This is a genomic window from Bradyrhizobium sp. 44 (assembly GCF_023073095.1).
Lineage (GTDB): Bacteria > Pseudomonadota > Alphaproteobacteria > Rhizobiales > Xanthobacteraceae > Bradyrhizobium.
On sequence record NZ_JADPIY010000008.1, the window covers coordinates 169798 to 227077 of the forward strand.

The 57280-nt window shown below is 64.0% G+C and carries 49 protein-coding genes (2 of these 49 running past the window's edge); 25 read left to right on the plus strand and 24 right to left on the minus strand.

The genetic code is table 11. From position 1 onward, the window contains the following. The 9 genes from IVB41_RS02855 to IVB41_RS02895 all read right to left on the minus strand — a co-directional run. A protein-coding gene (locus tag IVB41_RS02855; protein ID WP_247426474.1) for a diguanylate cyclase crosses the window boundary here: on the minus strand, positions 1 to 756 show its 5' portion. Its footprint begins 300 nt before the window's first position; only the first 756 of its 1056 coding nucleotides appear in the window; the start codon lies at positions 754 to 756; its stop codon lies off the left edge, out of view. A gap of 1 nt (position 757) precedes the next feature. Continuing rightward, a complete protein-coding gene (locus tag IVB41_RS02860; protein ID WP_247426477.1) occupies positions 758 to 3868 on the minus strand; it encodes an EAL domain-containing protein in 3111 nt (1036 codons plus the stop codon). A gap of 136 nt (positions 3869 to 4004) precedes the next feature. Further along, positions 4005 to 5090 (minus strand): branched-chain amino acid ABC transporter permease, encoded by a 1086-nt coding sequence (locus IVB41_RS02865; RefSeq protein ID WP_247426480.1) that lies wholly within the window; start codon positions 5088 to 5090, stop codon positions 4005 to 4007. Further along, a complete protein-coding gene (locus tag IVB41_RS02870) occupies positions 5087 to 6097 on the minus strand; it encodes a branched-chain amino acid ABC transporter permease (protein ID WP_247426483.1) in 1011 nt (336 codons plus the stop codon). The genes IVB41_RS02865 and IVB41_RS02870 overlap by 4 nt, the downstream gene beginning before the upstream one ends. After that, positions 6094 to 6816, minus strand: coding sequence for an ABC transporter ATP-binding protein (locus IVB41_RS02875; RefSeq protein ID WP_247426487.1), 723 nt, complete (start codon positions 6814 to 6816; stop codon positions 6094 to 6096). The genes IVB41_RS02870 and IVB41_RS02875 overlap by 4 nt, the downstream gene beginning before the upstream one ends. After that, positions 6813 to 7604: an ABC transporter ATP-binding protein gene (locus IVB41_RS02880; protein WP_247426491.1), complete on the minus strand. Its 792-nt coding sequence runs from the start codon at positions 7602 to 7604 to the stop codon at positions 6813 to 6815. The genes IVB41_RS02875 and IVB41_RS02880 overlap by 4 nt, the downstream gene beginning before the upstream one ends. 146 nt (positions 7605 to 7750) lie before the next feature. Further along, positions 7751 to 8935, minus strand: a complete 1185-nt coding sequence (locus tag IVB41_RS02885) for a substrate-binding domain-containing protein (RefSeq protein WP_247426494.1) — start codon at positions 8933 to 8935, stop codon at positions 7751 to 7753. 218 nt (positions 8936 to 9153) lie between these two features. Then, complete coding sequence (locus tag IVB41_RS02890) at positions 9154 to 10890, minus strand: bifunctional diguanylate cyclase/phosphodiesterase (RefSeq protein ID WP_247426496.1); 1737 nt, start codon at positions 10888 to 10890, stop codon at positions 9154 to 9156. 208 nt (positions 10891 to 11098) lie between these two features. Beyond that, positions 11099 to 12064, minus strand: coding sequence for a sensor histidine kinase (locus tag IVB41_RS02895; RefSeq protein ID WP_027566067.1), 966 nt, complete (start codon positions 12062 to 12064; stop codon positions 11099 to 11101). A gap of 195 nt (positions 12065 to 12259) precedes the next feature. Here IVB41_RS02895 and IVB41_RS02900 point away from each other — a divergent pair, with 195 nt between their 5' ends. Next, positions 12260 to 13102: an SDR family NAD(P)-dependent oxidoreductase gene (locus tag IVB41_RS02900; RefSeq protein WP_247357484.1), complete on the plus strand. Its 843-nt coding sequence runs from the start codon at positions 12260 to 12262 to the stop codon at positions 13100 to 13102. A gap of 49 nt (positions 13103 to 13151) precedes the next feature. On the opposite strand, the gene IVB41_RS02905 is transcribed toward IVB41_RS02900, so the two are convergent. Both IVB41_RS02905 and IVB41_RS02910 read right to left on the minus strand, forming a co-directional pair. Then, entirely contained in the window at positions 13152 to 14528 is a 1377-nt protein-coding gene (locus IVB41_RS02905; protein WP_247357485.1) for a cytochrome P450, read from the minus strand. Between the two features lie 62 nt (positions 14529 to 14590). Continuing rightward, positions 14591 to 15826, minus strand: coding sequence for an LLM class flavin-dependent oxidoreductase (locus IVB41_RS02910; protein ID WP_247426499.1), 1236 nt, complete (start codon positions 15824 to 15826; stop codon positions 14591 to 14593). Positions 15827 to 16060: 234 nt separating this feature from the next. On the opposite strand from IVB41_RS02910, the gene IVB41_RS02915 reads away from it, so the two are divergent. Both IVB41_RS02915 and IVB41_RS02920 read left to right on the plus strand, forming a co-directional pair. After that, positions 16061 to 17473 (plus strand): MFS transporter, encoded by a 1413-nt coding sequence (locus IVB41_RS02915; protein WP_247426502.1) that lies wholly within the window; start codon positions 16061 to 16063, stop codon positions 17471 to 17473. Positions 17474 to 17614: 141 nt separating this feature from the next. Further along, on the plus strand, positions 17615 to 18775 hold the full coding sequence (locus IVB41_RS02920; protein WP_247426505.1) for a PHB depolymerase family esterase: 1161 nt from the start codon (positions 17615 to 17617) through the stop codon (positions 18773 to 18775). Between the two features lies 1 nt (position 18776). Here IVB41_RS02920 and IVB41_RS02925 read toward each other — a convergent pair whose 3' ends face one another. Next, positions 18777 to 19079: a hypothetical protein gene (locus IVB41_RS02925; RefSeq protein ID WP_245286135.1), complete on the minus strand. Its 303-nt coding sequence runs from the start codon at positions 19077 to 19079 to the stop codon at positions 18777 to 18779. Positions 19080 to 19274: 195 nt separating this feature from the next. Here IVB41_RS02925 and IVB41_RS02930 point away from each other — a divergent pair, with 195 nt between their 5' ends. Beyond that, positions 19275 to 19655 (plus strand): helix-turn-helix domain-containing protein, encoded by a 381-nt coding sequence (locus IVB41_RS02930; protein ID WP_247285180.1) that lies wholly within the window; start codon positions 19275 to 19277, stop codon positions 19653 to 19655. Positions 19656 to 19659: 4 nt separating this feature from the next. On the opposite strand, the gene IVB41_RS02935 is transcribed toward IVB41_RS02930, so the two are convergent. Further along, positions 19660 to 20340 (minus strand): MBL fold metallo-hydrolase, encoded by a 681-nt coding sequence (locus tag IVB41_RS02935; RefSeq protein ID WP_247426508.1) that lies wholly within the window; start codon positions 20338 to 20340, stop codon positions 19660 to 19662. A gap of 171 nt (positions 20341 to 20511) precedes the next feature. On the opposite strand from IVB41_RS02935, the gene IVB41_RS02940 reads away from it, so the two are divergent. After that, positions 20512 to 22113: an alpha-amylase family glycosyl hydrolase gene (locus tag IVB41_RS02940; RefSeq protein WP_247426511.1), complete on the plus strand. Its 1602-nt coding sequence runs from the start codon at positions 20512 to 20514 to the stop codon at positions 22111 to 22113. A gap of 26 nt (positions 22114 to 22139) precedes the next feature. Here IVB41_RS02940 and IVB41_RS02945 read toward each other — a convergent pair whose 3' ends face one another. Next, positions 22140 to 23837, minus strand: a complete 1698-nt coding sequence (locus IVB41_RS02945) for an alpha-amylase family protein (RefSeq protein ID WP_247426514.1) — start codon at positions 23835 to 23837, stop codon at positions 22140 to 22142. 239 nt (positions 23838 to 24076) lie between these two features. On the opposite strand from IVB41_RS02945, the gene IVB41_RS02950 reads away from it, so the two are divergent. After that, a complete protein-coding gene (locus tag IVB41_RS02950; RefSeq protein WP_027566056.1) occupies positions 24077 to 24565 on the plus strand; it encodes an MmcB family DNA repair protein in 489 nt (162 codons plus the stop codon). Between the two features lie 262 nt (positions 24566 to 24827). Then, positions 24828 to 25082: a hypothetical protein gene (locus IVB41_RS02955; protein ID WP_247426517.1), complete on the plus strand. Its 255-nt coding sequence runs from the start codon at positions 24828 to 24830 to the stop codon at positions 25080 to 25082. A gap of 162 nt (positions 25083 to 25244) precedes the next feature. Here the strand turns inward: IVB41_RS02955 and IVB41_RS02960 are convergent, their stop codons facing one another. Further along, on the minus strand, positions 25245 to 25799 hold the full coding sequence (locus tag IVB41_RS02960) for an ActR/PrrA/RegA family redox response regulator transcription factor (RefSeq protein ID WP_007598178.1): 555 nt from the start codon (positions 25797 to 25799) through the stop codon (positions 25245 to 25247). Positions 25800 to 25902: 103 nt separating this feature from the next. Continuing rightward, on the minus strand, positions 25903 to 27213 hold the full coding sequence (locus IVB41_RS02965; RefSeq protein ID WP_247285183.1) for an ActS/PrrB/RegB family redox-sensitive histidine kinase: 1311 nt from the start codon (positions 27211 to 27213) through the stop codon (positions 25903 to 25905). 105 nt (positions 27214 to 27318) lie between these two features. Here IVB41_RS02965 and IVB41_RS02970 point away from each other — a divergent pair, with 105 nt between their 5' ends. The 4 genes from IVB41_RS02970 to IVB41_RS02985 all read left to right on the plus strand — a co-directional run bounded on the left by IVB41_RS02970 (position 27319) and on the right by IVB41_RS02985 (position 31444). Then, the gene (locus tag IVB41_RS02970; RefSeq protein ID WP_007616003.1) at positions 27319 to 28122 is read left to right on the plus strand and encodes an ABC transporter ATP-binding protein; all 804 of its coding nucleotides are present in this window, start codon (positions 27319 to 27321) and stop codon (positions 28120 to 28122) included. Next, positions 28119 to 28937, plus strand: a complete 819-nt coding sequence (locus IVB41_RS02975) for an ABC transporter permease (RefSeq protein WP_247426520.1) — start codon at positions 28119 to 28121, stop codon at positions 28935 to 28937. The genes IVB41_RS02970 and IVB41_RS02975 overlap by 4 nt, the downstream gene beginning before the upstream one ends. A gap of 121 nt (positions 28938 to 29058) precedes the next feature. Beyond that, a complete protein-coding gene (locus IVB41_RS02980) occupies positions 29059 to 30387 on the plus strand; it encodes a polyhydroxyalkanoate depolymerase (RefSeq protein ID WP_027566053.1) in 1329 nt (442 codons plus the stop codon). Between the two features lie 217 nt (positions 30388 to 30604). Next, positions 30605 to 31444 carry a M48 family metallopeptidase gene (locus IVB41_RS02985; protein WP_027514588.1) on the plus strand — a complete coding sequence of 280 codons (840 nt, stop codon included), beginning with the start codon at positions 30605 to 30607 and terminating at the stop codon, positions 31442 to 31444. A gap of 253 nt (positions 31445 to 31697) precedes the next feature. On the opposite strand, the gene IVB41_RS02990 is transcribed toward IVB41_RS02985, so the two are convergent. Continuing rightward, positions 31698 to 33911 (minus strand): transglycosylase domain-containing protein, encoded by a 2214-nt coding sequence (locus tag IVB41_RS02990; protein ID WP_247426523.1) that lies wholly within the window; start codon positions 33909 to 33911, stop codon positions 31698 to 31700. Between the two features lie 167 nt (positions 33912 to 34078). Here IVB41_RS02990 and IVB41_RS02995 point away from each other — a divergent pair, with 167 nt between their 5' ends. Continuing rightward, positions 34079 to 34504 (plus strand): DUF1330 domain-containing protein, encoded by a 426-nt coding sequence (locus IVB41_RS02995; RefSeq protein ID WP_247426526.1) that lies wholly within the window; start codon positions 34079 to 34081, stop codon positions 34502 to 34504. A 116-nt stretch (positions 34505 to 34620) separates the two neighbouring features. Here the strand turns inward: IVB41_RS02995 and IVB41_RS03000 are convergent, their stop codons facing one another. From IVB41_RS03000 to IVB41_RS03010, 3 genes are all read right to left on the minus strand, one after another. Continuing rightward, positions 34621 to 35847 carry an ABC transporter substrate-binding protein gene (locus IVB41_RS03000; RefSeq protein WP_007615994.1) on the minus strand — a complete coding sequence of 409 codons (1227 nt, stop codon included), beginning with the start codon at positions 35845 to 35847 and terminating at the stop codon, positions 34621 to 34623. Between the two features lie 232 nt (positions 35848 to 36079). Then, entirely contained in the window at positions 36080 to 37306 is a 1227-nt protein-coding gene (locus IVB41_RS03005) for an ABC transporter substrate-binding protein (protein WP_007598163.1), read from the minus strand. A 135-nt stretch (positions 37307 to 37441) separates the two neighbouring features. Continuing rightward, on the minus strand, positions 37442 to 37885 hold the full coding sequence (locus IVB41_RS03010) for a DUF1304 domain-containing protein (protein ID WP_247426529.1): 444 nt from the start codon (positions 37883 to 37885) through the stop codon (positions 37442 to 37444). Between the two features lie 9 nt (positions 37886 to 37894). On the opposite strand from IVB41_RS03010, the gene IVB41_RS03015 reads away from it, so the two are divergent. Continuing rightward, positions 37895 to 38425 (plus strand): methylated-DNA--[protein]-cysteine S-methyltransferase, encoded by a 531-nt coding sequence (locus tag IVB41_RS03015; protein ID WP_247357497.1) that lies wholly within the window; start codon positions 37895 to 37897, stop codon positions 38423 to 38425. Positions 38426 to 38517: 92 nt separating this feature from the next. Here IVB41_RS03015 and IVB41_RS03020 read toward each other — a convergent pair whose 3' ends face one another. Continuing rightward, a complete protein-coding gene (locus tag IVB41_RS03020) occupies positions 38518 to 38886 on the minus strand; it encodes a nuclear transport factor 2 family protein (RefSeq protein ID WP_247357498.1) in 369 nt (122 codons plus the stop codon). A gap of 198 nt (positions 38887 to 39084) precedes the next feature. Here IVB41_RS03020 and IVB41_RS03025 point away from each other — a divergent pair, with 198 nt between their 5' ends. Continuing rightward, positions 39085 to 39972 carry a LysR family transcriptional regulator gene (locus IVB41_RS03025; protein WP_247426531.1) on the plus strand — a complete coding sequence of 296 codons (888 nt, stop codon included), beginning with the start codon at positions 39085 to 39087 and terminating at the stop codon, positions 39970 to 39972. Positions 39973 to 39997: 25 nt separating this feature from the next. Here IVB41_RS03025 and IVB41_RS03030 read toward each other — a convergent pair whose 3' ends face one another. Beyond that, positions 39998 to 42787: a [protein-PII] uridylyltransferase gene (locus tag IVB41_RS03030; RefSeq protein WP_027566047.1), complete on the minus strand. Its 2790-nt coding sequence runs from the start codon at positions 42785 to 42787 to the stop codon at positions 39998 to 40000. A 187-nt stretch (positions 42788 to 42974) separates the two neighbouring features. On the opposite strand from IVB41_RS03030, the gene IVB41_RS03035 reads away from it, so the two are divergent. From IVB41_RS03035 to IVB41_RS03055, 5 genes are all read left to right on the plus strand, one after another. Continuing rightward, positions 42975 to 43946, plus strand: a complete 972-nt coding sequence (locus IVB41_RS03035) for an aliphatic sulfonate ABC transporter substrate-binding protein (RefSeq protein WP_247404783.1) — start codon at positions 42975 to 42977, stop codon at positions 43944 to 43946. A gap of 264 nt (positions 43947 to 44210) precedes the next feature. Further along, positions 44211 to 45056 (plus strand): ABC transporter permease, encoded by an 846-nt coding sequence (locus IVB41_RS03040; protein WP_247404779.1) that lies wholly within the window; start codon positions 44211 to 44213, stop codon positions 45054 to 45056. A gap of 4 nt (positions 45057 to 45060) precedes the next feature. Further along, positions 45061 to 45846: an ABC transporter ATP-binding protein gene (locus tag IVB41_RS03045; RefSeq protein ID WP_027566044.1), complete on the plus strand. Its 786-nt coding sequence runs from the start codon at positions 45061 to 45063 to the stop codon at positions 45844 to 45846. Positions 45847 to 45915: 69 nt separating this feature from the next. Beyond that, entirely contained in the window at positions 45916 to 46425 is a 510-nt protein-coding gene (locus IVB41_RS03050; protein WP_027566043.1) for an OsmC family protein, read from the plus strand. A gap of 71 nt (positions 46426 to 46496) precedes the next feature. After that, a complete protein-coding gene (locus IVB41_RS03055; RefSeq protein ID WP_247285194.1) occupies positions 46497 to 47294 on the plus strand; it encodes a hypothetical protein in 798 nt (265 codons plus the stop codon). A gap of 105 nt (positions 47295 to 47399) precedes the next feature. On the opposite strand, the gene mutS is transcribed toward IVB41_RS03055, so the two are convergent. Beyond that, positions 47400 to 50138 (minus strand): DNA mismatch repair protein MutS, encoded by a 2739-nt coding sequence (mutS, locus tag IVB41_RS03060; RefSeq protein ID WP_247426534.1) that lies wholly within the window; start codon positions 50136 to 50138, stop codon positions 47400 to 47402. A gap of 216 nt (positions 50139 to 50354) precedes the next feature. Here mutS and pcaF point away from each other — a divergent pair, with 216 nt between their 5' ends. From pcaF to IVB41_RS03090, 6 genes are all read left to right on the plus strand, one after another. Continuing rightward, positions 50355 to 51563, plus strand: a complete 1209-nt coding sequence (pcaF, locus tag IVB41_RS03065; protein WP_027566040.1) for a 3-oxoadipyl-CoA thiolase — start codon at positions 50355 to 50357, stop codon at positions 51561 to 51563. Between the two features lie 154 nt (positions 51564 to 51717). Next, entirely contained in the window at positions 51718 to 52611 is an 894-nt protein-coding gene (locus tag IVB41_RS03070; protein WP_247426537.1) for a dioxygenase, read from the plus strand. 93 nt (positions 52612 to 52704) lie between these two features. Further along, positions 52705 to 53406 (plus strand): protocatechuate 3,4-dioxygenase subunit beta, encoded by a 702-nt coding sequence (gene pcaH / locus IVB41_RS03075; RefSeq protein ID WP_247285197.1) that lies wholly within the window; start codon positions 52705 to 52707, stop codon positions 53404 to 53406. Then, the gene (gene pcaG, locus IVB41_RS03080; protein WP_027566037.1) at positions 53407 to 53997 is read left to right on the plus strand and encodes a protocatechuate 3,4-dioxygenase subunit alpha; all 591 of its coding nucleotides are present in this window, start codon (positions 53407 to 53409) and stop codon (positions 53995 to 53997) included. It begins immediately after the preceding gene. Positions 53998 to 54203: 206 nt separating this feature from the next. Further along, on the plus strand, positions 54204 to 55895 hold the full coding sequence (locus IVB41_RS03085) for a methyl-accepting chemotaxis protein (protein WP_247426544.1): 1692 nt from the start codon (positions 54204 to 54206) through the stop codon (positions 55893 to 55895). 48 nt (positions 55896 to 55943) lie between these two features. Next, the gene (locus tag IVB41_RS03090) at positions 55944 to 57032 is read left to right on the plus strand and encodes an ecdysteroid 22-kinase family protein (RefSeq protein WP_247426547.1); all 1089 of its coding nucleotides are present in this window, start codon (positions 55944 to 55946) and stop codon (positions 57030 to 57032) included. Positions 57033 to 57049: 17 nt separating this feature from the next. Here the strand turns inward: IVB41_RS03090 and IVB41_RS03095 are convergent, their stop codons facing one another. Continuing rightward, positions 57050 to 57280: the final stretch of an MDR family MFS transporter gene (locus IVB41_RS03095; RefSeq protein ID WP_027566034.1), read on the minus strand. It continues 1326 nt past the right edge of the window; 231 of the gene's 1557 nt are visible here — the last part of the coding sequence; its start codon lies beyond the right edge, outside the window — the gene reads right to left on this strand; its stop codon occupies positions 57050 to 57052.

The window sequence follows — 57280 nt, forward strand, 5'->3', positions numbered from 1 at the left end:
GCAATCCATGTCCGGCAGGATCAGCGCGAATTCCTCGCCGCCATAGCGGCTGGCGAGATCGAGCGGGCGCACGGCATGCCGGCTGACGACGGACGCGACCGCGCGCAGGCATTCGTCGCCGCTCTGATGGCCGTGGCGGTCGTTGAACAGCTTGAAATGATCGACGTCGACGAACAGCAGCGCCATCGGCTTCTGCGTCCGCTGGGCGCGGGCCCATTCGCTCATCAGCATCTGGTCGAACGCGCGACGGTTCGACAGGCCGGTCAGCCCGTCCTTGGTGGCAAGCTCCTTCAGGGCCATCTCGGCGCGCTTCTGGTCGGTGAGGTCGCGCAGCGTCTCCACCACCGCAATCAGATGGCCGGCTTCGTCGTGGATCGGGCCGGCGTCGATGGCGAGATAGAGCTGGCTGCCGAGCTTCGGCATCACGCACCAGTTCTCGGCACTGAAGCCGAGCCCGTTATGGCCGCGCGCGCCATACTCCGAATAGAACTCCGGCAGCTGTTCAGGGCGGTCGAGCGCGACAAGGTCGGCGAGGCAAGGGCGCTTGGTCTCGTAGAAAGCCTGCCAGTGCTTATTGGTACCGATCACCTCGGAGGCGGCAACGCCGGTCAGCCGCTCGCAGGCTCTGTTCCAGATCACCACGCGGCGCCTGGGGTCGATCACGAAGGTCGGCACCACCAGATGCTGCATCAGCCGCACGGCATAGGAATCCGCAACGTCGACTGTCTTGGCTGACGTTTTCCCCGGCTTCGCCATGTCAGGCCACCGCCGCCACCGGCAAAGCATGGCTCGGACCGAACAGCTGTCGCACTTCGCTGGCCGGCTTCGGTCTGCTGAAAAGATAGCCCTGCATCTCCGTGCAGCCGAGCGCGCGCAGCATCTCGCGCTGCGCCTCGGTCTCGACGCCCTCCGCGACCGTGGTCATGTTGCTGGCGGCGGCGATGTTCACCACCGCCTGCACGATCACGGGCGCGCCGCTCGCCTCGGCGATATCAGCGACGAAGCAGCGGTCGATCTTGATCTTGTCGAACGGGAAGCGCTTCAGATAGCTGAGCGAGGAGTAGCCGGTGCCGAAATCGTCGAGCGCGATGCGCACGCCGATGGCGCGGAGCTGGTGCAGGATCGAGAGCGCCGCCTCGTCGTCGCGGATCAGCACGGCCTCGGTAATCTCGAGCTCGAGCCGGCACGGGGCAAGTCCGGAATCCGCGAGCGCGCCGGCGATCCGCAGCGCCAGCGTCTCGCATTTGAGCTGCACCGGCGAGACGTTGACCGCGACGCGCACATGCGCTGGCCAGGTCGCCGCCTCGTTGCAGGCCATGCGCAGCACCCAGTCGCCGAGTTCGTTGATCAGGCCGGTGTCCTCGGCGATCGGGATGAATTCGGCCGGCGATACCATGCCGCGCTGGGGATGCCGCCACCGCAGCAGCGCCTCGCAGCCCGTGACCTCGTTGGTGCGCAGGTCGACCAACGGCTGATAGTGGATCTCGAAGCCGCCGTTCACCAGGGCCTGGCGCAAATCCTGCTCCAGGCTCAGGCGCGCCTTGGCGCTCGCGTCCATCTCCGGCTCGAAGAAGCGGTGGGTGCGGCGGCCCTCGGCCTTGGCGCCGTACATCGCGAGATCGGCATTCTTGATGAGCTGGTCGAGATCGGTGCCGTCCTGCGGCGCCATCGCGATGCCGATGCTGGCGTCGGTCGAGAGCTGATGACCGAAGCAATGATAGGGCCGGCGGATCGCCTCGAAGATCCGCATCACGAATGACACCACGTCGGCGGATGACTCGATCCCGGTCTGGATCACCGCGAATTCGTCGCCGCCGAGCCGCGCGATCAGGTCGCCCGGCCCGAGGCAGCCGCGGATGCGGGCCGCGATTCCCTTCAAAAGCTCGTCGCCGACGTGATGACCGAGCGAATCGTTGATGCCCTTGAACTCGTCGACGTCGATATAGAGTAGCGCGAACTGATTGCCGCCGCCGACCTTCTCAAGTTCGCGCTCGATCTGCTCGCGGAACAGCGCCCGGTTCGGCAGGTCGGTGAGCGCATCGTAATGCGCCATATGCGCGATCTTCTCGTCGGCACGCCGCCGTTCGGTGACATCCTCGACGACATTGATCAGGTAACGCGGCTCGCCGGATTCATCGCGGATTCCGATCCGGGTCGAGGTGATGTAGCGCATCCCCTTGGCCTGGCTCTGCCAGGCATGTTCGTCCTTGAACAATCCCCCGCCCGCCTTCAGCGCCTTGCTGTCGTCGTCGGTGACGATCCTGGCGGAGGCATCCGGATAGATGTCGAAGGGAGTCTTGCCGACGATGTCTTCACTCAATTGACCGAATTGCTCTTCGGCGGTCCGGTTGACCAGCAGATATCGCCGCGTTTGAGCATCCTTCACCGTGATCTGCGACGGGATGTGGTCGATGATCTCGCGCAGGAACATGTAGTTGCGATCGCGTTCCTGCTCCAGCTTGCGGCGTTCGGTGATGTCTTCGATCGTGGCCACCCATCCGCCCTGCGCGAGCGGGGTATTGATGACCTGGAAAGCGCGGCCGCTCGGCAAGTGATGGCTTCTGGTGGAGACCGTGCCCTCCGCGACGACCCTCATGACCTCGGCGCAAAATGCCTCGACATCGCCGTCGAACGCGCCGCGCTCCTTGCGGTGATACATCGCCTCACGGATGTGACAGCCGGGCTTGATGACGTCGTGAGAGAGGCCGAACATGTCGGCGTAGCGGCGGTTGCAGGTGACGATGTAGCCAGCGGCATCGTACAGGATCAGCCCTTGCGACATGTTGTTCAAGGCGGTGTCGAGCCGCCCTCGCTCCGCTTCCAGTCGCTGCTGCGCCTCGCGGTTCTGCCGGTTGATCTGGCGAACGATCAGGAACAGGATCAGCGCAATCACGGTGGCTGAAAGCGCGGCGGTGGTGACCATGAAACCGGTCTGCTGCCGCCAGTCGGCCAGCGCGGCTTTCGTGGTGTTGGTCGCGACGATGACCAGCGGGAAATGCGACAGCGAGGCCCCGGAGCCGAGGCGCTCGTCGCCGTCGATTGGGCCCTTGACGCGCAGGGTGTGCCGGCCACCTTCGGCCAGCATCTTGCGCATCAGCGGCGCGTCCTTGAAGTCCCTGCCGATCAGCTCTTCGACATGCGGGTAGCGCGACAGCATCTTGCCATTGCGGTCGAACAGCGAGATCGCCGTGCCCTCAGCAAGCGCAACGGACGCGAAATAGTTCTGGTAGCTGTCCGGATCGATCCGGCGGACCATCGTGCCGAGGAAGCTGCCGTCCGCGCCGCTCAGCCGACGCGCGACGATCGTGGTCCATTTTCCGATGATGAAGCTGCGGACCGATTCCAGCGCCACCGGTTCGGCCATCGGATTCGATTTGAACGTCTGAAAGTAGGCGCGCGAGGAGATGTTGATCTTGGGCAGCGGTTGGGCCCGCGACCAGTTGATCAGTTCGCCGTCGGCATCGTAGATCGCGATGTCGCCGAGATAGGACACGGAGCTGATCTTGCTCCGCAACATCTGGTTCGTCGCGGGTCCGGACATGCGCTCGCGGAACATCGCGGCCGAACTGATCTCCGGCAAATTCATCTGCCCGATCACGTCGGCGGCGACGACGTCGGAATCTTCGAATTGCTGATCGAAGTGCCGCGCGATCAGCTGTACCGTATTTTCCAGCTCGCGTTCGCGGTTGGTCAGGGTACGTTCGCGAAATTCGCCGACGGCCATGGCGGTCACCGCGAAGATCCCCGCGACCAGCAACACGCCGCACAAAGTGAGCCACAGCACCGGTCCGCGCCGAATCGCTGCCTCCCAGCCGTGCTTCGCGGCTAGGAACATTCCGGCTGCAATCCTTGCAAAGACCTGGCGCATTCCCCCTCCCTGAAGGGACAGGGATACACCACACAAATGGCGTAAAGCTTAGGAAAGCCAGTTACCTGAGCGTTAATCTCGTTGCGTGATCGCAGTCGCGTCCAGCGAGCTGCCGCGCTGCATCATGAATCGTGCGTTAATGCGAGCTGCCCGCGCTCTTGTCGCCGCCGAGATTGCGCAGCCGTCCGACCACGCCGGTCGGAAAGAAGTAGACGCTGGCGATGAAGAGCAGCCCGAGCCACAGCAGCCAGCGGTCCGGATGCAACAGCCCCGGCAGCAGCGGCAGACCGGCTTCCGACGCCGCCTTGGAGGCGACGCCCATCAGCGCCTGCAGATAGTTCTGGGCGAGAATGAAGATGGTGGCGCCGATGATCGCGCCGTAGATCGTGCCCATACCGCCGATCACGACCATGAGGAGAATGTCCAGCATGATCGAGAAGCTGAGCGAGGTATCGGGGCCGGCATAACGCAGCCACAGTGCATTGAGAATGCCGGCGCCGGCGGCGACCAGTGCGGCGATGCAGTTGGCGTAGCTCAGGTGGAAGACGGTGCGGAAGCCGAGCGCCTCGGCGCGGAAGCGGTTCTCGCGGATAGCCTGCAGCACGCGCCCGAACGGCGAATTCACCACCCGCAGCAATGCGAGGATCATCAGGGCCGAGACGGCGAACACCAGATAGTAGGTCAGGATGCGGCCGTTGACTTCGAATCCCAGCACGTTCCTGGAGATCAGCACCGTGCCGGGCCTGAGCAGCTCGGGCAGCTGAAAGCTGCGGCCATCTTCGCCGCCGGTCAGCCAGGACAGTTGCGAGGCCAGCACCTGGAAGGCGGATGCAACCGCGAGCGTGATCATGGCGAAAAAGATCGCGGCGACCCGCAGCGAGAACAGTCCGATCGCAAGCGCAAGCAGTGCGGCAAGCGGCAGGCCGATCACGATGCCGGTTGCAACCGCACCCCAATTCGGGCCCATCCCGTACAGCGCGATCGCGATCGCGTAGCTGCCGATCCCGTAGAACATGGTGTGTGCGAACGACACCGAGCCGGTATAGCCGAGCAGCAAATCGTAGGAGGCGACCAGCGCGGCGAAGACGCAGATCTTGGCCGCGACGTTCAGCGCTTTCGCCCCGGGGAACAGGAACGGTGTCGCCACCAGCGCCAGGATGGTGAGGACGAGAACGAGCGTGAGCACGCGGCTGCGCGGCGGATCTCCTGACAGGATCATCATCGGCTGGTCACCGCATAAAGGCCGCGCGGCCGCCACATCAGAATGGCGACCATCAGCAGGATATTGGAGACGAGGGCGAGCTTCGGCACCAGGAAGCCACCGTAATTGGCAATCATCGCCACCAGGATCGCGCCGATGAAGCAGCCGCCGATCGAGCCGAGGCCGCCGATGATGACGACGATGAAGATTAGGACGGTGAGGTCGTCGCTCATGGAGGCGTGAACCTGCTCGCGATACAGCGCCCACATCACGCCGCCGAGGCCGGCCAGCGCCGACCCCGTCATGAACACGCCGAGGAACAGGCGGCGAATGCGATAGCCGAGCGCCTCGACCATCTCGCGGTTCTCGACGCCGGCGCGGATCAGAAGCCCGAGCTTGGTCCGGTTGAGCACGAGCTGGATCGCGATGAAGACGGCAAGGCCGATCAGCGTCGCCAGCACGCGGTATTTCGCGATCGCGACGTCCCCGAGGATGAAGGAGCCGCGCAACGACGTCGGCAGGGGCGTCGGGATGATCTGCGGCCCCCACACCGCATACAGCGTCTGCTCGGCGACGATCAGGCCGCCCGTCGTCATCAGGATCTGCTTTAGATGCTGGCCGTAGACGGGCAGGATCAGCACCCGCTCGACAATCAGGCCGAGCGCGCCGGAGACCGCCATCGACAGCAATGCCGCCGGCGCCAGCACCGCGAGGTTGATCCACAGCGAATCCGCCTGGAGGGAAGCGGCGAACGGCGCCAGCACTAGGGTCGCGACATAGGCCCCGACCGCGATGAAGGCGCCATGGCCGAAATTGAGCACGTCCATCAAGCCGAACACGAGCGTGAGCCCGGAGGCCATGATGAAGATCATCATGCCCATCGCGAGGCTCGCGGCCGTCAGCGTCAGCAAGGTGCTGGGGGAGCCGATCAGCGGGATCATCACGAGGGCGACGGCGATCGGCAGCAGGATCGGCGCGATGTCGCGCTTCGGCTTCGGCAGCGGATCGGTTGCGGCGAGATCGGTCATTGATGCGCCTCCAGGCTCAGGCCGAGCAGCCGCTCCTGCAGCGGCACGTCGGAGGCCAAGGCCGCCATCTCGCCGCGATGAACGATGGTCCCGTTGTCCATCACCAGCACGTCGTCGCCGAGCTCGCGGGCGGCAAAGAAATTCTGCTCGACCATCAGGATCGTGGCGCCCTTGCGCTTGATCTCCTTCAGGCACTCGATCAGCGCCATCACGATCGCTGGAGCCAGTCCCTTGGTCGGCTCGTCAATCAGCAGGAGCTTGCGCGGTTCGACGATGGCGCGGGCAATCGACAACATCTGCTTCTGTCCGCCCGAGAGACTTCCCGCGCGCGATAGCCAGAACCGGCGCAGCGCCGGGAAGAAGCCAAAAATCCAGTCGAGCTGGGCGTCATCGAGCGGCCCGGCGCGCGCCGCCAACACCAGGTTCTCCTTCACCGTGAGGTCGGAAAACACTGCCATGCTCTCCGGCACGTAGCCGACGCCGAGCCGCGCGACGTCGGGCGTCGCACGGCTCTCGATGCGCTCGCCGGCGAGGCTGATCTCGCCGGAGGAGGCCTGCCAGAGGCCCATGATGGTGCGCAACGTCGTGGTCTTGCCGGCGCCATTGCGGCCGAGCAGCATCGTGGTCTGCCCCTGCGCGACAGCGAGGTCGATGCCCTGGAGGATGTGATAGCGGCCGATATGGGTGTGCACGCCGGAGAGCCTCAACAGATCGGTCATGCTGCGCCCCCTGCAACTTTATTCCCTTCAGATGTGTTGGGCGCGACGCCGAGATAGGCTTCCTGCACGATCGGTGACGCGATCACTTCGGCCGGCGGACCGTCGGCCACGAGCTGCCCGTTATGCAGCACGATGATGCGGTCGGCGAGCGATCGCACCACGTCCATCTTGTGCTCGACGAGCAGAATGATCCTGCTCTTGTCCTGCTTGAGCTGCGCGATCAGGTTCAGCACGACCGGCACCTCGTCGATGCTCATGCCTGCGGTCGGCTCGTCGAACATGAAAACCTTCGGTTCGAGCGCCATCATCAGCGCGACCTCGAGCTTGCGCTGATCGCCATGCGACAGTGCGGTCGCGGCGACGCCACGGCGGCCGCCGAGCGCGACCTGATCCAGGATAGCATCGGCGCGGGCGATCAGATCGCGGCGGACCATCCAGGGCCGCAGCATGTCGTAGTGAGTGCCGTTGGCGGCCTGCACGGCAAGGCGCACGTTCTCCTCCACCGAGAGGTTCGGAAAGAGGTTTGTGAGCTGGAACGCGCGCCCGAGGCCCGCGCGCGTCCGCATCGGTGCGGAATGCTGGGTGATGTCGGTGCCATCGAACAGAATGCTGCCGCTCGATGCGCGGAGCTGGCCGGAGATCAGGTTGAAATAAGTCGTCTTGCCGGCGCCGTTCGGGCCGACGATCGCGGTGAGCTCGCCCGGGCGGAAGCTGCAGGTGACGCTGTTGACCGCGACATGGCCGCCGAAGCGGATGGTGAGGTCGCGGGTTTCGAGGGTCAGCGTCATGGGTCTGGCAATGATGAGAGGAGAACTTGTCCGCGATCACGCTGCGCTGCCTCGGCTACTGAGAGGGTGTCTCCGCAATCGAGAACCCCCAGGAGGACAGAGCCCTCTCCCGGCCTCTCCCGCAAGCGGGAGAGGTGGAGAAGCACCTAGCGCTTGTTCTTGATCGGAACGTCCATGTCCTCGATCTTCAGCTCGCGCACCGGCTCGAGCACGGCCCAGGCGACGTTCGGATCGACCTTGACCTTGAAGTGATACATGCTCTGGAGCGCCTGATGGTCTTCCTTGCGGAACATCATCTTGCCCTTCGGCGTGTCGAACTCCAGGCCTTCCATGGCCGTGATCAGCTTCTCGGTGTCGGTCGACTTCGCCTTGGTGACGGCGGCGACGACGGACATCGCGGCGGCGAAACCGCCCGCGGTGAAGAAGTCCGGCGGCGCGTTGAAGCGCTTCTGGTGCTCGGCGACGAACCAGTCATTCACAGGGTTCTTCGGGATCGCGTAGAAATAATAGGTCGCGCCTTCCATGCCGGGCAAGCCCTTGTAGGCGGCGAGCGCCGGCAGGATGTTGCCGCCGGTGGACAGTTCGATGCCGTAGCGCTTCGGATCCATGTCCTGGAGTTTTGCCAGTGGATTGCCGGCGCCGGCCCAGATCACCCAGATCACCTTGCGGCCCGGCTTGTCCTTCAGCGCGTCGAATAGGCGCTGGCCAACCGCGGTGAAGTCGGTGGTGGAGGTCGGGGCATATTCTTCGGCGGCGAGCGTCGCGCCGGTCTTGCCGAGCGCCTCCTTGAAGGCGGCGACGCCGTCGCGGCCGAAGGCATAGTCCTGCGCCAGCGTCGCGACGGTGACGCCCTGCTTGCCGATCGCGACCGCGTTCGAAATCGCGTCCTGCGACGAGTTGCGCGCGGTGCGGAAGATGTAGCGATTCCACTTCTCGCCGGTAATCTGGTCCGCGACCGCGGGCTCGACGATCAGGATCTTCTTGTTTTCCTCGGCGACGGGCAGGATCGCGAGTGCCGCGGCCGACGAGGTCGTGCCGATCGCGATGTCGGCCTTGTCGTCCTGATAGGCTTCCGCGAGCGCGGCCTTGGAGAGATCCGGCTTGCCTTGGTCGTCCTTGGTGATGACAACGATCTTGCGCCCGTCGAGCGTCATGGTGCCCTTGGTGGCGTATTCAAAAACCATCTGCAGGCCGGTCTCGGTCTGCTTGGCATAGGCCTCGAGCGGGCCGGTCTTGCCGTAGATCAGCGCGACCTTGAGATCGTCGGCCTGTGCGGAGGTGCTCGCGGCGAGGGCGAGGATGGTTGTTGCTAAGATGAGCGATCGACGCACGGTGGTCCCTCCTGATGAATTCTTTGGCCATAGCGATTTGCACAACCGTGCGGACATTGCAATTCCACCTTCCGGCAGACCACGCGACGGGCATGTGTGACATTGTCCCGACCCGGCCGCGCCGGATCGCTTCTGCCGAGGAGATCGGCAGAAGCAATTATGACCTCACCCGTGGAACGGGTTGCTCAGGCTTTGCAAAGTAACGATCAGGCCCGGGGTTACCGCCGATATCCGTTCGCGCGGGAATAGCCCTGCCGGTTCTGTTGCGTCGAGCGGTTTGTGACGCTGGCGCGTGCTTCGCTGGAGATGGGCGTTGCGAGCTTCAGCTCCTCCAGGAAGATCGGCCGGGAAAAATAATAGCCCTGCGCGTAACGGATCTTGGTCGCAGCCTGGAGGTAGGCGAGCTCCTCGTAAGATTCGATGCCTTCGGCGATCACGGTCATGCCGAGCGCTTCGCTCAGGGATTCGATCGCGCGCAGGATGCCCTGGTTGCGCGGGCGCTTATGGATATCGGTGATGAAGGAGCGGTCGATCTTGATCTCGTCCGCGGTGATGTCGGCCAGCGCCGAGAGAGAGGAATAGCCGGTGCCGAAATCGTCGATCGAGATGGCGACACCGAGCTTGCGGAACATCGGCAGGATCTCGGCCTGGAAATGATTCTTGGCGACGAAGGCGTCTTCCGTCACCTCGATCATGAAGCGCTGCGGAAAGCCGGTGTCGTCGAGCGCCTGGGCAAAGCTGCGCATGAATTCGGGGTTGCCGGCCTGCTTGGCCGCGACGTTGATGCTGATGGTCGCTTCGGCACCGAACGTCTCGTTGATCAGGTCGATCGACTTGACGATTTCGGCGAGCACGAGATGGGTCAGCTCGTCGATCAGCCCGAGTTCGGTGGCAAGATTGATGAACGAGCCGGGCGCCTGGATCACGCCCTCGTCATCACGCAGCCGCACCAGGGCCTCGATGCCCTTTACCTCCTGCGTACGGATGTCGACCTTGGACTGGAAGGCGCAGCAGAAGCGCTTCTCGAGGATGGCCTGCCGCAGCGACTGCTCGATCTTCATGCGCGCCAGCGCCTCGCGCTCCATGCTGGAGTCGAAGAAGGCCGCCGATCCCTTGCCGTCATTCTTGATGCGGTACATCGCGATGTCGGCGTTCTGACGCAGTGTCTCGAAGCTGCTTCCGTGATCGGGGTAGAGGCTGATGCCGACGGAGGTTGAGGCGAACACTTCCGAATTGTCGATGAAGAACGGCGCGGTCAGCCGCTCCAGCGTCGACTGCATGAACTCGGCGACTTCCTCCTGGCTCTGGATCGGTGACAGCAGCAGCAGGAACTCGTCGCCGGAGATGCGCGACAGCATGTCCGAGTCGCGCAAGCCGCGTCCAAGCCGCTTCGACAGCTCGACCAGCAGGGCATCGCCCACCGCGTGGCCGTAATAGTCGTTGATGTGCTTGAAATTGTCGACGTCAAGAAAGGCGAGCGCAAAGCGCTCGCCGGCGCGACCCTGCGCGAGCAGGCTGGTGGCGCGATGTTCGATCACGCGCCGCGAGGGCAGGCCGGTCAGCTCGTCGAAATAGGCCGAGCGGAACAGCTGGTCCTCGAAATTCTTCTGCTCGGTGATGTCGGAGGAGGCCGAGATCAGCAGCTCGCGTCCGTCGAAGCGGACCGGACGGTGGGTGGTCAGCAGCACCTGGCGTGCGGCTCCGTCGTGGAGCGCTTCCTCGGCGACGACCGCACGGCCGGAGCTCAGAGCCTGCCGGCAGGCTTCCTGGCGGGGCGCGAGATCGCGCGAGGGGCGGCTGCCGTCCATGCCGAGCTGGGCGGCCGCGACATCGTTGACCAGGAGAAGTTCGCCTTGCGCGTCCTGCACGGTCAGGCCGGCAGGCAGCATTCTAACGATTTCCTTGAGGAATCCGAGTTCGGCTTCGCTCGCGCCGGAATATTTGTTGTCGTTCATAGAAGTCATGAATCTTGTTGTTTCAGCGCGCTTTTGCAATGGCCGCGATCTTGCGCGGTTCCCTCTTAAGTTTGGTTAAGGGGTCCGGAGAATTACGGTGGTGTTTTGCGGCGATGCGACGCGCGCAGCCCATCGTCATTAACAGGGCGTCAACGCGTCCGGCGAAACCGCGAACGACGCGCGCGAACGGCTTTCGGTTGCGCCGTGTCTAACCGTCCTTGGGGATGCGGCATTGCATGGTGCAATGAAGTCCGGTCCTGAGATAGGAGACCTCCGTCTTGCCGTCGAAGGCCGACAGCGCGGACTTCAACAGCTTGGTGCCGAAACCCGGCTCGGAGACCTTGTCGACGCTCGGGCCCTCGGTTTCATCCCAGGTCACGGTCAGACGGTCGTCGCTGACGGTCCATGACACCTGCAACAACCCGCGTGGCGCGGAGAACGCGCCATATTTGCCCGCGTTGGTGGCGAGTTCGTGAAACATCAGGGACAGCGTGACCGCAAGCTTCGGCGGCAGGAACAGCCGGTCGCCGTTCAGCGTGAAGCGGACATGGCCATAAGGGCCGAGCTCGGAGATCAGGAGGTCGCGAATGTCGCAGCCGGCCTTGTCGATCCGCGAGATCAAATCGTCGGTCGCGGCAAGCGACCGCAGTCGCGGATCGATCCGGGCCCAGATTTGCGGCTGATCGTGCAACACTTGATGCAGCACCGCATGCACCGTCGACAGCTTGTTCTTCAGCCGGTGCTGGAGCTCGTCGACCAGCAGCTTGCGATAGTCTTCCTCCTCGATCAGGCGTCTGGATATCCGGCGCTGCTCGACAAGGAGCGAGCGATAATGCTCGACGCCCCAGATGGTGAGGGCGCTGACCGCCCAATAGAGCGCCAGCAGGGCGAATCGCGCGTTATCGGCAAGGGCATCGCCAAAATTCACGACGACGCCGAGCACGCCGCCGACCAGCGCCGTGATGATGCCGATGCGGAAGCCGCCGAACGCGGCCGCAAAGAATACGGCCGGGAAATACGGCGTGAAATAGACGTCGGGCCGCACATGGGCGAGAGCCCAGCGCGCCAGCGTCGCAACCAGCAGGCAGGCGACCGCAAACGCGAGGCTCAGGCCGAGCGATGGCGGTGCCACGCCCTGCCAGCCCTTGCGGAATTCGTCGATCAGCTTCCCCATGCGCGATCCGGTGGCGATATGCGTTCGACAATCGAGCGGTCGCCAGGAATGTTACGCATGTCGCCGGCCCCAAGCAAAGCTTGCCTTGTCGGAAGCCGGCAGGAATAGTGCCTGCTGCGGCGCCAACTGTCGCGGCGCCGTCGTAGATCGGTGTCCGCCATTTGGCGTCAAGGGGTTAGAAAACAGGGACATTCCATGGGCAGGTTGGATGGCAAGGTCGCGGTGATCACGGGCGCGACGAGCGGGATCGGGTTGCGCACTGCTGAAGTCTTCGTTGCCGAAGGTGCCAAAATTGTGATCGCGGGCCGGCGCATACCGGAAGGCGAGGCGCTGGCGAAGCAGCTCGGGCCGAATTGCGTCTTCCGCCAGACGGATGTGACGGTCGAAGCGCAGATGCAGGCGCTGATCGCGCTCGCGGTGGGCAAATTCGGCCGCATCGACTGCCTGTTCAACAATGCCGGCGGCCCGGCGCAGACCGGCGGCATCGAAGGCCTCGAGGTCGAGCGCTTCGACGCGGCGATGGCGACCTTGGTGCGCAGCGTCATGCTCGGCATGAAGCACGCCGCGCCCCACATGAAGAAGCAGGGCTTTGGCAGCATCATCAACAATGGCAGCATCGCCGGCCGTCTCGCCGGCTTCTCGTCGTCGATGGTCTATGGTGCGGCCAAGGCGGCGGTGATCCACCTCACCAAATGTGTGGCGATGGAGCTCGGCGAATCCAACGTCCGCGTCAACTCGATCTCGCCCGGCGCCATCGCGACCGGCATTTTCGGCAAGGCGCTCGGGCTTTCGACCGACGCGGCGGAGAAGACGCCGGCGGTGATGCGCGAGGTCTACAAGACCGCGCAGCCGATCCCGCGTGCCGGCCTTCCCGATGACATCGCCCACGCAGCGGTGTTCCTGGCCAGCGACGAATCCAGCTTCATCAACGGCCATGACCTCGTCATCGACGGCGCGATGACCGGCGGCCGCAACTGGAGCCAGCAGCAGCAGGGCTACGTGGCCCTGCGCAAGGCGTTCGATCAGGGGGCCGGATAATTTCGTCATTGCGAGGAGCGAAGCGACGAAGCAATGACGACTGCGATGCTCACACCGCCTTCACCCGCACCCGCAATCCGTCGCGCGGTTTCGGGATCGGCCACATCTGCCAGTCCGGCTTGTAGCCGGGCTCGAGCGATACCTCGATGTTCTGCAAGAAGTGCCGCGCGAAGCATTTGGCCTGCATGTAGGCGAAGTGCAGGCCGAGGCACATATGCGCGCCGCCGCCGAACGGGACCCAGGCGAAGCGGTGGCGGTTGCGCTGGGCCTCCTCGGTGAAGCGCAGCGGATCGAAGCGATCCGGCTCCGGCCAGATGTCCTTCATGTGGTGGGTGTAGAGCGGATTGACGCCGATCGCGGTGCCGGCCGGAATCGAAAAACCCTTGAAAGTGAAATCGCGCATGGCGCGGCGCGGCATTGAGGGCACCGGCGGCTTGATCCGCAGCGCTTCCTTGAACGCCATCTCCGACAGCGGCATCTTTTCGAGATCGTCGAAGCTGCTCGGCGCATCGGGGGCGAGCCCCAGCGCCATGACCTCCGCGCGAAGCTTGTCCTGCCAGTCGGGATTTGCCGCGAGCTCGCCGATGAACGAGGTCAGTGACGAGGTCAGCGTGTCGTGCGCCGCCATCATCAGAAAGCTCATGTGGTCGATGATGTCCTGTTCCGAGAGCAGCGCGCCGTCCTCGTGGGTTGCGCGGCAGAGCTGCGAGAACAGGTCATCACCGCCGTGATTGCCGCGTCGCAGCGGAATCTGCTCGCGGAAATAAGCGACGATGCGCTTGCGTCCCCTGACGCCGGCCGCCATCTGCGTGCCGGGCAGCGGTCGGCGGATCGGGGCGACGGCGGCGGCGACCATGTCGACGAAAGCGCGGTTGATCTCGTCGACCTCCGGCCCGATATCGGCGCCGAGAAAAGACGCGGCGGCGAGATCGAGCGTGAGCTGCTTCATCGCCGGATAAAGCTGCATCTCGCCGGGCTTTGCCTTCCACTGCGCGACGCGGGCGGCGATGCCGCGGTCGAGATCGCTCAGATACGATTTCATCGGTCCGGACTTGAATGCGACCGACAGCGCCTTGCGGTGCAGCCGGTGCTCCTCGAAATCCAGCAGCATCAATCCGCGCGGAAACAACAGGCCGAGCACCTTGTTCCAGCCATGGGTCGAGGAGAACAGCTTTTGCTGGTCGAACAGCACGAGTTCGTTGGCCTCGGGGCCAAGCAGCACGACATTGGTCTCGCCGAAGAAATGCGTGCGATAGACCAGGCCGTATTTGGCACCATTCGCCTCGATATGCCCCTTGGGGTCGGCGAGCACCTGGAAGGTCTTGCCGATGATCGGCCAGCCTTCGTCGCCGGGGATGTGGGTCAGCTCGTTGCGCTTGGGCGGAGTGAAGCCGAGCGCAGGCGCGGCCACATTCTGCATCGACATGACGATTGCTCCGGTTGGCGAGACCCGGCCAACATAGCACAATCCGTGACGAGGACTCTGCGCTACCGCTTCGCCGCTTCCTTCTGCAAATCCGGCGCATTGACGGCCGGAATCGCGACGCGGCCGGCGCCGGTCACCTTCAGCGCCTCGGCGGCCTTCTCGTTTTCCATGATCTTGGCCATCACGGCCTGTCCCGCGCGCTCGAAGATCGCGCGGTTCTCGATCACGAATTTTTGCGACTTGCGCAGGCCGTCGATGTAGCCGTTGATCTCGGGCACGACGTAGCGCGCGACAAGGTCCCAGCTCCGGCGCGTGTTCTCCGGGTTGGCCCAGTCGTGCACGAAGCCGATGACGGCACCGACTCCGCCGGAGACCTGCATCACGTTCTTGATCATCTTGACGAGGTCGTCGGGCGTGCCGATGACGGAGGCCGCGCCGTCGACGAAAGCGGTCTTGTCCACGGCCTCGTCGGGTGAGGCGAACGCAGTCAGGCCCGGCCGCTGTAGCGTGCCGACATTATATTCGTTGTGCCAGCGCATCAGCCCGGTGCCGGCCTCGCGGCGCGCCTGCTCGCGGGTCTCGGCGATGTGCCAGGTCAGCAGCACGCGCCAGTTCGCGCGATCGACTTTGGTGCCGTGCTTTTTCGCCGCGTCCTCGGCGAACTGCCATTGCTGCTGCAGCGACATCAGCCCCTGCGTCGTCATCGAACCCAGCGAGATGATACCGATGCCGTATTTGCCGGCGAGCGTCATGCCGGAGGGCGAGATCTGCGAGGCCACCACGAACGGCATTTCCTCCTGCAACGGCAGCAGCTGCAGCGCGGCGTCGTTCATGGTGAACCAGTCACTCTTCGCGGTGACGCGCTCGCCATTGAAGAGGCGGCGGATCACCGCGATCGCCTCGTCCTGGCGGTCGCGCTGCGTCATCGGATCGATGCCGAGCGTATGCGCGTCGGAGGCGAGCGCGCCGGGACCGGAGCCGAAGATGGCGCGGCCGCCGGTCATGTGGTCGAGCTGCACCATGCGCTGCGCGACGTTGTAGGGATGATGATAGGGCAACGACACCACGCCGGTGCCGAGCCTGATCCGCTTGGTGCGCTCGCCGGCCGCCGCCAGGAACATCTCCGGCGAGGCGATCATTTCCCAGCCGGAGGAATGATGCTCGCCGCACCAGAACTCGTCATAGCCGAGGCTATCCAACTGCTCGACCAGGTCGAGATCGCGCCGGAACTGGAGCGTCGGATGCTCCCCGATCGGATGATGCGGGGCGAGGAAGGCTCCGAACTTCAGGCGCGCCATGGCGTTCTCTCCGGCTTGATTTTTTGCTTGTTTGTGGCGCGAAGCTACGTGCTGGAGACAGCGAACGCAATCGCGCGATGTCCCGCGCGGCGGAATGCAGCCATGCGTGTGTCGTCTCCCTCTCCGTGGCACGCAGAGAATGGCGGAACGCGCGGGCATCCTACCTTCGAGGTAATCGCGGCACCGCATTAGGCCTGCGATGATCGGCAACGACATCCGAAAGGTCGCGCGCCGATGCATCAAACCGTCACAAAGCAGATCGATACGTCGCGTCGCTGGTGGGTGCTGGCGATCGTCGTGGCCGCCCAGTTCATGTTCGGCGTCGATGCTTTCGTGGTCAACGTCGCCATTCCGACCATCGCGGTCGAGTTGAAGGCATCGCCTGCGCAGATCGAATCCGTCATCGCGATCTACCTGATCGCCTATGCTACGCTGGTCGTCACCGGCGGCCGGCTTGGCGACATTCACGGCACCAGGAACGTGTTCCTGGCTGGCCTGCTCGGCTTCACCCTGACGTCGCTGTGGTGCGGACTGGCGCAATCCGGTGCGGAATTGATCGTCGCGCGGCTGACGCAGGGTGCTTCCGCCGCGCTGATGGTGCCGCAGGTGCTGGCGACGCTGCATCTCCTGTTCACCGACGGACAGCGCAACCGCGCCTTCGCCATCTACGGCATCGCGCTGGGACTCGCGGGTGCCGCGGGCTTTGTGCTCGGCGGTCTCCTGGTCACGATCGATCTCGCCGGCACCGGCTGGCGCTCGGTATTCTTCGTCAATGTGCCGTGCGGTCTCGTCATCGCGGCTGCGGCCTGGCGCATCATGCCCTCGGTGCCGCGTCGCGCCGGCACGCGGCTCGATATCGCGGGCGGCATCGTCCTGTTCGCCGGATTGCTGTGCATGATCGGTCCACTGCTGCTCGGTCACGATGTCGGCTGGGCGCCGTGGCTGCGGCTGGTGATGGCGATCGGCGCCGTGATTCTCCTGGCATTCCCGAAACTGGAGCATGCGGTCGCACGCGCCGGCGGCATGCCGCTGATCGATCTCTCGCTGCTGGCGGACGCCGCTTTCCTGCGCGGCCTTGGCGCGGCGTTCTTTTTCTTCTGTGCCAATCTCTCGTTCTATCTGGTCATGACGCTGTTCATGCAGCGAGGGCTCAAAATCCCGCCGCTCGCGGCCGGCATGGCCTTCATTCCGCTCGCGCTCGCTTTCGTCGTGGCCTCGCGCCATAGCGGCGCACGGGCGCGTCATCGCGGCACCAGGGTCTTGATCGAAGGTTGCGCGCTTCAGATCGCGGGCCTCGCGGCGCTTGCGCTTGTCGCGTTCTCTGTCGATGCGCCGTCCGCGCTCCTGCTCGCGCTCACCATGATCGTCTTCGGCTACGGTCAGGGGCTGGTGATGGCGCCGCTCTCCGGCGCGGTGCTCTCGACGGTGAAGCCTGTGGCCGCAGGTTCTGCCTCCGGCATTTACGGCACCACGGCGCAGATCGGAAATGCGGCCGGAGTGGCCGCAATCGGCGCCGTGTTTTTTGCCGCCGAAGCCGTGCAATCAGCGCGCGCAGGATTTCTCGTCTCGCTCGGGCTGTTCGTGACATTAATCATGATCTGCGCCGCATTCCTGGCGTGGATGCGCCGTGCATCTGCACGAAGTTGAGGCATTGCGGTTAATACGTGCGGATTTCTGCAGGTTTTCCTGCGATTTAGCGCGTCATCGACAGCACACGGTCTTTTTATTTTGCGCTGCAGCAACTATTTGGTTTGGGTGGACGTTGAACGTCGCCTGCCAGGAGTTGCCGTGTCGTTAACCAGAAATGTCGATCTCTTGAGGCGTCTGCCAAAGCTGGACGGATTGCGCCTCGCCGAGTTTGGCCGGAGCGCCGATGCGTCCAGTCCGTTGCAAGAGGTCACGGGCTTCGGCGACAATCCCGGCAATCTGCGCCTGTTCGCGTTCGTGCCGCCGCAACTGCAGAACCCGCGCGCGCTCGTCGTCGTGCTGCACGGCTGCGGCCAGACGGCAGCAAGCTACGACCTCGGTGCCGGATGGTCGACGCTCGCCGAGCACTACGGCTTCGCGCTGTTGATGCCCGAGCAGCAGCGCGTCAACAACAGCAACACCTGCTTCAACTGGTTCAATCCGGAAGACACGGCGCGGGACAGCGGCGAGGCGTGCTCGATTCGCGAGATGATCGCGCATATGACCGAGACGCATCGCATCGATCCCCGCCGCATCTTCATCACGGGCCTGTCGGCCGGCGGCGGCATGACGTCGGTGATGCTCGCGACCTACCCTGAAGTCTTCGCGGCCGGCGCGGTCATCGCGGGACTTCCCTACGGAATCGCGACCAATCTGCGCGAGGCGCTCGACGGCATGTTTCATTCCCCGGAGCGGCCGGCGCGCGAACTTGGCGATCTGGTGCGGCGGGCCTCAGATCATCGCGGGCCCTGGCCCAGGATCTCGGTGTGGCACGGCAGCGCCGATCGCACCGTCAACCCCGGCAATGCCAACGAGATAGTCAAGCAATGGCTCGACCTGCACGATCTGCCTGAGGCGCCGATGGCGGAAACTGACATCGACGGCTATCCGCGCCAGGCCTGGTGGAACAAGGACGGCGAGACTCTCGTCGAGTCCTACGCCATCACCGATATGGCCCACGGCACGCCGCTCGGCCTTGCCGACAACGACCAGCGCTATGGCGTGGAAGGCGCGTTCCTGATCGAGGCCGGCATCTCCTCGTCCTATCACATCGCCAAATTCTTCGGCCTCACCGGCTGGATCCCCGACGCAGCGAAGAAGGCCGAGCCGACGCCGGCCCGCTCGTCCGCGCCGCATCTGGCCCGCTCGATCCGCGCCGCTGTCGCCGAAGAGCCGGCCGAGCCGAAGCGCGAGGACGCCCGCGGCTTCGATCTCGGCCAGATCATCACGCGCGCGCTCACCGCCGCGGGATTGATGAAATAAGTCAGGCCGTCGCGCCGATCCATTCGATCGGCGTCGCCGTCACCTCGCCGCCGGCGACCTTGCGCGTCATCTCCTGATAGGCCTTGAAGAAGTCGCGCGATTGCAGCGCCTTTTGCGCGGCTTCGTCGCTGACGCTGGCGAGATGGAAATAGCTGCCATTGTCGCGGTTCTTCAGGACGCGATAGCCGATCCGTCCCTTCAGCTCCGGATCGCCGTCGATCGCCTTGATGAAGCGGCCGACCTCCTGGTGCCAGGCCTCCGTCGTGCCGTTCTTGAATTCGTATCGGATCATGAAGTGCTTCATGTGACGCTCCCTGTTGGCGTTGTGCGTCATCATCTGCGTGCTGGATGCGATCCTGCAAGTATGGACAAAATTGATAGTATGGACTTTTTCGGCGTCGCTCCTATGCTCGGCCAAAGCGTTTTCGAGCGAAGTGGATACCGGTTCGCGTGAAGAAAACGCGTCAAAACAAAAAAGCTCGCACATGGAGGAAACGACATGGCCAGGGAAAGGACAAAGACTGTCCCCGCGCGCAACTGTCCGGTCGCGGCCTTTCAGAAGATGATCAGCGGCAAGTACAAGCTGCGCATCGTCTGGGACCTCAAGGACGGCCCGCGCCGCTATGGTGAAATCCGCAGCGGCCTGCTGCGCGGCACGGAAGGCAGCGCCGAGATCACCCCGCGCGTGCTGAGCCGCGAGTTGAAGGCGCTGACGGCGAGCGGCCTGATCGATCGCAAGGATTTTGGCGAGGTGCCGCCGAAAGTCGAGTATCGCCTCACCCGCAAAGGCAAGAGCTTTGTGCCCGTCGTCGCCGCGATCCGTGACTGGGGCGACCGCAACCTGAGCCAGCCCGCAGCGTTCGCAGACGCCGCGGAATAGGCGCTCACATCTCGCCGGTGATGAACGGATTGGTCATCCGCTCCTGGCCGATGCTCGAGCCGGCGCCGTGGCCGCAGATGAAGCCGACATCGTCGCCGAGCGGCAGCAGCTTGGTCTTGATCGACTCGATCAGGGTCGCATGACTGCCGCCGGGCAGATCGGTACGGCCGACCGAGCCCGCGAACAGGACGTCGCCGACATGGGCGAAGCGCAAGTCCTTGTTGAAGAACACCACGCTGCCGGGCGAGTGGCCGGGGCAATGATAGATCTCGAACTGGAGATCGCCGATCGCCACGCTGTCGCCTTCGTCGAGCCAGCGGTCCGGCTCGAAATTGCGCACCCCGCTCATGCCGAAGCGCGCGCCGCTCTCGACCACGTTGTCGAGCAGGAATTTGTCCGCGACGTGCGGGCCCTCAATCGGCACCTTCAGCGCGTCGCGCAGTTCAGCCGCGCCGCCGACATGGTCGATATGGCCGTGAGTGAGCCAGATCTTCTCCACGGTGACGCCGGTCTGCTTGATGGCCTCCAGGATCTTCGGCACGTCGCCGCCGGGATCGATCACCACGGCCTTCTTGGAAGGCTCGTCCCAGATGATGGTGCAATTCTGCTCGAACAGCGTCACGGGGACGATGATCGCGCCCGCCTTCGCGCCTGCCTGGGCTTGTGTCTCGTTTTGCTCGGTCATGGCGCCACAATGCCGATTTTTGCCATGCCGCCAAGCGAAAGATTTGTCCCAGGGTTCGGGAACAGCCGCGGACATCGTCACACGGCCGTCCCAATTCGCCTGCTGTTTTGAACCGGGGCGCTCCTTCCGCGTTCTCCCGCGCGAGAAGCAGTTTTTGGATGGATTTCCCGCATGGCTCAGGGCGGCAGCAATTGGTGGCGCGACGGCATCTTCTATCAGGTCTACCCGCGCTCCTTTCAGGATTCAAACGGCGACGGGGTCGGCGATCTCGCCGGCATTTTGCAGCGGCTACCTTATGTGAAATCGCTCGGCGTCGACGCGATCTGGCTGTCGCCGATCTTCCCCTCGCCAATGGCCGATTTCGGCTACGACATCTCCGACTACACCGGCATCGAGCCGCTGTTCGGCACGATGGCGGATTTCGATGCGCTTCTTGCCGCCGCGCATGACAACGGCCTCAAGCTGATCCTCGACCTCGTGCCGAACCACACCTCGGACCAGCATCCCTGGTTCGTCGAGAGCCGCTCCTCGCGCGACAATCCGAAACGCGATTGGTACATCTGGCGCGATCCGGGCGATGGTGGTGGCGTGCCGAACAATTGGCTGTCCGAGTTCGGCGGCAGCGCGTGGCAGTTCGACGAGACCACCGGTCAATACTACTATCACGCCTTCCTCGCCCAGCAGCCGGACCTCAACTGGCGCAATCCCGATGTCCGCGCGGCGATCTATGACGTGATGCGGTTCTGGCTGGAGAAGGGCGTCGATGGCTTTCGCGTCGACGTGATCTGGCACCTGATCAAGGACGCCGAGTTCCGCGACAACCCGCAAAATCCGCATTATGTCGAGGGCCGGCCGCCCAACGAAACGATCCTCACGCAATATTCCACCGACCAGCCGGAGGTGCACGACGTTATCGCCGAGATGCGCCGCGTCACGGATGCTTATGATGCCCGCGTCCTGATCGGCGAGATCTATCTGCCGCTGCATCGCCTGATGGCCTATTACGGCAACGATCTCACCGGCGCGCAGATGCCGTTCAATTTCGCGCTGCTCCAGACCTTCTGGAGCGCGCGCTCGATCGAGAAGATCGTCGAGGATTACGAGAAGGCGCTGCCGAAGGGCGCCTGGCCGAATTGGGTGCTCGGCAATCACGATCGCCCGCGCGTCGCAAGCCGCGTCGGGCCGGAGCAGGCCCGCGTCGCCGCCATGCTGCTGCTGACGCTGCGCGGCACGCCGACGCTCTATTACGGCGACGAGATCGGCATGCATCAGCTCGCGATCGCGCCTGAGGATGTGCGCGACCCCTTCGAGAAGAACGTGCCCGGCATCGGTGTCGGCCGCGACGGCTGTCGCACGCCGATGCAGTGGGATTCGTCCAACTTCGCCGGTTTCTCGGACGTCAGGCCATGGCTGCCGCTGCCGGAGGATCGCATCCTCAACAACGTCGTCGATGTCGAAGCCGATTCACGTTCGATCCTGACGCTCTACAAGCGCCTGATCGCGTTGCGCAAGGGCTGTCCGCCGCTGGTCGCGGGCGAATATCATCCGATCGCGGCGCAAGGCGATCTCCTGGTCTATCGCCGCGAGGCCGAGGGCAGGGCGGTGATCGTGGTGCTCAATCTCGGCCCTGAGCCGATCGTGGTCACTACCAGCGCGATCAGATTTGGCAGCGAGATTCTGCTGTCGACATTTCTGGATCGCGAGGGGGAGCGGATCGAAGGCGTGCTGGATTTGCGTGGCAACGAGGGGGTGGTGGTTACTCCGCCATCTTAGCCTTCGCCGGGACGACGCTGTGGCACCTACCCCGGATGCTTGTTGCCCCGCACCGTCTTGTCGATATCGCTCCGCTTCAACAGATAATCCAATCCGCCGACGCGGTACCAGCGATAACCGTAGGGCTCCAGCACGACGCGATGCTGGCCGCGCTTGTCGGCGTGGCTGTGGTCCTCCGCGAGCAGATTGATCAGGTGCTCGCCGGCCTTGCCCGGCAGTCCCGCCGAGAACGCGATCTCGCGCGGCTTCTCGTCGAGATTGTGCACGAACAGCACGGAATTGTTGCGCCAGTCGTAGCGCATGATGAACACGGCGGGATCGCGCGTCGCGATGATCGAAAAATCGCCCCAGCCGATCTCCGGCACCTCCTTGCGCATGCGGACGATGCGCTCGGTCCAGTTCAGCATCGAGTTGGGATCGCGGCGCTGCTTGGCGACGTTGACGTGCGGATAGCCGTACGGTCCTTCGTCGATGACGGGCAAGGCCGGCTTGTCGCTGGTGGTGAAGCCGCCATGCGGCTCCGTCGACCATTGCATCGGCGTGCGCGCGCAATTGCGTTCCGGCAGCGAAAGATCATCGCCCATCGCGATCTCGTCGCCATAGCGGATGACCGGCGTTCCCGGCAGTGTGCACATCAGGCTGTAGGCGAGCTCGAGCCGCCGGCGGTCGCCGCCCAGCATCGGTGCCAGCCGACGGCGAATGCCGCGGTCGTAGAGCTGCATGTCCTTGTCAGGACCGAAGCTTTTGAACACGGTGTCGCGCTGCGCCTTGGTCAATCGCCCGAGATCGAGCTCGTCGTGATTGCGCAGAAACAGGCCCCATTGCGCCGAGGCCGGCCGCGGCTTGGTCGCCTTCAGCGCTTTCCCCAGCGGCCGGGAATCGGACGAGGCCAGCGCATAGAACAAATGCTGGTTGACCTGGAAATTGAACATCATATGCATGCGGTCGGCATCGCGGCCGAAATATTCCATGTCCGTCTTTGGCAGCACGTTGGCCTCGGCGAGGATGATGGCATCGCCCTGCCGCCATTGCAGGAATTCACGAAACGTCCGCAGCATGTCGTACTGCTCGGCCGGCTTTTTCACCTTGGCGCCTTTGGTCGAGATGACGAAAGGCACGGCATCCATGCGGAAGCCTGAGACGCCGAGTTGGATCCAGAAGCCCATGATCTTCAAAATCTCGGCCTGCACGTGCGGGTTCGAGGTGTTGAGATCGGGTTGGAAATCGTAGAAGCGGTGGAAGTACCAGGCGCCGGCTTCCTTGTCGCGTGTCCAGGTCGATTTCTGAACGCCGGGAAACACCATGCCCTGATTGGCGTTCGCCGGCTTCTTGTCGGACCAGACATACCAGTCGCGGTAGGGCGAATTCCTGTCGCTCCGCGCCGCCTTGAACCAGGGATGCTGGTCGGAGGTGTGGTTCACGACGAGATCGATGATGACGCGAATGCCGCGCTGCTTGCAGCCATGGGTGAACTCGACGAAATCGCCGAGCGTGCCGTAGCGGGCATCGACGCTGTAATAATCCGCGACATCGTAGCCGTCGTCGCGGCCGGGCGAGGTCTGGAACGGCATCAGCCAGATCGTGGTGATGCCGAGGCCGTGCAGATAATCGAGCCGGCGCAACAGGCCCTTGAAATCGCCGATGCCGTCGCCGTTGGCGTCCATATAGGTGCCGACGGACAGGCAATAGATGATGGCGTTCTTGTACCAGAGATCGTCGATCATGCGCGCGCAGCCTCGGTGGTTCCGCCGAGGTGCGGCGGCTGCGTGATAAGTGCGTAGGGGAGGGGAGGTTCCGCGCCACTGTCGTCCTGGACAAGCGAAGCGCAGATCCAGGACCCATTACCACAGGGCACAGTTTGACGAGGACTGGTGGTGATCCCCTCGTGCACCAACGATCCCTTGAGGTAATGGGTCTTGGCTTTCGCCAGGACGACGACGGAGGAATCGGCTATCCTCCCCCCATGGACAACACCGCCCGCATTGCCATCGTGCCGCCACCGGACCGCCGTCAATCAGAGACGGCGCTGGCGATCGCGCGCGGCACGGCGCGGTTGTTGCGCTCGCTCGGCTTCACCTGCATCAGCGAATTGCCGCTGCCCTCGGGGCGGCGCGCCGATCTCGTCGCGCTGAACGAGCGTGGCGAGATCTGGATCGTCGAGATCAAATCCTCGGTGGAGGATTTGCGTGCCGATCAGAAATGGCACGAATACCGGGCGCATTGCGACCGGCTGTTCTTCGCCTTCACGCAGGACCTGCCTTGCGAGATTTTTCCGCAAGATACCGGCCTGATCATCGCGGACGCCTATGGCGCGCACCTGCAGTGTGAGGCGCCCGAGCACAAGCTCGCTGCGCCCACGCGCAAGCAGATGACGGTGCGGTTCGCGATGGCGGCGGCATTGCGGATCAACCGGCTGGTCGATCCGCAGGGGCATGCGGAGTTTTGGGAGTAGGCTCCGTCCGGATGTCTTTCCAGGCCACCATGCCTGGAAGAGGTACCCGGTAAAATTTGAGAAACTTCGGGACGATGTCGCTCAGACTGGCAACATCAGCGGTGGCTAACGCCGAACTCTTGCTCGGCAACATGAAGATCAAGCAGCGACGTGGACGCTTCGTTCTTTCATGAGCGGCAGCGGATGTGACGGGCCGCACATACTTCAGGCCTACGGCACGGTACCGCTTGTTCCGCAACTAACCGGCCACAAGGAATGTGCCATGAAAACCTTCCGCACCGCTCTCTTTACCTTCGCCGCACTAGCCGGACTGACTTCGTTCGTGACCTCGACGCAGTCTTCCTATGCTGGCGGACTCGGCCTCGATTGGCTTTCCAACAAGCCCTACGTAGAGTGTCTTAAGAACGTCCGAATGCTCGCCGACGTTGGTAGCATTCTGAAAGGGCCCGCGGACCGAGAGGCGAGTTACGAGCGGGGCCGCCACCAATGCAACCAGCGCTACTATGGTCATGAATAGACCGCCCGCGCTTCCGCCGAACTGCGATGCTGCCAGATTCAGCTCGTAGTCTCGGTCCAGTCACAACGTGCAAAAGCGACGTTGCGGGCTGCTCCGGCAAATGGCTGTCCCGGGTCATCGTCTTAGCCTCGGGGCTGCGCGCCATGAGTAAAACGCCAAGGATTACCGCGGCGCGCGCTTGGCCAGAATCCGCTGCAACGTACGCCGGTGCATGTTGAGCCTGCGCGCCGTCTCCGAGACGTTGCGGTTGCACATCTCGTAGATGCGCTGGATGTGTTCCCAGCGCACGCGGTCGGCCGACATCGGGTTCGCCGGCAATTCGGACTTGTCCGAGCCGGTCGACAGCAGCGCCGCGACGACGTCGTCGGCGTCCGCGGGCTTCGAGAGATAATCGACCGCGCCCATCTTCACCGCGGTGACGGCGGTGGCGATGTTGCCATAGCCGGTCAGCACGATCGCGCGGGCGTCGGGGCGCTTCTTCTTCAGCGCCGAGACCACGTCGAGACCGTTGCCGTCACCGAGCCGGAGATCGACCACGGCGAATGCCGGCGCCGCCTTGCCGATCTGCGCCAGACCGTCGGAGACGGTGTCGCATGACGTCACCGCAAAGCCGCGCGTTTCCATGGCGCGCGACAGCCGCTCCAGAAACGGCTTGTCGTCCTCCACGATCAGGAGCGAGCGGTCGGTCTGTTCGTTCAGTTCGGCGATGGCGTTCAAGGTTTCGTCCTCTCTCCAGCGCTTCTACATATGGCGGCGCAATCGGGCGGTGCCAAGGGCGCCAATAGTCGATCGGCCCCGTTGTGCGACGCAAGGTCGCGGCCTATCCTATTGTTTCTTCGAAGGTCTCGATAGCCTCAAAACGCTCTCTCGGCCACGTGATCTGGACCACTGCGCCATGGTCCGGAAAGGTGCGGTTGGTGAACGAGACCTTGGCGCCGGTGCGCTCCAGCAAGGTGCGCGCGATGAACACGCCGAGCCCGAGGCCGCCGCCTTCGTCCTGGCTGCGCCGCCGCGACAAATAGGGCTCGCCGATCCGGTTCAGGATGTCAGGCGGAATACCGGGACCATCGTCGGAAATCACGAGCTCGATCGTGTCCTTGTTCCACCACGCATTCACCTCGACGGTGGTGCGGGCGAAATCGACTGCGTTCTCGACGATGTTGCCGACCCCGTAGAGGATCGCCGGATTGCGCGAGCCGACCGGCTCGGCCACGATGGCGACGGCGATGCGCACCTTGATATCCACGCCGAAATCGCGGTGCGGCGCCACCACCTCCTCGATCAGCTCCGAGAGCTTCATGCGGTCGAACGGCGCCCCGGTGGAGGAGAGCTGGGTGATCTTGCTCAATATGTCGCGGCAACGCTGCGTCTGCTCGCGCAGGGTCTTCAGGTCAGCGGCAAAGTTCGGCTCCTTCACCGTCTTCTCCAGCTCGCGCGAGATCAGGAAGATCGTCGCGAGCGGCGTGCCGAGTTCGTGCGCTGCGGCCGCGGCCAGGCCGTCGAGCTGGGTCAGATGCTGCTCGCGCGTCAGCACCAGCTCGGTCGCGGCCAGCGCGTCGGCGAGCTTGCGCGCCTCTTCGGTGACCTGGAACGAGTAGAGGCTGGTGACCCCGATCGCGAGCGCGATCGAGAGCCAGACGCCGACGAGATAGATCGGCGGCAGCACCAGCGGATCGTCGGAATCCCAGGGCAGCGGCAGATGGAAAAAGAACAGCACCGAGGCGCAGGCTACAGCCAGCACGCCGAGGCCGAAGGTGAAGCGGGCCGGCAGCGCGGTCGCCGAGATCAGCACGGGCGCGAGGAACAGGAACGAGAACGGGTTCTGGAGTCCACCGGTGAAGAACAGGAGACCCGCCAGCTCCACGATATTGAGCGCGAGCAGTCCGGCCGCCTGCATCGGCTCCAGCCGCTGCAGCGGATTGGACACGGTCTGGAGCCCCAGATTGAGCGCTGCCGACAGCGCGATGATGCTGACGCAGGGGACGATCTCGACGTTGAATTCCAGCCCCTGCGCCACGATGAAGATCGCGGCGAGCTGGCCCAGCACCGCGAGCCAGCGCAGGCGCAGGATGGTATCCAGGCGGATATGCCGCTGCGCGGGGCGAAAGTCGGAAGCGGCAAGTTCGGTCATTTCGGCCAAGGGGGCGGTGCCTTCTCGATCACAAGCGCGCGGCTCACGGAACCACCGGATTACAAGCCTTGCGCTCTCCGCTGCAATAGCAGAAGAACGCCCACCATGACTGAGAATGACAAGGCTTCAAGCTGGCCGACTGTCGCGGATCGCAGCCTCTCCGCGGCAATCGCGGTCGATCACCTCGTCAAGGTGTACAAGCAGACCCGCGCTGTCGACGACATCTCCTTTTCGCTTCCGCGTGGCAGCATCACCGGGCTGCTTGGCGGCAACGGCGCCGGCAAGACCACGACAATCGCGACGATCATGGGCCTGGTGCTACCGACCTCCGGCCGCGTGCAGGTGCTCGGGCATCGAATGCCGGAGGACAGCGCCTCTGTGCTGGGGCGGATGAATTTCGAGAGCCCCTATGTCGACATGCCCATGCGACTCACGGTGCGTCAGAACCTCACCGTGTTCGGCAAGCTCTATGCGGTGAAGAACCTCTCCGACCGCATTGCTGAGCTGGCCTGCGACCTCGATCTCACCGAGTTCATCGACCGCGCCAACGGCAAGCTCTCCGCAGGACAAAAGACGCGCGTTGCGCTTGCCAAGGCGCTGATCAACCAGCCCGAGCTTCTGTTGCTGGACGAACCGACCGCCTCGCTCGATCCCGACACCGCCGACTGGGTCCGGGGTCATCTGGAGCGTTATCGCAAGGCGAACAACGCCACCATCTTGCTGGCCTCGCACAACATGCTCGAGGTCGAGCGGCTCTGCGACCGCGTCATCATCATGAAGCGCGGCCGGATCGAGGACGACGATACGCCCGAAGCCATCATGGCACGCTACAACCGCACCACGCTGGAAGAGGTGTTTCTGGACGTCGCGCGCGGCCGGGTGAACGGTGCGCAGGAGGCGGTGCGATGAGTGAGGTCTCCCTCCATCTCGGCATCTCGCTCCATCGCATCGGCGCGATGATCCTGCGCTATTGGTACCTCTTGCTGTCGTCCTGGCCGCGGCTGCTCGAGCTGCTCTACTGGCCGGCGCTGCAGGTCGTCACCTGGGGCTTTCTTCAGCTCTATATCGCGCAGAATGCAAATTTCTTCGCGCGCGCCGGCGGCACCCTGATCGGCGCCGTCATCCTCTGGGACATCCTGTTTCGCGGGCAGCTCGGCTTTTCGATCTCGTTTCTGGAAGAGATGTGGGCGCGCAACCTCGGCAATCTCATGATGAGCCCGTTGAAGCCGATCGAATTCCTGCTGTCGCTGATGATCATGAGCCTGATCAGGCTCGCGATCGGCGTCATTCCGATGACGCTGCTCGCGCTGTTCCTGTTCCACTTCAATGTCTATGCGCTCGGCGTCCCGCTGATCGCGTTCTTCTGCAACCTGATCTTCACGAGTTGGTCGGTCGGCATCTTCGTCTCCGGCCTGGTGCTGCGAAATGGCCTCGGCGCCGAGAGCATCGTCTGGACCTTGATGTTCGGCATCATGCCGCTCGCCTGCGTCTACTATCCCGTCAGCGTGCTGCCAGTCTGGTTGCAATATATCGCCTGGACGCTGCCGCCGACCTATGTGTTCGAAGGGATGCGGGCGCTGTTGATCGAAAACACCTTCAGGACCGATCTGATGCTGAGCGCGTTGGCCATCAACGCGGTGCTGTTGGTTGCATCTTTTGGGGCATTCCTTGCCCTTTTGCGCAGCGCCCGGATGCAGGGCTCGCTGCTGTCAGGCGGCGAATAACGTCACTTTCTCGTGGATTCAGCCCGGTTTTGGCACCTGGGCCACGTAGATGTACGGAACCATGCATTGACGCAATATTACGCATTCGGCAGTATGCTGCGATGCGAAGAGGAATATAGCGATGCCGATTGGTGAGTTTGGCGGCGCGCCGCCCCTGGTGGCCGAAGGCAGTCCGGTCCTGACGACGCCGATGTACTGGATGTACGAGATGGGGCAAGCCTCTCTCAATCCGGCGCGCGCGATCACGGACGCAACCAAGCTGCTGTTTCAAAATCCCCTCAATCCATGGGCACGCACCGAGGTCGGCAAGTCGGTTGCCGCGGCCTGCGAGTTGTTCGAACGCACCACGCGGCGTTACGGCAAACCGGAATGGGGCCTCAACGACACCGAAGTCAACGGCATCCGCGTCCCCGTCGAGGTCCGCTCGGTCTGGGAAAAGCCGTTCTGCCGCCTGCTCTACTTCGATCGCAAATTCACCCGTCCGCTGCGCAGCCCGCAGCCACGCGTGCTGATCGTCGCGCCGATGTCCGGCCATTACGCGACGCTGCTGCGCGGTACGGTCGAGGCTTTCCTGCCTGCGCATGAGGTCTACATCACCGATTGGGCCGATGCCCGCATGGTGCCGCTCAGCGACGGCCGCTTCGATCTCGACGACTACATCGACTATGTCATCGAGATGCTGCATGTCCTCGGCGGCAACACGCATGTGCTGGCGGTGTGCCAGCCCTCGGTTCCCGTCGTCGCGGCCGTTTCGATCATGGAAGCGCTGCGTGATCCCTTCGTGCCGACCTCGATGACGCTGATGGGTGGCCCGATCGACACCCGGCGTAATCCGACCGCGGTAAACAATCTCGCCCAGGAGCGCGGCATCGACTGGTTCCGCAACCACGTCATCACCAAGGTGCCGTTCCCGCATCCGGGCATGATGCGCGACGTCTATCCGGGCTTCCTGCAGCTCAACGGCTTCATCAGCATGAATCTCGATCGGCATATGGATGCCCACAAGCAGCTGTTCGCCAATCTAGTGAAGGGCGACGGCGACCTCGTCGACAAGCATCGCGACTTCTACGACGAATATCTCGCGGTGATGGATCTCTCGGCCGAGTATTACCTGCAGACGGTCGACACCGTGTTCGTGAAGCATTCGCTGCCGAAGGGCGAGATGACCCATCGCGGAACACGCGTCGATCCCTCCAAGGTCACGCGCGTCGCGTTGATGACGGTCGAAGGCGAGAACGACGACATCTCCGGCATCGGTCAGACCGAAGCAACTCACACGTTGTGCAGCTCGATTCCCGATCACCGCCGCGTTCATTACGTCCAGAAGGGCGTCGGACATTACGGCGTGTTCAATGGCTCGCGCTTCAAATCGGAAATCGTGCCACGCATCCACGACTTCATGGTCTCGGCGGCGAATCCGAGCTCATTGCAGGCGCTCGCAGCCGAATAATCGCGTTTTTCGGCTTTCCCGCTGGAAATCGATGCCCTGTCGGAGGCTCCGACAGGGGCAAGTTCCCCCCAGATTCGCGGTATTTAGGTAGCTTTGTAGGAGTGAGTCCAACCTCACCCCTTGGGGGTGCCGCATGCGCTTGGCGGGGGCGAAAAAAGCCGGTTCCAACCCCAGTCTGTAGGGTCTCCCGGACGCCAGACCCCTGTATATTGGGCAAATGATTTGTTTTTGCGCCGAGCGCTTTCCCTGGCGGCGGTTATGGCAGAATCCGGGCGCTCTCCTGCCCCCCGGACTGACAGACATGGCCACTCGCGCACTCCTCTATCGTCGGCCCCACGAGCCGAAGACCCTCCTGATCACCCATGGATCGCAATATTTTGCGATTCGGCTGCGCCGGCATCGCCGCGCGCGCCGTTACACGCTCAGAATTCATCCGAGCGATCGCGAAGCCATCCTCACCATGCCGCCGCGCGGCACTCTCGCCGAAGCAAAAGACTTCGCGCAGCGCCACGGCGCGTGGATCGCGGCACGTCTCGGCCGTTTGCCGAAGGCCGCACCGTTCCAGCCTGGCACAGTGATACCGCTTCGCGGTGTTTCTCATCGCATCGTTCATCGCGCCGGCACCCGCGGTACGGTGTGGACGGAAGTGCGCGATAGCGGGGAACGCATTCTCTGCGTCGCCGGCGGCGTCGAACATGCGGACCGTCGCGTCAGCGACTTCCTCAAGCGCGAGGCGCGCCGCGATCTTCAGCGTGCCGCGGAATCCTATGCCGCCGAGCTCGGCGTCAAGGTGAAGCGGCTCTCGATCCGCGATCAATCCAGCCGCTGGGGCTCCTGCACCTCGGCCGGCTCGTTGTCGTTCTCCTGGCGCCTGATCCTCGCGCCGCCCTATGTGCTCGACTATCTCGCCGCGCACGAGGTCGCCCATCTCGTCGAGATGAACCACTCGGCGCGATTCTGGCGCGTCTGCGGCAAGGTCTGCCCGTCGATGGAGCGCGCCAAGAAGTGGCTCGATACATACGGCAACGATTTGCACCGGTACGGGGTCGAGGATTAAGGCTCGTTGATGCCTCATGTGACGCTGTCATCGCCCGCGAAAGCGGGCGATCCAGTATTCCAGAGCGGCTGTTGTTGAATCGAGGAGCCGCGCCGTATTGGCTTCCCCGCGCCCGCGGCGAATGACAGCCGCGCGCGCGATTCAAGCGTCTGTGCTGCCCGCGCAAGCCGTTGATTTCGTTATCCTCGGCTACTGTGCATGGGGTTGTTTTCGCGCTTTTTTGTTTTGAGGTCACCAAGACCTCAGGTCGGCGCTAGCGATTTCCGCCGAACAGCCGGTCCATCAACCAGCCATCGAGTCCTGCGGCTGCCTCCGGACGCGCATTGGCACGCGTCGGCGGCGGACGATAGCCGCCGTTGTTGGCAGGTGCCGGCGCGGGCGCTGCCGCTGTCGGCGGCGACACCTGCGATGTCGCCTGCGCGAGGTTCGACAGACCCCAGCCACCTGGAGAGCTCGGCAAGGCTGCCACCGGCACGCCTTCGTGCGCCGTCTTCATGAAGCGCGACCAGACTTCGACCGGCAGGCCGCCGCCGGTTGCCTTCTTGGTCGGCGAGTTGTCGTCATTGCCGAGCCACACGCCGGTGACGAGGTTGGCGGTGTAGCCGATGAACCAGGCGTCACGGTAGTCCTGGCTGGTGCCGGTCTTGCCGGCCGCCGGCCAGCCCGGGATCTCCGCCTTCTTGGCGGTGCCGCTGATCAGCGTTTCCCGCATCATCGCGTTCATCATGCCGACATAGCGCGGGTCGACCACCTGATTGTGCTCGTCCGCCTGGCGCATGTAGAGCAGCTTGCCACCGAGCGTCCTGATCCGCGTGACGACATGCGGCGTCGCCGTGAAGCCGCCATTGGCAAAGGGTGCATAGGCGCCGACCAGCTCGACCATCGAGACTTCGGAGGTGCCGAGCGCGATCGAGGCGTTGGGCTCGAGCTTCGAGGAGATGCCGAGCCGGTGCGCGGTGCGCACCACGTTCTTCGGGCCGACCTCGAGGCCGAGGCGGATGGCGACCGTGTTGAGCGACATCGCGAGCGCCTGGGTCAGCGACACCGCGCCGAAATATTCGTGCGTGTAGTTCTCGGGTCTCCAGCCCTTGACCTCGATCGGCGCGTCCTGGCGGATCGTGTCGGGCGTCAGTCCCTGCTCGAGCGCGGTGAGGTACACGAACGGCTTGAACGAGGAGCCGGGCTGGCGCCTGGCGGTGACCGCGCGGTTGTACTGGCTCTCGGAATAGTTCCGCCCGCCCACCATGGCGCGCACCGCGCCGTCAGGCGTCATCGCCACCAGCGCGCCCTGGCTGACGTTGAACTTCACGCTCTTGGCTGCCAGCTCGTCGATGATGGCGGCTTCCGCCACGCTCTGGAGCTTCGGATCGATCGTGGTCTCGACCTTGATGCTCTCGTCGATCTGGCCGACCAGATCGTCCAGCACCTCGCCGATCCAGTCGGCGACGTAGTTGATCGTGCCGGCGCCGACCGGCTTCACATTGTAGGAGGGTTGGCCGATCGAGGCCTGCGCCTGCGCTTCGCTGATGAATTTGGCATCGGCCATCGCCGTGAGCACGATTTTCGCGCGTGCTTCCGCGCCCTCGGGGTTGCGGTTCGGCGCCAGCCGCGAAGGCGACTTGACGAGGCCGGCCAGCATCGCTGCTTCCGCGACGGTGACGTTCTTGGCCGACTTGCCGAAATAGCGTTGCGCGGCGGCCTCGACGCCATAGGCGCCGGAGCCGAAATAGACGCGGTTGAGATAGAGCTCCAAGATCTCGTTCTTGGAATGTTTGCGCTCCAGCCAGATCGCGAGCTCCGCTTCCTGCAGCTTGCGCGCCATGGTGCGCTCCTGGGTCAGGAACAGGTTTTTCGCCAATTGCTGCGTCAGCGTCGAGCCGCCCTGCGACACGCCGCGATGGAGCACGTTGGTGACGAGCGCGCGCAGGATGCCGACGGGATCAATGCCGAAATGCGAATAGAAGCGGCGGTCTTCGATGGCGATGAACGCCTTGGGCAGATATTGCGGCAGATCCTTCAGCGAGACGTTGGCGCCGGCCATCTCGCCGCGCTGTGCCAGCATGCTGCCGTCGATGCCGACGATCTGGATGGTCGGTGGCCGCTTGGGGATTTCCAGCGACTGGATCGGCGGCAGATGAGCGCCGACATAGATCACGACGCCGATCACGGCGATCGCGCCCCACAGGCCCAGCACCGCGCCCCAATAGACCATGCGGCCAAGGCTTGCGCCGATGCGTGACTTGGATCGGCGCTTGGCACTGCCGCGGCCAGCCGGCGCCTTCCGCTCGCGCGGCGTCTCGTCGCCAGCATCCTCGCTCTTGCGCTTGGCGGATGATTTCGTTGATTTCTTCGGCTTGTCATCGCCGCCAGGAATCCGGTCGGCGGCGGTCAGGCGCAGATCGGCGAGTGCTGCAGGCAAGCCGAACAGCGGCTCCTTGCGCCCACCCTTTTTCTTTCCCAACCCCATACGCAAACGCCCGGTCAGCCCGCCCCGCCGCACGCTAGCGGTCGCTGTTTAAGGCCCGGTTACCCAGAGCTTAACGCGTGATTAGGAGGTGCGGCATTCGATGGCCGCAGTTCCGCTGGGAGGTCGGCAGAGCTAGGATCGCCGGCATAAAACAAGAGGAAACTCAGATGGGCCACATCGATCCGACCAAGGAGATTTTCGCGCAGTTCCGGAACAACGACCGTCCCGGCCCGATCCACATGCTCAACCTGGTGCGCTTGCGCAAGGAAGCGGCCTATCCGGATGGCCGCAAGGCGAGCGGCGCGGAAGCCTATGCGGCCTATGGCCACGAGAGCGGCCCGGTGTTCGAACGCCTCGGCGGCCGCATCGTGTGGCAGGGCAAATTCGAGCTGACGCTGATCGGCCCGGAGACCGAGCGCTGGGACCACTGTTTCATCGCCGAATACCCAAGCGTCGCCGCCTTCGTCGAGATGATCCGCGATCCCGTCTATCGCGAAGCGGTGAAGCACAGGCAGGCCGCGGTGGAGGATTCACGGCTCATTCGGCACGCGGTGCTGCCGGTCGGAAAGAACTTTGGCGAGGTGCCGGATTGATTTGCCGTCATGGCCGGGCTTGACCCGGCCATCCACGCCTTCCTTTGCTGCCGCAAGAACGTGGATGCCCGGGACAAGCCCGGGCATGACGACGTTGAGGCAGTTGCCTACGAGAACTAACCCGCCGGACTCGCATCCTCAATGATCGGGCCGAACAGCTCCCAGCGTTCGCCGTTGAACTTCATCATCTGAAGCTGCTTGTTGACCCGGTAGTCGGTCGGTGAGGTGTTGGCCTTGATGCCGGGCAACGCGGTGTCGCTGGTCACGTCCTTCAGCGACGCGGCCTGCTTCATCACGTTCTCCCGCGTGAGGTCGTCGCCGCACTGCTTCAGCACATGGACCAGCAGCTGCGCCGTGCTGTAACCGTAGGTGTTGAAGTTCGAATCCTTGTCGCCATCCGGATAATACTTGGCCATGAAGTCGAAATACCTCTTGAGGCCGGCGTCGTCCTTCCATGTCGGATCGAGCGGTTCCTTGCCGTAATTGACGCTAATCAGGCCCTTGGCGGCGTCGAGGCCGGCCGGCTTCAGCACCGCGCCGACCGAGGTGGCGTTGATGTCGACGATCTGCACCGGATGCCAGCCCATCTCGGCGATCTTCTTGATCGCCTGCGCCGCCTGCTTCGGCGTGGTGGCGCTGAAGAACAAATCGGCGCCGGCGTCCTTGATCTTGAGGATCTGCGAATCGACAGTCGGATCGGAGACTTCGTAGGAAGCTTCGGTCACGATCATCTTGGCAGCCTTGTCGCCGAGGCCGGCCTTGATGCCGTTCAGATAGTCCTTGCCGAGGTCGTCGTTCTGATAGAGCACGCCGATCTTGGCGTTCGGATGCTCCTTCAGTATGTACTGTCCGTAGATGCGGCCTTCGACGAAGTAGTTGGGGTTGAAGCCCATCGTCCACGGGAAGTTCTTCGGATCCGTGAACCTCGAGGCGCCGGTCGCCGCGAACAGTTGCGGCACCTTCTTCGAATTGAGATATTTCTGCACAGCTGCGTTCACCGGCGTGCCGATGATCTGGAAGGTCAGCAGGACCTCGTCGCTCTCGACGAGCTTGCGAATCTGCTCCACAGCTTTCGGCGGCGAGTAGGCGTCGTCATACTGGATCAGATTGATCTTGCGGCCGTTGACGCCGCCCTGGTCGTTGATCATCTTGAAATAGGCGGCCTGGGTCTTGCCGATTGACGAATAGGCCGACGCCGGTCCAGAAAACGGCATCGTCTGGCCGACCTTGATCTCGGTATCGCTGGCACCCGGATCATATTTCTTCTGGGCATTGGCCGCCGAGACCGACAGCGCCAGGGTCAGCGCCGTTGCCGTGGCCAGATGCAGAATTCCATTTCTCATTCGCATTTCCTCATTGTTTATTGCCGGTGATCAATCGGGAGCGCTCATGCGCACGGGGCGTCACCGCTGAGGTCGAGTGTGAATGAGGCATTGCTGCAACGCAAGGTGGGCGTGCACCCGCAGTTCGTAGGATACGCAACGTCTCAGCAAGTTCGTTAAGGTGGGCCCAGCCCCGGCGGATGCGCGAAGTGCAGTCCGCCGGGCGTAGCCCACCCTATGAAACTCCGAGAGATTAACCCGCTGGACCCGCATCCTCCATGATCGGGCCGAACAGCTCCCAGCGTTCGCCGTTGAACTTCATCATCTGCATCTGCTTGTTGACGCGGTAGTCGTTCGGCCCGGTGTTGATCTTGATGCCGGGCAGCGCGAAGCTCGGAGTGAAGTCCTTGATATTGGCGACCTGCTTCATCACGTTCTCACGCGACAGGTCGTCGCCGCACTGTTTCAGAACTTGCGTCAGCAATTCGGCGACGGAATAAGCATAGGTGTTGACGGTGTTGAGCTTGTCGCCTTCGGGGAAATACTTGTCCATGAAGGCGAAGAACGCTTTCACGCCCGGATCGTCCTTCCACTGCGGATCGCCGGGCTCCTTGCCGTATTGGGTCGATATGATGCCCTTGGAGATATCGAGGCCGGCCGGCTTCAGCGTCGCCGAGATCGGGCTCGCGTTGATGTCGAGAATGTGCACCGGCGTCCAGCCGAGCTCGGCGACTTTCTTGATCGCCTGCGCCGCGAACTTGGGTGTCGAGGCATCATAGAAAAGATCGGCGCCCAACGACTTCAGCTTGACCACCTGAGAGTCCACCGTGGGATCGGTGACCTCGTAGGAGACTTCGCCGACAATCATGCCGGCGGCCTTGTCACCGAGACCGCTCTTGAGGCCGGCGAGATAGTCTCGGCCCATGTCGTCGTTCTGATAGAGCACGCCGATCTTGGCGTTCGGATGCTCTTTGAGGATGTACTTGGCGTAGATGCGCCCCTCGGACACGTAGTTGGGATTGTAGGCGATGGTCCATGGATAGTTCTGCGGATCGTTGAAGCGCGCGGCGCCGGTCGAGGCCAGCAGCTGCGGGATCTTCTTGCCGTTGAGATATTTCTGCACGGCGGCGTTCGCGGCGGTGCCGATGATCTGGAAGGTGAACAGCACCTCGTCGCCTTCGACGAGCTTGCGCACCTGCTCGACCGTCTTCGGCGGCGAATAGGCGTCGTCATATTGGATCAGATTGATCTTGCGGCCGTTGATGCCGCCCTGATCGTTGATCATCTTGAAGTAGGCGGCCTGGGTCTTGCCGATATTGGCGTAGACGGAATAGGGCCCGGAGAACGGCACGGTCTGGCCGATCTTGATCTCGGTGTCGCTCGCGCCGGTGTCGTATTTCTTCTGGGCGAGAGCTTGGTTGGCGGAGAACGCGAAGGCGAGCGCCGCCGTGGCAGTGATGAAGGCTCTGCGATTGCTCATGTGGGGTTGTTCCTCCTGACGGAATTTCCGACCGACGGTCTTGTCCCGCTGATTGCCAACGGTCGCCATCGCTGTCGGAGATTGTGGAGGAACGGCAGGCGACGCGCAAGGATCGCGGCGCCGCGCTATGGCGTCTCAGGCCAGGAACAGCGCTAACAGCGCGAGCGCCGCCGGCAGCGCCTGCACCATCAGGATGCGCGTGCTGACGGTCGCTGCGCCATAAGCGCCGGCCACGATCACGCAGAGCAGGAAGAATGCCTTGATCTGGAACGCGAAGGCCGGATTGCCGTGCACCAGCCCCCAGACCAGGCCGGCGGACAGAAAGCCGTTATAGAGCCCCTGGTTGGCCGCCAGCACCTTTGTGGTCGCTGCCTTCTCCGGCGTGTTGCGGAAAACCTTCAAGCCCTGCGGCTTGTCCCAGAGAAACATCTCCAGGATCAGGAAGTAAGCGTGCAGTGCGACGACCAGCGCCACCAGGATATTCGCGATCCAGAACAAGTTGAGCTCCCCCGGCGTCAGCTTTCGGGTGGACGCTAGCACGGCCGGCGTGGCAATTGCGATGGCGTGTTTCGATGCCATGGTGCCGCAATGCCCGCGCGACCGACCAAATCACCTGTAAGCTTCGGCCTCGATCGGCTGGCGACCCCGATTGGGATTGCGCTGCTGGTCACCGACGCTGCGGGCACCTTGCGCGCGCTCGACTGGGCCGATTACGAGCACCGCATGCGCGAGCTCTTGCGCCTGCATTACGGTGTGGTGGAGTTGCGTGACCAGCCCGCGCCCGCAGCCATGCGGACTGCGCTATCGGATTATTTCGATGGCGATCTCGGCCAGCTCTCAGGCATCGCCTGGCGCATCGCCGGCACGCCGTTCCAGCAGAAGGTCTGGAATGCGTTGGCGCAAATTCCTGCCGGCACCACGATGAGTTACGGCGCGCTCGCCGCCAGGATCGACATGCCCAAGGCCATTCGCGCCGTCGGCCATGCCAACGGCTCCAATCCGATCAGCGTGGTGCTGCCGTGCCACCGTCTGATCGGCGCCGATGGTTCTCTGGTGAAGTACGGCGGCGGCCTCGAGCGCAAGCGCTGGCTGCTGCGGCATGAAGGCGTGGCGGTCTAAGCCGGTTCGACAACGCGTTGAACGATTGGCGGCGACCGGCGGCGGGTCGTCAAGCGAGCCTTCGCCGCTCTTCTCTCGAGTGACCGAATCCGTCAGGCGTTCGACGTCATCACTTTCTGCACGATCTTCCAGGTCCCGTTCACCTTCAGGCAAGACAACAGGTCCGTGAAGCGACGCGGCGGAATGTGCAATTTCACCTTCAAAAGCGCGAGCTCTCCTTCAACATCCGTTGACAGGATCTGATCATCGCGCTCGAATCCCTGTTGCTTTGGAGCTTCCATGTTGCGGACCGCTGCCAGCCAGGTCGCAATTGGCGTCACGCCCACGTTGCCGTCCTCGGCGACCTTCGTCACGGAACTCAAGGGATGAAATATGGATGCAAATTTCTCGGCATCCATTTCATAGGCAGCATCGAAATAGGTCTGCGCAAGGGAGCGCAAGGCGGAAATGTCCGTATCCATTGTCATCCTCAAAGCTGGTACACCGAAATCGTTCATGCGGCCGGGCGAGCTGTGCCGAGCGTCAACCTGCCACCACATGCAGGAAAGCACTGCACGGCGCTTTCTTGCTCGCGCAAGCCTACGGCGTCGTGGCTTATGAAACTAGACGCCTTGTATGGCGCAGCCTTATGAGCGATATTCATCAATATGACAAACGACATGAACGAACTCGCGACGTTTGCAATCGTAGCCAGTGAACGAAGCTTTACGCGCGCTGCGATAAAGCTGGGTGTGTCTCAGTCTGCCTTGAGCCACACGATCCGGAGGCTCGAGCAACGGCTTGAGCTGCAGCTGCTCGCTCGAACAACCAAGAGCGTTGCGCCAACCGCCGCGGGGGCAGCTCTTTTGGAAGACTTGTCTCCGGCACTTGAGCAAATTCGTCACGCCCTCGACAGGGCCCGAAGCGTTCGGCGCCGGCCTGAAGGTCGCCTTCGAATTGTAATGTCACGATCAGCTGCCGTGATGGTATTGTTGCCGCGGTTGAGAGCTTTCGCCGAAGCCTACCCGGACATCGTTCTGGACGTTGTCACCGTCACTGGCCCCGTGGACCTTGTTGCAGGCGAGTTCGATGCCGGTATCCAGCTTGGCGAGTACATTCAAAAGGACATGATCGCGGTTCGCGTCACGCCCGAGCTGCGATTGGCGGTCGTGGGGTCGCCACGCTATTTCGCTTCACGAAGCATTCCCAAAAAGCCAAAGGATCTCAACGATCACCGGTGCATTACCCTGCGTCTTGCGGGTGGTCCATATCGGTGGGAGTTTGAGCAGGGACGAAAGTCGGTCACGATCAACGTGAACGGCCCGCTCATCATTGACGATACTCACCTGGTGATTCAGGCGGCGCTCGCCGGGGTTGGTATCGGATTAGCCTATGAAGAGCAGGTCGCCGAATATGTTGCGAAGCGCCGCCTTGTTCGGGTGCTGGAGGATTGGACTCCGCCCATTCCCGGCTTCTTCATGTATTATCCCAGTCGTCAGCATCAACCAGCCGCGCTGTCGGCACTGGTGAACGCGCTACGATTCTCCGAACAAAAGTCGGCGCGATGATTCAGCCCGAAATGACGAGAGAAAGTCACGCCGCGGGCTGAACCGCCTTGTCGCCGGCCATCACGTGGGTCAGCGCGCTCTTGATCGCGGCCTGGCGTGTCGGCGCGCTGATCTGTGCGCCCAGGAGATCGGTGACGTAGAACACGTCGCGGGCGCGCTCGCCGAAGGTCGCGACATGAGCCGAGGCGATGTTGAGGTTGAGCTTCGAGATCGCGGTGGTCAGCTCGTAGAGCAGGCCGGGGCGGTCGAGGCCGGACATTTCGATCACTGTGTAGCGGTCGGACCATTGGTTGTTGATGGTCACTTCCGGCTCGATCACGAACGGCCGCGCCTTGCCGCGCACGGTGCGCCGCGCCACCACCTCGGGCAGACGCAGCTTGCCTTCCAGCACGTCCTCGATCATCTCGCCGATCCGCGTCGCGCGCCGTCCCTCGTCCTCGTCACGGTCGTATTCCCTGGAGATCGAGATCGTGTCGAGCGCGCGGCCATCGGTCGTGGTGTAGATCTGGGCGTCGACGATGTTGGCGCCGGCCGAGGCGCAGGCGCCCGCGATGATCGACAGCAGCCAGGGATGGTCGGCGGCGAAGATCGTCAGCTCGGTGACGCCACGCACCTCGTCGAAGCCGACATTGATCGCGAGCTTGTGGCCGGCCTGCTCGCTGGCACGGACGAAGCGCGCGTGGCGGATCTTGCGCGGCAGCTCGACCTTGAGCCAATAGGCCGGATAGTGCCGGCCGATATAGGCGTCGAGCTCCTCCGCCGGCCATTCCGCGAAGGCGTTACGGAATTCGGCGTATGCGGCCGTGAGGCGCTTGCCGCGGTCAACCTCCGAGAAGCCGCCCGTCAGCACCGGCTCCGTCTCGTAGTACAGCGAGCGCAAAAGCTGCGCCTTCCAGCCATTCCATACGCCTGGACCGACGCCGCGGATGTCGGCCGTGGTCAGGATCGTCAAGAGCTTCATCTGCTCGACCGACTGCACCACGGCGGCGAAATTCTCGATGGTCTTGCGGTCGGAGAGATCGCGCGACTGCGCGACCGTGGACATCGTCAGATGCTCCTCGATCAGCCAGGCCACGAGTTCGGTGTCGGCCGGACTGAAGCCGAGCCGTGGGCAAAGCCGTCGCGCCACCTTGGCGCCGGCGATCGAGTGATCCTCGGGCCGGCCCTTGGCGACGTCGTGCAGCAGCGTCGCAATGTAGATCACGGAGCGATGCTCCGGCCGGATCTTGCGCATCAGGTCGCTCGCCACCGCGAATTCCTCGATGCCGCCGCGTTCGATGTCCTGGAGGAAGCCGACGCAGCGGATCAAATGCTCGTCGACGGTGTAGTGATGATACATGTTGAACTGCATCATCGAGACGATCTTGCCGAACGCGCGGATGAAATGGCCGAGCACGCCGGTCTCGTTCATCCGCCGCAGCACGATTTCCGCGTTGTCGGATGTCAGGATCTCCATCAACAGCCGGTTGGCTTCGGGATTCTCGCGCATCTGCGCGTTGATCAGGCCGAGCGAACGCGTCACGTCGCGCATCGCGTCCGGGTGGAAGGCGAGATTGTTCTTCTGCGCCAGGCGGAAGATGCGGATCAAATTGACCGGATCGTGCTTGAACACGTCTGGCGCGGCGACGTTGATGCGGTTGTTGTCGACGATGAAGTCGTCGCTGTCGGGCACCCGCCGCTTCACCGCGGTGGGGCGAAGCCGCGCCATCATCCGGCTCAGCACCGGCGCGGGCTTGGCCTGCTGGTCCTCGAGCTTGGCGCAAAGAATGGCGGTGAGGTTGCCGACTTCCTTGGCGACCAGGAAGTAGTGCTTCATGAAGCGTTCGACGTCCTGCATGCCGGGATGCGAGGTGTAGCCGAGCCGGACCGCGATCTCGCGCTGGAGGTCGAAGGAGAGGCGCTCTTCAGGGCGGCCGGAGTAAAAGTGAAGATTGCAGCGCACCGACCAGAGGAAGTCGGCGCAGCGGCGGAAGGTGCGGTATTCCTGCGCGTCGAACACGCCGCGGTCGACCAGCTCGTCGGTGTCGCTCACGCGGTAGACGTACTTCGCGATCCAGAACAGCGTGTGCAGGTCGCGCAGGGCACCCTTGCCGTCCTTGACGTTGGGTTCGACCAGATATCGCGATTGGCCGCCGCGGCGATGCCGCTCCTCACGCTCGGCGAGCTTTGCGGTGACGAATTCGGACGCGGTGCCTTGCACGACTTCCTTGTCGAAGCGGGCGACCAGCTCGTCATAAAGCGGCCGGTCGCCGGTAAGGAAGCGCGTCTCCAGGATCGCGGTGCGGATGGTCATGTCGCCGCGCGCCTGCCGGATCGACTCGTCGACCGAGCGCGTGGCGTGACCGACCTTCAGCCCCATGTCCCAGAGGCAATAGAGAATGGCTTCGGCGACCTGCTCACCCCAGGCGGTCTGCTTGTAGGGCAGGATGAAGAGCAGATCGATGTCGGACTCGGGAGCCATCAGGCCGCGGCCATAGCCGCCGGTCGCCACCACCGCCATGCGCTCGGCGCCGCTCGGGATCGGCGAGCGGTAGAGATGACGAGTTGCCGCCGAATACAGGATGCGGATGATCTCGTCCTGCACGTGGCACAGCCGCTCGGCGCAGCGCCGGCCATGACGGTCCTTCAGCAGGATCGTCTGTGCCGCAGCGCGCGACGCAATCAGCTCGGCTTTGAGCAGTTGCGCCATGGCCGTGCGGAACGCGTCCTCGCGTCCCTGGTGCTTCTCGGCAAGCGCATCGACCGCGGCGGTGATCCGCGCGGTGTCGAAGCGATCGTCCACCTCGGCCTTCTGCTCAGTCGCAACGCTGTCCATGTCTCACCGGATATAAGAGGCGGCCGGCCCTGTCACCCGCCATTCTCTCGCAATAGTCGTTCCATGCTGGAAAGGTGCGGCTTTGGGCAAAGCTGTTCTCAGCCGGCGCGCTTTCGAGGGATGGATTTTCTCGTTGACCTCTAGATATAACTCATTGAAAAACAATGAAGTTTTGAGGAGGCCGGGCATGATCAGGATTACACGACGCATACTGTTGGCGGGAGCGGTCGCTCTCGCCATGTCCCCCGTGGCGCGGGCGGCGGATCCGCTCAAGGAAATCCGTATCGACTGGGCGACCTATAATCCGGTGTCGATGGTCCTGAAGCAGAAGGGGCTCCTGGAAAAAGAGTTCGCCAAGGACGGCATCACCGTCACCTGGGTGCAGTCGGCCGGCTCCAACAAGGCGCTCGAATTCCTCAACGCCGGTTCGATCGACTTCGGCTCGACCGCGGGCTCGGCGGCGCTGGTCGCCCGTATCAACGGCAACCCGATCAAGTCGATCTACGTCTATTCGCGGCCCGAATGGACGGCGTTGGTGACATCAAAGGATTCCAAGATCGCTAATGTCGTCGACCTCAAGGGCAAGCGCGTCGCGGTAACGCGCGGCACCGATCCGCACATCTTCCTAGTGCGCGCATTGCTTGGCGCAGGTCTCACCGAAAAGGACATCACGCCGGTGCTGCTCCAGCACGCCGACGGCAAGACCGCGCTGATCCGCGGCGACGTCGATGCGTGGGCCGGGCTCGATCCGATGATGGCGCAGGCCGAGGTCGAGGAGGGCGCGAAACTGTTCTACCGCAAGGCCGACGCCAACACTTGGGGCATCCTCAATGTGCGCGAGCAGTTTTTGAAAGACTATCCGGACGCCGCCCGCCGCGTGCTCGCGGTGTACGAAGAGGCGCGCAAATACTCGCTGGCGAATTACGACGAGCTCAAGAAGACCTTCATTGCCGTGACCAAGCTGCCGGAACCTGTCGTCGACAAGCAGCTCAAGGAGCGCACCGAGCTGACCCACAGCCGCATCGGCGCGCCCCAGCGCGAGTCGATCCTCGCCGCAGGCCTCGCCCTGCAACAGGCCGGCGTGGTCGATGCCAAGGTCGATGTGAAGGCGACGCTCGATGCTCTGATCGATGACCAGGTCCCGCTGCCGACGAATTAAGGTGCTCTTTCCCTCCCCCCTTGTGGGGGAGGGTGCCTCGCGAAGCGAGGCGGGTGAGGGGTATCTTTCCTCACGATCGGTATTGCGAGCCGAGAGAACCCCTCATCCGGCGCCATAGCCGCCGCGAAGCGTCGGCGTTCTTTTAAGGACGGCGGCTGAAGGTCGCCTATGCCACGTTCTCCCACAAGGGGAGAAGGGAAAAGCAGCGGAGGGCGCGGCAAGAGTAGTGTTGCATTCCCTGACGAGACGCGCTTCCTACCGGCCATGATCTCTGAGGCGCCAGTCCTGCAACAGACCACGGAACCGGCCGAAAGCGCCGCCGCGCCTTCGTGGTTGTCGCGTTATGCGCGTCCATTGCTGGGTGTGTTGCTGCCGCTGACCCTCGCGCTCGGTTGGGAGTTCCTGGTCTGGCGCGGCTGGTCCAATGGCCGGCTGGTGCCGCCGCCCTCGCGCGTGTTCGCCACCATCGTTGATCTTGCCCGCTCCGGCGAGTTGGTCCGTCACATCGCCGCGACACTGTGGCGCGTTGGTCTTGGCTTTGCGTTCGGCGTGGTCGCGGGCACCTTGCTCGGCGCCATATCCGGCTATTGGTCGCTGGCGCGGCGGCTGCTCGATCCGACTGTGCAGGCGCTGCGCGCTATCCCCTCGCTGGCCTGGGTGCCGCTGTTCATTCTCTGGCTCGGCATCTTCGAGACCTCGAAGATCGCGCTGATCGCGGTCGGCGTGTTCTTCCCGGTCTATCTCGGCGTGATGGGTGCGATCCTCATCGTAGATCGCAAGATCGTCGAGGTCGGTCGCACCTTCCGTCTCTCTGGACCTGCCATGATCCGGCGGATCCTGCTGCCTGCGGTGCTGCCGGCCTATGTCGTGTCCTTGCGCGTCGGTCTTGGTCTGGGCTGGATGTTCGTGGTGGCGGCCGAGCTGATCGGCGCGTCCGAAGGCCTCGGCTATCTCCTGCTCGACGGCCAGCAGCTCGGCAAGCCCGCGCAGATCCTCGCCGCCATCGTGATCTTCGCGATCCTCGGCAAGCTCACGGACTGGCTGATCGAGATCGCGGCTGCGCCCTTCCTGCGCTGGCAGGACGCCTTCGGGCGTACGGTGGGAGCATAAGGCGATGCTGGCGCTCGACCGGGTCAGCAAGACCTATCCCAACGGCGTGCAGGCGCTGGCGCGCTTCTCCGCCGAGATCAGGCAAGGCGAGATCGTCGCCATCATCGGCGGCTCGGGCTGCGGCAAGTCCACGCTGCTGCGCGCCATCGCCGGCCTCGACCGCGCAAGCTCGGGCGCGGTGACGCTCGACAACGAGGCGATCGCCGCGCCGCATGCCAAGATCGGCATCATCTTCCAGGAGCCGCGGCTGCTGCCCTGGCTCAGCGTCGCCGATAATATCGGCTTCGGTCTTGCCGATGGGCCCGCGACCGAGCGGCGTGAAAAGGTGGCGCGTGCGCTCGAGCGTGTCGGGCTGGCCGAAAAGGCGCAGGCGTGGCCGCGCGAGCTCTCGGGCGGGCAGGCACAGCGCGTCGCGATCGCCCGCGCGCTGGTGCCGCAGCCCGAGGTGCTCTTGCTCGACGAGCCGTTCTCGGCGCTCGACGCTTTCACCCGCCGCGACCTCCAGGATCATCTGCTCGATCTCTGGGCCGACACGCGGCCGACGCTCATCCTCGTCACGCATGACGTCGACGAGGCCGTGGTGCTGGCCGACCGCGTGCTGGTGATGCGGCCGCGGCCGGGCCGGCTGTTCGACCAGATCGAGATCAATCTCGGCCGGCCGCGCGACCGCAATTCGCCGCTGTTCGAGAATTTCAAGCGGAGTGTGCTGACGTCACTCGACCGTTCGCTCGACCGCAGCGTGCCCGACCGTGACGCAACCCAGGGTCCCGGTCAGGCCATGTGGTGGTGACAATTTCTCTCTGAGCCTGTACATCGCGATCCGGTACTTTGTAGAGGCAATTTTCCCGGGAGAGACAAAATGGACGCCGCAGCACTGCGCCAGATGCAGGCCCCGATCAAGGAGCGCTACAAGACTGACCCCAAGACCGCGATGATCACGTTGAAGGCCAAGGGCTCGACCGACAGCGAGGGCATCGCCTGCAAGGTCGAGACCGGCCGCGCCATCGCAATGGCCGGCCTGCATCCCGCGACCGGCGGCTCCGGCCTGGAGCTTTGCTCCGGCGACATGCTGCTGGAGGCGCTGGTCGCCTGCGCCGGCGTCACGCTGAAATCGGTCGCGACCGCCATCGAGGTGCCCTTGAAGACCGGCAACGTCTACGCCGAGGGCGATCTCGATTTCCGCGGCACGCTCGGCGTCGACAAGGAGACGCCGGTCGGCTTCGCCGAGATACGCCTGCGCTTCGACGTCGACACTGATGCGCCGCAAGACAAGCTCGACCTGCTGCTCAAGCTCACCGAGCGCTATTGCGTGGTCTATCAGACCATCAAGAACGGCCCGAAGGTCTCGGTGTCGATGCAGCGGATGTAGCGAGCGAAGGCCGCTCGCTCGCCCAACAATTCGTGTCGTCTCGGCGAAGCCCGGGACGACAAAAGAAAAAAATGTCCCCCGAGCTCCACTTCATCCTCATCCTCGTTCTGCGCATGATGGTCGCGGCGGCGTTCGTCGTGACGGCTTCGATCATCACCGAGCGCTCAGGGCCGGTGATCGGCGCGCTGGTCGCGACCTTGCCGGTTTCGGCCGGACCATCCTACGTCTTCCTCGCGCTCGACCACGATGCCGCCTTCATCGCGCAGGGCGCACTGTCGAGCTTGCCGGTCAATGCAGCGACGATCTTCATGTGCGTTACCTATGTGGTGCTGGCACAGCGGCGCAGCCTTCTGGTGAGTTGCGGAAGCGCGGTCGCGGTCTGGATCGTGTTCGCATCGATCATCAAGCAGTTCGACTGGTCGCTCACCGCCGGGCTCGCCGCCAATCTGATCGCGTTCGGCATCTGCATTCCGCTGCTCGCGGGCTATCGCCACGTGAAGATGCCGCTGGTGACGCGGCGTTGGTATGACGTGCCGATGCGGGCATTGCTGGTGGCGACGCTCGTCGCCATCGTCGTCTCGACATCGAGTTCGGTCGGCCCCCGCATCAGCGGCATCATCGCGCTCTACCCGGTCGTGTTCACCAGCATCATGGTGATCCTGCATCCGCGCATCGGCGGCCCTCCGACTGCTGCGGTGCTGGCCAACTCCGCCTGGGGTCTGCTCGGATTCGGCATGGCAATCGCGGTGTTGCACGTCGGCGCCGCCAATTTCGGCTCCGCGATCGGGCTCTGCATGGGGCTTGCGACCTGCGTCGTTTGGAATCTGACGCTGTGGTGGAACGGGCGAAGGAAGCGATTGGCGCACTAGGCTCGTCATTGCGAGGAGCGAAGCGACGAAGCAATCCAGACTGCCGCCGCGAAGAGATTCTGGATTGCTCCGCTCCGCTCGCAATCACGATTGCGGAAGGACCGCTCACTGCTTCGGCAGCTTGGCCTTCAACGCATACAGCGCATCGAGCGCTTCGCGCGGCGACATCTCGTCCGGATGCAGTGCCTTCACCGCGTCCATCAGCAGTTCGGCCTCGCTCAGCGGGGCGGCTTCTGCGGCGGCGCGCGAGGGCACTGCGAACAGCGGCAGATCGTCGGCGAGCGCGCGCGCGGTCTGACCGCGATCCTGGGCTTCCAGCTTCGCCAGCACCGATTTCGCGCGCGTGATCACGGCCGGCGGCAGGCCCGCGAGCTTGGCGACCTGGATGCCGTAAGAGCGATCGGCCGAACCCGGCAACACCTCGTGCAGAAACACGACGTTGCCCTGCCATTCCTTCACCCGCACGGTCGCGTTGAACATCCGCGGCAGTTTTGCGGAGAGGGCGGTCAGTTCGTGGTAATGCGTCGCGAACAGCGTGCGGCAACGATTGCTCTCGTGCAGGTGCTCGATCGCGGCCCAGGCGATCGAGAGGCCGTCGAAGGTCGCGGTGCCGCGGCCGATTTCATCGAGGATCACGAGCGCGCGCTCGCCGGCCTGGTTCAGGATCGCGGCCGTCTCGACCATCTCGACCATGAAGGTGGAGCGGCCGCGGGCGAGATCGTCGGCGGCGCCGACACGCGAGAACAGGCGGTCGATGATGCCGATCCGCGCCCGTGTCGCCGGCACGAAGCTGCCGATCTGGGCAAGCAACGCAATCAGCGCGTTCTGGCGCAGGAAGGTCGACTTACCGGCCATGTTCGGACCGGTCAGCAGCCAGAGCTGGCCGGATTTTTGCGCAGGGCCCGGCGAGAGGTCGCAGGCATTGGCGATGAACGGCTCGCCATTGCGCTTCAAGGCCTGCTCGACCACCGGATGACGGCCGGCCTCGATGGCAAAGCCGAGAGACGAGTCCACCTCGGGCCGCACATAGGTCTCGTCGATCGCCAGCTTGGCAAGCGACGTCGCGACGTCGAGCAGCGCAAAGGCGTGGGCGGCGGCGCGCAGCTCCTCGCTGATTGCCAACGCCTTGGTGCAGAGCCGCTCGAAAATTTCGAGCTCGAGCCCGAGTGCGCGGTCGCCGGCATTGGCGATCTTGGCTTCGATCTCCCCCAGTTCCGAGGTGGTGAAGCGGACCTGGCCGGCCAGCGTCTGGCGGTGGATGAAAGTCGCGTTCAGCGGCGCCGACATCAGCTTGTCGCCGTGCTGCGCGGTAACTTCGACGAAATAGCCGAGCACGTTGTTGTGCCGGATCTTGAGACCCTTCACCCCCGTGTCGTCGGCGTAGCGCGCCTGCATCGAGGCCACCACCAGGCGCGAGGCGTCGCGCAGGTTTCGCGTTTCGTCCAGCGCAGGCTCATAGCCCTGGCGAACGAACCCGCCGTCGCGCTTGATGAGCGGCAGTTGATCGTCGAGCGCCCGGGCGAATTCCGCCGCGAGCTCGCGCGATGGCCTTTGCAGCGCCGCCATCACCGCGGCGATCTCCTGCGGTGGCTGGTCGAGTTCGCCAAGCCGCGTCAGCACCTGGTCGGCGGCGATGATGCCGTCGCGCAGGCCGGCGAGGTCGCGCGGCCCGCCGCGGCCGACCGATATACGGGCCAGCGCCCGCGACATGTCGGGGGCGCCGCGCAGGATGCTGCGGATGTCCTCGCGCGCGGCCGAGTCGGCAACGAAGCTGCCGACGGCATCGAGCCGCCGCGCAATCGCCGCCGCATCGGTCAGCGGCGCGGCAAGCCGCTGCGCCAGCAGGCGCGAACCGGCCGAGGTCACCGTGCAGTCGATCGCATCGAGCAGCGAGCCGCGGCGTTCTCCGGTCAGCGTCCGCGTCAGTTCGAGATTGGCGCGAGTGGCGGGATCAATCGCCATGGTCGCACCCGAGGCTTCACGCGCTGGCGGCGACAGCGGCGGATGCTTGCCGACCTGGGTGCGGTCAACATAGGTGACGGCAGCGGCGGCAGCAGTGGCTTCCAGCCGCGTGAGCCGCGACAGTCCGTCCATGGTCGCGACGGCAAAATAGTCGCACAGCCGCTTCTCGGCGGTGGCGCCGTCGAAGACGTCGCGGGTCAGCGGCGTCACCGCCGGCAGCTCGCGCAGGGTCTGTCCGAGCTCGCTATCGTTATAGAGTGCGTCGGTGACGATCACCTCGTTCGGATTGATGCGCGCGAGCGTGGCGGCGAGTTCGCCGCCCGAACATTCCGTCACCATGAATTCGGCGGTCGAGATGTCGATCCAGGCGAGGCCAAAGCGGTCACCGCCCGCCGATGAGCGCGCGCGCGCGAGCGCCAGCAGGTAATTGTTGGCGCGCGCGTCGAGCAGCGTGTCCTCGGTCAGCGTGCCCGGCGTGACCAGGCGCACCACGCCGCGGCGCACGACGCTCTTGTTGCCGCGCGCCCTGGCGGCGGCGGGATCCTCGGTCTGCTCGCACACTGCGACCCGGTGGCCGCCGGCGATCAGCCGGTGCAGATAATCCTCGGAGCGCTCGACCGGCACGCCGCACATCGGGATATCGGCGCCTTGATGTTTGCCGCGCTTGGTCAGCACGATGCCGAGTGTCTTGGAGGCGATCTCTGCGTCCTCGAAGAACAGCTCGTAAAAGTCGCCCATCCGGTAGAACAGCAAGAGGCCCTGATGCGCCGCCTTGATTTCAAGGTACTGTTCCATCATCGGCGTGACGCGCGCGGCGGCTTCCGCCTGCGGGGCGGCCGCTTCGTCGGGGAGCGGCACTGGGATCGGCTGTTGCATCGTCATGGGCGGCGCAACCTACAAAATTTCACCCCGCGCTCCTATCGCTTTGGCCGGGGAGGGGAGGTTTTCCACGTTGTCCGCACCGCGGCATGCGCAACTCGCGTGCGCACCCCTCGGAACACGGGCGTATCGGTCAATTGACCTGCCGCGGGCGCCCTCCTAAAACTCCGTCGACATTGAAGAATTTAGGCCGGATCGCGGCATTCAGGGAGAACAACGATGCGTGACGTCTTTATCTGCGATGCCGTGCGGACCCCCATCGGCCGTTTTGGCGGCTCGCTCGCCAAGGTGCGTGCCGACGACTTGGCTGCGGCCCCGATCAAGGCTCTGATGGCCAAGCACCCCAATCTCGATTGGGCACAGGTTGACGAGGTCTTCTTCGGCTGTGCCAACCAGGCCGGCGAGGACAACCGCAACGTTGCACGCATGGCGCTGCTGCTTGCGGGCCTGCCGGATTCGGTTCCGGGCCAGACCCTGAACCGGCTCTGTGCCTCCGGCCTCGATGCGGTCGGTGCCGCCGGCCGCGCCATCCGTTCCGGCGAGATCGAGCTTGCGATTGCCGGCGGCGTCGAATCCATGACGCGCGCGCCCTTCGTGATGGGCAAGGCGCAGGAAGCGTTCTCGCGCTCGGCTGAGATCTTCGACACCACGATCGGCTGGCGCTTCATCAATCCGCTGCTGAAGGCGCAGTATGGCGTCGACGCGATGCCCGAGACCGGCGAGAACGTCGCCGAGGAATTCCAGGTCTCGCGCGCCGATCAGGACGCCTTCGCGATCCGCTCGCAGCAGCGCGCGGGCGCCGCGATCGCGGCCGGCTATTTCGCGGAGGAAATCACCCCGATCACCATTCCCGGCGGCAAGGCCGGCCCTGTGACCGTCGACAAGGACGAGCACCCGCGCCCCGAGACCACGCTCGAAGCCCTGACGAAGCTCAGGCCGATCGTGCGCAATCCCGGCACGGTGACCGCCGGCAACGCCTCCGGCGTCAATGACGGCGCTGCCGCGATGATCCTGGCGTCCGAGGCTGCCGTGAAGAAGCACGGCCTGACGCCGCGCGCGCGCATCCTCGGCCTCGCCTCGGCCGGCGTGCCGCCGCGCATCATGGGCATCGGCCCGGTGCCGGCCACCCGCAAGCTGATGGAGCGTCTCGGCAAGAAGATCAGCGATTTCGACCTGATCGAACTCAACGAAGCCTTTGCCTCGCAGGGTATCGCCTGCATGCGCCAGCTCGGCGTGGCCGACGATGCCGACTTCGTCAATCCGCATGGCGGTGCGATCGCACTCGGTCATCCCCTCGGCATGAGCGGCGCGCGCCTTGCGCTCACCGCCGTGCATGGCATGGAGAAGCGCGGCGGCAAGCTGGCGCTCGCCACCATGTGCGTCGGCGTCGGCCAGGGCGTGGCCGTTGCGATCGAGAAGCTGAACTGACCGGACGGGTAGCGTTCCGTCATCCCGGAGCCGGGTGCCCCAGACTCGTCATGGCCGGGCTTGTCCCGGGCATCCACGTTCTTGGTGCCGCGAGAAGAAGGTCGTGGATGGCCGGGACAAGCCCGGCCATGACGCAAGGTGAGGGGAGCATCCCATGATCATCGCGCGCGAGCAGGACGTCACGGCCGCGGCATTGGCGGTGATGGAGCAGACGTCCGATCCCCGGCTGCGCCAGATCATGGTCTCCCTGGTCAAGCATCTGCACGGTTTTGTTCGCGACGTTCGCCTGACCGAGAAGGAATTCCGCGACGCCACGGCTGTGATCGCGGAACTCGGCAAGCTCTCGACCGACACGCATAACGAGGTCGTGCTGATGGCAGGCTCGCTCGGCATCTCGCCGCTGGTGTGCCTGCTGAACAATGGCGATGAAGGCAACACGGAAACCGACCAGTCGCTGCTCGGACCGTTCTGGCGATTGAACTCGCCACGGGTGGAGAATGGCGGTTCGATCGTCCGCTCCGAGACACCGGGCGCGCCGCTGTTCGTCAACGGCCGCGTCGTGGACAAGGACGGTCGCCCCGTCGCCGGCGCCGAGGTCGACGTCTGGCACGCGTCGCCGGTTGGTCTGTATGAAAATCAGGACCCCGAGCAGGCCGACATGAACCTGCGCGGCAAGTTTACGACCGACCAGGACGGAGCCTTCTCTTTCTGCTCCGTGATGATGGTCGGCTATCCCATTCCGACCGAGGGCGTGGTCGGCCGCCTCCTGGAGGCGCAGAGCAGGCACCCCTATCGTCCCGCGCACCTGCACGCCCTGGTCTTCAAGCCCGGATTCAAGGTGCTGATCTCGCAGGTCTACGACCCCGCCGATCCGCATATCGATAGCGACGTGCAGTTCGGCGTGACGAAGGCACTGGTCGGCAAGTTCCTGCGCCATGACACGCCACATCCGACCGAGCGCGACGTCGCTACGCCCTGGTATTCGCTCGACCATGTCTACCGGCTCGAAGCCGGCGAGGCCGTGCTGCCGCGTCCGCCGATCAAATAGGGGCTCAAACCTGCTTCCCCAAATTAGTTATATCCTATAATGATTGGCGGAAGCGTAGACCGGTCGGAAAAGGGCCGGGGGAGGAGTTCGCCAATGACATTCATCTATCCCGTCGACAGCAACACGGCGCATCCGTTGCCGCTGTCGCCCGAGTACAAGAGCTCGATCAAGCGCGCGCCGAACAAGCCATTGATCCCGATGCGCCATACGCTGTCGGAGCTGACCGGCCCGGTCTACGGCCACGAGACCGTGCGCAAGGGCGACAACGACCTCACCACCCAACACACCGGCGAGCCGCTCGGCGAACGCATCATTGTGCACGGCCATGTGCGCGACGAGGACGGCCGGGGCGTGCCGAACTCGCTGGTCGAGATCTGGCAGGCGAATTCCTGCGGCCGTTACGTTCACGTCCGCGACCAGCATCCGGCGCCGCTCGATCCGAACTTTACGGGCGCCGGCCGCACCGTGAGCGACGCCGCCGGTTACTATCGCTTTGTCACGATCAAGCCTGGCGCCTATCCCTGGGGCAACCATCACAACGCCTGGCGTCCCGCACACATCCATCTCTCGGTGTTCGGCCATTCCTTCGTCACGCGTCTCGTGACGCAGATGTACTTCCCAGCCGATCCGCTGTTCCCGTTCGATCCGATCTTCAATTCGGTGCCGGACGAAAAGGCGCGGGCGCGGATGGTGTCGTCGTTCGATCTCGAGAACACCCAGCCCGAATGGGCGCTGTGCTACCGCTTTGACATTGTGCTGCGCGGCAAGAACGCCACCCCTATGGAGAACCATTAAGTGCAGGACAATGGGATCACGCCGTCGCAGACCGTCGGCCCGTTCTTCAAATACGGCCTGACGCCGACCGGCGAGTATGCCTGGAACGATGCGTTCACCAACTCGACCCTGACGCCCGACGTCACCGGCGATCGCGTCCGGATCGAGGGCCGCGTGTTCGACGGCGATGGCGTCGTTGTGCCTGATGTCATGCTGGAGATCTGGCAGGCCGACGCGCAGGGGCGCTTTGCCGATCCGCAGGACAAACGCGCGCTGCCGAATGCGAGCTTCCGCGGCTTTGCCCGCTGCGGCACCGACAAGGACGGCAATTATTCCTTTGAAACCATCAAGCCGGGTGCGGTGCCCGATCCCGACGGCAAGCCGCAGGCACCGCATATCCTGCTTGCGGTGTTTGGCCGCGGCATGCTGCGACATCTCTACACCCGCATCTATTTCAGCGACGAGGCCGGCAATGCCGCCGATCCCGTGCTGGCGGTGGTGCCGGCCGACCGCCGCGCCACGCTGACCGCCGTGCGCGAGGCCGGCAAGCCGGTTTACCGGCTCGATCTGCGGCTTCAGGGCGACAACGAGACGGTGTTTTTCGACGTCTGATCCCAGCCTCGTCCCGGACAGGCGGAGCGCCGATCCGGGACGACAGCGGAGGACGGGCCTGATTTCGCTGCCCGAAACCGTTCACCTGACGCCGTTTCCCGTATTTTTCCGGAGTTCGTGCGATGCAATTTCCGCGGGATGCAATCCCGTGTTTACCGTAATCCTTTAGGGTCCGTGGGATTCAGCGCGGCCCATTGGATTGTTCCATGAAAATTCGCCTTTCGCTTTCTTCCGCAATCATTGCTTTCGGCATCGTTCTGGCGATCGGTTTCACCGCCGTGGTCTCCACCAGCCTTTACGCCTTGAAAGAGCTCAAGGTCGGCGGCCCGCTCTATTCCGACATCAAGCTCGGCAATGATCTCATCGCCGACATCCTGCCGCCGCCGGAATATGTGATCGAGGCCTATCTCGAGGCCACGCTCGCCATGCGCGAGCCCGACCAGCTGGCGGCCCATGGCGAACGCCTGGTCCAGCTTCGCAAGGACTACGACGAGCGCAAGGCATTCTGGGTCACCTCCAGCCTCTCGGCCGACCTGAAAACGGCCCTGGTATCGAAATCCGACGCCGAGGTGCAGAAGTTCTGGAAGCTGTTGTCCGACCAGCTCCTCCCCGCACTCAAGGCCAAGGACACGGCCGCTTCCGAGCGCGCCTACGCGCAGCTCAAGGACGCCTACAGCGCGCACCGCGCCGTCATCGACAGGATCGTCGAGAGCGCCAACAAGCAGAATGCCGACATGGAGAAGCTGGCCGCGGACCGCGACAGCTCCATGCTTTATATCCTCCTCGGCGTCTCCGCCGCCGTCCTCGCCTTCATTGCGGCGGGCCTGCTCGGCGTCGCCCTCGGCGTGATGCGCCCGATCGTGCGCATGACCAGCACGATGCAAAAGCTCGCGACCGGCGATCTCGCCGCCGACATTCCTTTCGCGCACCGGCAGGACGAAGTCGGTTCGATGGCGGGCGCGCTCCTGGTGTTCAAGCAGGCGGCGGTCGAGAATTCCCGGCTGCGCGAGGAGCAGTTGCAGAAGGCGCAGGAGGCGGCGCTCGCCAAGCGCGGCGCCCTGCACCAGATGGCCGAAACCGTCGAGCGCGAGACCGGCCGCTCGGTCGACACCGCGAGCGCCGCGACGCAAGGCGTGGAGCGTGCCGCCTCCAGTTTGTCCGAGATCGCAAGGTCGCTCTCGACACAATCGCAGGCGGTCGCAGCCGCCTCCAACCAGGCTCTCGGCAGCTCGCAGACCGTCTCGGCCGCGGCTGAAGAACTCAGTGCTTCGATCCGCGAGATCGCAACCCAGGTCGCGCGGACCAGCACGGTGACGAAATCGGCGGTCGCCGGTCGGGAACAGGCGCGCTCGACCATCCAGACGCTGGCCGGATCGGTGAAGAAGATCGCAGAGGTCTCCGACCTCATCGGCGGCATCGCCGGCCAGACCAATCTGCTGGCGCTCAACGCCACCATCGAGGCGGCGCGCGCCGGGGAGGCCGGCCGTGGCTTCGCGGTGGTCGCCGCCGAAGTGAAATCCCTCTCCGACCAGACCGCCAAATCCACCGAGGAGATCGCGCGGCTGATTGCCGAGATCCAGGCCTCGACGCAGGCCGCAGTCGATGCCGTCGAAACCATGGGAGGTCACATCGTCGAGATCGACGGCGTTGCCACCTCGGTTGCCGCCGCGATGGAAGAGCAGGACGCGGCGACGCGAGAGATCACGCGGTCGATCTCCGAATCGGCTTCCGCGGCCAAGGAGGTCTCGGCCAAGATCGGTGATGTCAGCCGCGACGCCGCCTCCGTGAACGAGCGCGCCGCGGAGGTCAGACAGGCGATCGCCGGCATGGCGGCCAATCTCGAACAGCTCCGGTCGGTCGTGGTCCGGACGGTGCGCGACTCGACAGCGGCGGCTTGAGTCGGGCGCGGGGTCGGTCGCTGGCGCCTGCGGCCGTGATCGTGCAGTGTGACGCGGGACAGGGGCATCGTGGTTATGACACCTCCACAATTGCCAGCGGTCGTTGAGCCCGCCCAGCTGACGGCTGCGCTGCGCAGGAGTGGCGTACTGGACGCTGGCGCGGTGCGCGAAGTGAAGGTGCTGCATCAGCACCCGGCCATGGTGTCGCAGGTCATCCGCCTTGGGCTGCGCTATGTCGGGGAATCCGCCGGGGCACCGCCCTCCGTCATCCTCAAGATGCCGCATCCGACCTACGCCAAGGCGTTGGCCAATTCCGGTCGGCAGGAAGTGGCCTTCTACACTCATCTTGCGCAGAATATGCCGTCGCAGATCGTGCCGCGCTGCTACGATGGTCATTTCGACGAGGAGAGCCAGGACTGGCATCTGCTGCTCGAAGATCTCACCGACAGCCATGACGTTGCAGCTGACTGGCCATTGCCGCCCTCACGCGATCAGGCGATGGCGATCGTAACGGCGCTCGCCCGCTGGCATGCATCTTGGTGGGACCATCCGGGTCTCGGCGACACCATCGGCACCTGGATGAGCCTTGATGATACGGCGAGTCTGATAGAGACATTCGCCGGCCATTACGACCGCTTCGCCGATTTGCTTGGTGATCGCCTCAGTGAGGAGCGGCGGACCCTGTATCGGCGCTTCATCGACAAGGCCGAGCAACTGTTGCAACGCTACCATTCACATCGCCATGTGACCATCGCTCACGGCGATGCCCATACCTGGAACTTCCTGCTGCCACGCGCGGGCATCGCTGACGCTGTGCGCATTTTCGATTTCGATCATTGGCGCATCAACGTTCCTACCCACGACCTTGCCTATATGATAGCGACGCAATGGTATCCAGAGCGCCGGCAGGCGCTCGAACGCCCGCTGCTCAATCGCTATCACGAGATGCTGATGGCGCACGGTGTCAGCGGCTACACGCGCGGCGCGCTCGACCAGGACTATCGGCGGTCGGTGCTGTGGCACATCACCAAGCCAGTCTGGCAGTGGAGCATCAACATCCCACCGGTGATCTGGTGGAATAATCTGGAGCGGGTGATGATGGCGGTCGAGGATCTGGGCTGCGAGGAGTTTTTGTAACTGCTCGCGTCACAGTGTTACTCCATCACCGCATGTTCCGGCCCGGCCGCCTGCTTGCGCAGGGTGGCCTTGGTCGAGCCGATCAGCAGGGCGAGCGGGATGGTGCAGAGGATGAAGAACATCACCAGCTCGTAGTCGTGCGCGAAGGCGATGATCTGCGCCTGCACGCTGACCATGCGGTCAGCCATGGCACGGCCGGCGTCGGTGGAGAGATTGATCATGCCGCTGACGCTCGGCATCTGGAGCGC

Coding starts and splice junctions, on each gene's coding strand:
- pcaF (WP_027566040.1), top strand. CDS start 50,355: ATGCGTGACGTCTTTATCTGCGATGCCGTGCGGACCCCCATCGGCCGT.
- IVB41_RS02985 (WP_027514588.1), top strand. CDS start 30,605: ATGATTTGTTTTTGCGCCGAGCGCTTTCCCTGGCGGCGGTTATGGCAG.
- IVB41_RS02915 (WP_247426502.1), top strand. CDS start 16,061: ATGCATCAAACCGTCACAAAGCAGATCGATACGTCGCGTCGCTGGTGG.
- IVB41_RS03020 (WP_247357498.1), bottom strand. CDS start 38,886: ATGGATACGGACATTTCCGCCTTGCGCTCCCTTGCGCAGACCTATTTC.
- IVB41_RS02890 (WP_247426496.1), bottom strand. CDS start 10,890: ATGAACGACAACAAATATTCCGGCGCGAGCGAAGCCGAACTCGGATTC.
- IVB41_RS02925 (WP_245286135.1), bottom strand. CDS start 19,079: ATGAAGCACTTCATGATCCGATACGAATTCAAGAACGGCACGACGGAG.
- IVB41_RS02945 (WP_247426514.1), bottom strand. CDS start 23,837: ATGATCGACGATCTCTGGTACAAGAACGCCATCATCTATTGCCTGTCC.
- IVB41_RS03010 (WP_247426529.1), bottom strand. CDS start 37,885: ATGGCATCGAAACACGCCATCGCAATTGCCACGCCGGCCGTGCTAGCG.
- IVB41_RS02930 (WP_247285180.1), top strand. CDS start 19,275: ATGGCCAGGGAAAGGACAAAGACTGTCCCCGCGCGCAACTGTCCGGTC.
- IVB41_RS02940 (WP_247426511.1), top strand. CDS start 20,512: ATGGCTCAGGGCGGCAGCAATTGGTGGCGCGACGGCATCTTCTATCAG.
- IVB41_RS02955 (WP_247426517.1), top strand. CDS start 24,828: ATGAAAACCTTCCGCACCGCTCTCTTTACCTTCGCCGCACTAGCCGGA.
- IVB41_RS02935 (WP_247426508.1), bottom strand. CDS start 20,340: ATGACCGAGCAAAACGAGACACAAGCCCAGGCAGGCGCGAAGGCGGGC.
- IVB41_RS02970 (WP_007616003.1), top strand. CDS start 27,319: ATGACTGAGAATGACAAGGCTTCAAGCTGGCCGACTGTCGCGGATCGC.
- mutS (WP_247426534.1), bottom strand. CDS start 50,138: ATGACGATGCAACAGCCGATCCCAGTGCCGCTCCCCGACGAAGCGGCC.
- pcaH (WP_247285197.1), top strand. CDS start 52,705: ATGACATTCATCTATCCCGTCGACAGCAACACGGCGCATCCGTTGCCG.
- IVB41_RS02910 (WP_247426499.1), bottom strand. CDS start 15,826: ATGGCGCGCCTGAAGTTCGGAGCCTTCCTCGCCCCGCATCATCCGATC.
- IVB41_RS02995 (WP_247426526.1), top strand. CDS start 34,079: ATGGGCCACATCGATCCGACCAAGGAGATTTTCGCGCAGTTCCGGAAC.
- IVB41_RS02860 (WP_247426477.1), bottom strand. CDS start 3,868: ATGCGCCAGGTCTTTGCAAGGATTGCAGCCGGAATGTTCCTAGCCGCG.
- IVB41_RS03030 (WP_027566047.1), bottom strand. CDS start 42,787: ATGGACAGCGTTGCGACTGAGCAGAAGGCCGAGGTGGACGATCGCTTC.
- IVB41_RS03045 (WP_027566044.1), top strand. CDS start 45,061: ATGCTGGCGCTCGACCGGGTCAGCAAGACCTATCCCAACGGCGTGCAG.
- IVB41_RS02975 (WP_247426520.1), top strand. CDS start 28,119: ATGAGTGAGGTCTCCCTCCATCTCGGCATCTCGCTCCATCGCATCGGC.
- IVB41_RS03000 (WP_007615994.1), bottom strand. CDS start 35,847: ATGAGAAATGGAATTCTGCATCTGGCCACGGCAACGGCGCTGACCCTG.
- IVB41_RS02865 (WP_247426480.1), bottom strand. CDS start 5,090: ATGATGATCCTGTCAGGAGATCCGCCGCGCAGCCGCGTGCTCACGCTC.
- IVB41_RS03040 (WP_247404779.1), top strand. CDS start 44,211: ATGATCTCTGAGGCGCCAGTCCTGCAACAGACCACGGAACCGGCCGAA.
- IVB41_RS03070 (WP_247426537.1), top strand. CDS start 51,718: ATGATCATCGCGCGCGAGCAGGACGTCACGGCCGCGGCATTGGCGGTG.
- IVB41_RS02980 (WP_027566053.1), top strand. CDS start 29,059: ATGCCGATTGGTGAGTTTGGCGGCGCGCCGCCCCTGGTGGCCGAAGGC.
- IVB41_RS02895 (WP_027566067.1), bottom strand. CDS start 12,064: ATGGGGAAGCTGATCGACGAATTCCGCAAGGGCTGGCAGGGCGTGGCA.
- IVB41_RS03035 (WP_247404783.1), top strand. CDS start 42,975: ATGATCAGGATTACACGACGCATACTGTTGGCGGGAGCGGTCGCTCTC.
- IVB41_RS03005 (WP_007598163.1), bottom strand. CDS start 37,306: ATGAGCAATCGCAGAGCCTTCATCACTGCCACGGCGGCGCTCGCCTTC.
- IVB41_RS02950 (WP_027566056.1), top strand. CDS start 24,077: ATGGACAACACCGCCCGCATTGCCATCGTGCCGCCACCGGACCGCCGT.
- IVB41_RS03050 (WP_027566043.1), top strand. CDS start 45,916: ATGGACGCCGCAGCACTGCGCCAGATGCAGGCCCCGATCAAGGAGCGC.
- IVB41_RS03085 (WP_247426544.1), top strand. CDS start 54,204: ATGAAAATTCGCCTTTCGCTTTCTTCCGCAATCATTGCTTTCGGCATC.
- IVB41_RS02905 (WP_247357485.1), bottom strand. CDS start 14,528: ATGTCGATGCAGAATGTGGCCGCGCCTGCGCTCGGCTTCACTCCGCCC.
- IVB41_RS02875 (WP_247426487.1), bottom strand. CDS start 6,816: ATGACCGATCTGTTGAGGCTCTCCGGCGTGCACACCCATATCGGCCGC.
- IVB41_RS03015 (WP_247357497.1), top strand. CDS start 37,895: ATGCCCGCGCGACCGACCAAATCACCTGTAAGCTTCGGCCTCGATCGG.
- IVB41_RS02880 (WP_247426491.1), bottom strand. CDS start 7,604: ATGACGCTGACCCTCGAAACCCGCGACCTCACCATCCGCTTCGGCGGC.
- IVB41_RS02900 (WP_247357484.1), top strand. CDS start 12,260: ATGGGCAGGTTGGATGGCAAGGTCGCGGTGATCACGGGCGCGACGAGC.
- IVB41_RS02870 (WP_247426483.1), bottom strand. CDS start 6,097: ATGACCGATCTCGCCGCAACCGATCCGCTGCCGAAGCCGAAGCGCGAC.
- IVB41_RS03025 (WP_247426531.1), top strand. CDS start 39,085: ATGAACGAACTCGCGACGTTTGCAATCGTAGCCAGTGAACGAAGCTTT.
- IVB41_RS02990 (WP_247426523.1), bottom strand. CDS start 33,911: ATGGGGTTGGGAAAGAAAAAGGGTGGGCGCAAGGAGCCGCTGTTCGGC.
- IVB41_RS03055 (WP_247285194.1), top strand. CDS start 46,497: ATGTCCCCCGAGCTCCACTTCATCCTCATCCTCGTTCTGCGCATGATG.
- IVB41_RS02965 (WP_247285183.1), bottom strand. CDS start 27,213: ATGACCGAACTTGCCGCTTCCGACTTTCGCCCCGCGCAGCGGCATATC.